The following is a 55,177-nucleotide window of genomic DNA, read 5'->3' as shown; positions in this document are numbered from 1 at the left end:
CAGGCCTCGAAGGTCAGGCCCTCGCGCTCCATGCGGCTGAGGATGTAATTGCAGGTGCCATTGAGGATCCCGTAGACGCGCGCCACGGCGTTGCCGGGCAGGCCCTCGCGCAGGGTCTTGATCACCGGGATGCCGCCGGCCACCGCCGCCTCGTAGGCGAGCGCGACGCCGTTCGCCTCGGCGAGGGCGGCGAGCGCCGCGCCGTGCCGGGCGAGCAGGGCCTTGTTGGCGGTCACCACCGTCTTGCCGGCCTGGAGCGCCGCCTCGACGACGGCCTTGGCCGGACCCTCGGCGCCGCCGATCAGCTCGACCACGCAATCGACCTCGCCCGAGCGCGCCAGCGCCACCGGATCGTCGAACCAAGTCACGCCGGCGAGATCGAGCCCGCGGTCGCGGCTCCGGTCGCGGGACGACACGGCCGCGACGCGGATGTCGAGGCCGGAAGCGGTCAGGGTGTCACGGCGGCGGGCGATCATCCGGACGACGGACGCGCCGACGGTGCCGAGCCCGGCGACGCCGATGCGGTAGCTCACTGTCATGATTCCTTCCGTGCCGGGCGCCCGCAGGTGACCGGGCCTCCGATGCGCCGCATCTCTGCAAGAATTCCGGGCCGCCCGCAAGAAAACCGCCGGCCCGGTCAGCCCAGGACGGTGCGGTGCCGAACCGCGGTCGCCACCAGGGCGTAGAGCACCAGGGCGTTGAGCAGGTGCCAGAGCGCGTGCGTCCCGGTGGGCAGCACCGCGCAGGCGGTTCGGTCGATGGTGCGCGCGGTGAGCGAGATCAGGAACAGCACGCCCACGACCAAGAGCCGCCGGCCGGTCCCGACGAACCGCGTCTCCGGGCGGTCGAGCGCCGCCACGGTGAACAGCGCCAGCACCGCCGGCAGGTAATCGATCGAGCCGTTGGTGAGGGCGGAGACGTCGGACCCGGTCAGCCCGTCGAGGGTCGGCACCAGCGTGAAGCTGAACAGGACGAAGCCGGCGGTCGCCGCCTCGACCCGCAGACGCGGCAGCTTCAGGAACCGGTGGAGCGCCAAAGCCAGGTAAGCGACGATGAACAGCGTGATCGGGATGACGTCGGCATACATCGCCCAGGTCACCGCCAGCGTGTGGAACAGGAACGAGCCGATCCCGACCACGGCGATCAACCCCGCGAGACCCAGGCAGGCGCGATCCGGCGGATCGGCCGCGCGGGCGCGGCGCGCGGACGCCGCCGCCGCCGCCAGGAAGGCGACGTTCGACGCCGCGTTGAGCGGTTCGGCCCAGAAATCCGGCCCGGTCCGCTCGCAGTAAGCCATGACCGGCTCGAACCACCCCATCGTCATTCCAGTGCCTATACCTCCCCAATCTTGCGCAGTCGTGGCCTTGTCAGCGCGGCGCGAAGCGCGGATGACGGCCGGGTGGCGACCGGAAGCGAGGCGATGCGGATCACGACCTGGAACGTCAACTCCATCAAGCAGCGGCTGCCGCATCTGCTGGGGTTTCTCGACGAGGCAAAGCCCGACGTGGTCTGCCTGCAGGAGTTGAAGTGCCAGGACGACGCGTTCCCGCGCGCCGAGATCGAGGGCGCCGGCTACGCGGTCGAGACGCTCGGGCAGAAGGCCTATAACGGCGTGGCCCTGCTGGTGCGCGCGCCGCTGGCCATGACCGAGATCCGTCGCGGTCTGCCCGGCGACGAATCCGACGAGCAGTCCCGCTACATCGAGGCGCTGGTCTCCGGCCCCGACACCAAGCCGGTGCGGGTGGCCTCGATCTACCTGCCGAACGGCAATCCGGTGGACAGCCCGAAATACCCCTACAAGCTCGCCTTCATGGAACGGCTGCGGCTCCACGCCCGCGCCCTGATGGAGGACGAGAAGGCGGTGGTTCTGGCGGGCGACTACAACGTCATCCCCGACCCCGCCGACGCGGCCGATCCGGACGCCTGGCGCTCCGACGCGCTGTTCCTGCTCGGGACCCGGGCGGCATTCCGTGCGATCCTGGCCGAGGGCTACACCGACGGCCTGCGTGCCTGCGATCCGCGCGACGGGCTCTACACCTTCTGGGATTACCAGGCGGGCTGCTGGCAGCGGAATGCCGGCATCCGCATCGATCACCTGCTGCTCTCACCGCACGCCGCCGACCGCCTGGTCTCGGCTGCCGTGCAGAAGCACCTGCGCGGTCTGGACAAGCCGTCCGACCATGTGCCGGTGACGGTGGAGCTGACGGCGGGGTAGCGCGGCTGCGAGGCGTTCAGGTTTCGCGCACGCGATAGATCCGCCGCGCGAATGGATCTTGGATCGTCGCTCGTCGGAACCGCGGGTCGCCCCAGGGCGAATTGAGACGCTCCTCCGCGCGTTGGGGAGGTGTCGCGACGGCTCCCCTCCCCTTGCAGGCGCCACAAGGTTGGCGCAGCGGCTTGGCAGGCCGCGACACGCTCCCTCTCCCGTGCGGGAGAGGGTTGGGGTGAGGGATCCGGTTTCTCCGGGGAGGTCGCCCCGCTCTCACCCTGTCCCTCTCCCGTGCGGGAGAGGGGACCCGCGCCTCAGCCCGTATGGTTCGCGTCCCTCCCGTATAAATCGCATTCACCAGCGGCTGACCGCAGCCTCACCGCAACGGCGAGGCACCCTGCGGCAGCGCGATCATCGAGGTCGCGTCCGCGATCTGGTCGGGGCCGCCCTTCGGCGGCCAGACGCCGGCGCCAATCGCCTGAGCGCGCAAGTCGGCCCGCTGCTGCAGGCTGTCGAAGGCCCAAATATGCGTGATCCGTGGCGGCCCATCGAGGGCGTACAGGTTCACGACGAGATGCGCGGTGTAGGCCTGAGCCGGCGCGATCGCGGCCTCCCACGCCGCCAGCGTCGGCGCGAGGCCGCCGGGCTTGAGGCGGTAGGTCCGGACCTCGTACACACCACCGCGATCCCCGCTGCGGATCGGTGGCAGGAACGGGAACGGCGCGTAGCTGTCCATCTCCAGCGCCGTCACCACGTTCCCCGCATTGAACGGGTTGGCACTGAGCAGGGCGCGTCGGCGCTCGGCGGTCATGTCCTCCGGCGCCGCGAATCCCCGCAGCACGATGAGCCGACCCAGCGCCCCGAACTCCGTTCGCCAACAGCCCAGGAGCTGTCCCTTGGCCTCGGCGTCATCCATCCAGGCCTGGACGCCCTCGGAGGCCTGCCCGAGGGCAAGCAGGGGGCAGGAGAGCGTGGCGAGTTCGTAGAGCATGGGCACCTCGGCGTGTTCGAGCCTCCAAAGCTCGGGCGGCCGTTCGGTTGCCCGCAAAAGCGCCCGGCGACCCAGCCGCATCCGCCAAACCGGTTGACTGCGCCCCGCGGCTCCGGTGGAGGACAGGGGCGCCCCGCACCCACACAGGTGGACTGACCCGACATGCCGGCCCGCCCCCTCATCCTGTTTCCCGATGCCCGGCTGTCGCGACCGGCCAGCCCGGTCGACGATTTCGGGCCCAGCCTGAAAGCCATCGCCGACGATGTGCGGGACACGCTGCTGGCCGTGAGCGCCATCGGCCTGACCGCTCCGCATATCGGCGTTCCGGAGCGCGTCGTGGTGATCAGGCTGTCGCCGGATGAGGACCTACGCGTCTACGTGAACCCGGAAATCCTCTGGGCGTCGCCCGACACGGCGATGCATGACGAGGGCAGCGTCAGCATGCCGGGCGTGCGTGAGCGGATCACGCGGCCCGCCCGCCTTCGCTTCGGCTATCGCGATCTCGACGGATCGACCCACGAGGAGGAGGCGGACGGCTTTCCGGCCGCAGTGATCCAGCATGAGATCGATCAACTCGACGGGATCTTCTGGATCGACCGCCTGTCGCGATTGAAACGGGACCGTCTGCTCAAGCGGTTCGAGAAGACGAAATCGGCGAAAGCAGTATAGCTTATCGGCTTCCCGTCAACGCCCATGTTGAGTCGAAGGCTTGGGAAAGCTGCGATTGCAACGTATCCGGTCACGATCCTAGAAAGGCGCCGCCTTTCCGGGGGATTCGATCATGATCATCTACGGCAGCAGCATCTCGCCCTTCGTGCGCAAGGTCCTTGTAGCCTTGAACGAGAAGGGCATCCGTTACGAGCACCGACCGGTGGCGCCGCAGGCGGAGGATGCCGATTTCCGGGCGGCGAGCCCCATGGGCAAGATCCCGGCGATCGACCATGACGGCTTCCGGCTGGCCGATTCCAGCGCAATCCTCGATTACATCGAGCACCTGTCGCCGCAGCCGGCGCTGATCCCCGCCGACGCTCAGGGCGCCGCCCGCGCCCGCTGGTTCGACAAGTTCGCCGAGGTCGAGCTCGATCGAAAGCTCTCCGTCGTGTTCACGGAGCGCTTCCTGAAACCGCGGCTGTTCAAGGTGCCGGGCAACGAAGCCCTGGCGCAGCAGGCGCTCGACACACATCTGCCGCCACTGTTCGACTATCTCGAATCCCAGATTTCCGGCCCGTTCCTGGTGGGCGGCGCCTTCGGGATCGGCGACATCGCGGTCGCGGCGCCGTTCCACAATCTCCGGCTCGCGCAGGTCGAGGTCGATGCGGCGCGCTGGCCGAAGCTCGCCAGCTGGGTGGCCCTGACCCTCGACCGACCCGCCTTCGTCACGGCGATCGCGGCCCCGGTCCGGTGAGCCGGCGCGGCCTTTTACGCGAACGGTGCGCAGGGCCCAGTCGGCAGGAGGCCGATCGGCCCTATCTTCATCACCCTGGACCGACGGATCGACATCCGCCGGTCCCCTCCCCGATGGAAATGCGATGATCGTCTACGGTACCGGCTACTCGCCCTACGTCCGCAAAGTCCTGGTCTCGCTCGCCGAGAAGAACGTGCCCTATGAGCACAGGCCGGTGATGTTCCACGCGCCCGACGCGGATTTCCAGGCCGCGAGCCCGCTCGGAAAGATCCCGGCCATCGAGGATGGCGGCTTCAAGCTCGCGGATTCCTCGGCGATCCTCTGGTATCTGGAGCGCAAGCACCCGACGCCCGCTCTGGTCCCGTCCGACCCGCAGGCCCTGGGCCGCGCGGTGTGGTTCGACAAGTTCGGCGACACGGAGTTGTTCGCCAAGCTCGTGGTGCCGTTCGTCGAGCGGATCCTGAAGCCCAACATGATGGGCAAGCCCACGGACGACGCCGCGGTCGCGAAGGCGCTGAACGACGATCTGCCGCCGCTGTTCGACTGCCTCGAGCGGGAGATCTCCGGCCCCTACCTGGTCGGCGACACGTTCAGCATCGCCGACATCTCGGTCGCCACGGGCTTCTACAATTTCCATCTGGCCGACGCGCAGGTCGATGCCGGACGCTGGCCCAAGCTCGCGGCCTACATCGCCGAGACGCTGGCGCGCCCGTCCTTCAAGACCGCGCAGGACGCCAAAAAGGGCTGAGCCCGACCGGCGGCGGCTTCAGTGCCGCCGCCGGATCGAGCCGACGGTCTGGAGCTGGCTCTGGGCCTCGGCCCGGTCATCCTCGTTGGCCGCCGCCCAATTCTTCTCGTAGAGCGCCACGATCCAGTCGTCCTTGCGGCCCTCCGCGCCCTCGCGGGCGAGCGACAGCCACATCAGGCCCCTCACGCGCTGGACCGGCACGCCGCCCAGACCGTTGATCAGCATGTCGCCGAGCAAAGCCTGCGCCGGGTGATGGCCCTTCTCGGCCGCCAGGTTGAACCACCGCGCCGCCTGCCGGGGATCGGCCTCGACACCGGTGCCGTCGAGGTAGAGCCGGGCGAGATTGTACTGGGCGTTGGGCTCGCCGTAATACGACGCCGCGTAGTTGAACATGTCGTAGGCGCGCTCAGGGTTCGGGCGCACATAGGTGCCCTTGATCCCCTCCAGGAAGTAGGTCCCCAGCGCCGTGAACGCGCTGCCGGTCACCGCCGAGTTCTGCGGATCTGGGCCATCGTCGGTGCTGGCATCGGCGATCCGGGAGAAGAACTCGAACGCCTTCAGGTCGTCATGGGGCACGCCGTCGCCCTCGGCGTACATCCGGCCGAGCTTCCACAGAGCGAGGGCGTGGCCCTGCCCGGCGGCGTATTCGAGGGCGCGGGCGGCACCCTGCTTGTCGCCGGCATTGTACTCGCGCACGCCGGCCCGGAGCGCGTCCTTGGCCGAGCGGTAGCTCTTATCCGCCACCGGCACCTGGACCGGCGCGCGCACGCTCGCATCGAGCGCCCGCGGCGCGTCGGTCGGCAGGGCGAGCAGGACCAGCACCCCGGCTGCGGCCGCGATCTGGCTGAGGAAGCGGGACCGACCGGGATCGGCCCCGGCCGGCGCCCTGCGCCGGCTGAGGTCAGTCCTAGACGTCCGCATAGCTCTCCGTCTCCTTGGCGCCGCCCGGATGGGTGACGGCGCCGTACAGGGCCGGGCCGACGCCCTGCGCGTATTTCCAGAGGTAGCCCGAGGTCGCGGCGTTCGTCCGCGGCGCCCAGGCCTTGCGGCGCTCGGCGAAGTCCTCGTCGGACAGGGCGACGCTGAGCGTCCCCTGGATCGCGTCCAGGGTGATGATGTCGCCGTCCCGGATCAGGCCGATCGGGCCGCCCACCGCCGCCTCGGGGCCGACATGGCCGACGCAGAAGCCGCGGGTGGCGCCCGAGAAGCGCCCGTCGGTGATCAGCGCGACCTTGTCGCCCATGCCCTGGCCGTAGAGGGCCGCGGTGGTGGACAGCATCTCGCGCATGCCGGGGCCGCCGCGCGGACCCTCGTAGCGGATCACGAGCACGTCGCCCTCTTTGTAGGTCCGCGACTGCACCGCCTCGAAGCAGGCCTCCTCGCCGTCGAACACCCGGGCCGGGCCGGTGAAGACCTGCTTCTCGGCCGGCATGCCGGCGACCTTCACGATCGCGCCCTCGGGGGCGAGGTTGCCCTTGAGGCCGACGACGCCGCCGGTGGGGGTGATCGGGCGGTTGGCCGGGTAGACCACGTCCTGGTCCGGGTTCCAGGTCACCCGGTCCATGTTCTCCGCGATGGTGCGGCCGGTCACCGTCAGGCAGTCGCCGTGCATGAAGCCGTGGTCGAGCAGGGTCTTCATCAGCAGCGGGATGCCGCCGACCTCGAACATGTCCTTGGCGACGTAGCGCCCGCCGGGCTTGAGATCGGCGATGTAGGGTGTACGCCGGAAGATCTCGGCGACATCGAACAGGGTGAACTCGATGCCGCACTCATGCGCGATCGCCGGCAGGTGCAGGGCCGCGTTGGTCGAGCCGCCGGAGGCGGCCACCACGGTGGCGGCGTTCTCGAGCGCCTTGCGGGTGACGATGTCGCGCGGGCGGATCTGCTTGGCCAGCAGCTCCATGACCTTCTCGCCGGCGGTGGCGCAGAACTTGTCCCGGATCTCGTAGGGCGCGGGGGCGCCGGCCGAATAGGGCAGCGCCAGGCCGATCGCCTCGGAGACGGTCGCCATGGTGTTGGCGGTGAACTGCGCGCCGCAGGCGCCCGCCGACGGGCAGGCGACCTGCTCCAGCTCGTCGAGGTCTTCGAGGCTCATGTCGCCGACCGCGACCTTGCCCACCGCCTCGAACAGGTCCTGCACGGTGACCGGCTTGCCGCGGAACGAGCCGGGCAGGATCGAGCCGCCGTAGATGAAGATCGACGGCACGTTGAGGCGCACCATCGCCATCATCATGCCGGGCAGCGACTTGTCGCAGCCGGCGAGGCCGACCAGGGCGTCGTAGGCGTGGCCGCGCATGGTCAGCTCGACCGAGTCGGCGATGACTTCGCGGGACGGCAGCGAGGCGCGCATGCCGCCATGGCCCATGGCGATGCCGTCGGTGACCGTGATGGTGCAGAACTCGCGCGGGGTACCGTGGGCGGCGGCGACGCCCTTCTTCACCGCCTGCGCCTGGCGCATCAGCGAGATGTTGCAGGGGGCGGCCTCGTTCCAGCAGGAGGCGACGCCCACCAGCGGCTGGTGGATCTGCTCCCGGGTCAGGCCCATCGCGTAGAGATACGAGCGATGCGGAGCCCGGTCAGGTCCCTCCGTGACGTGACGGCTGGGCAGCTTCGACTTGTCGTTCAAACGCGTGTCCATCTACCCGAACCAAGCCTTCGCGCCGCCAGTCCCGAGGGTGCAGGAGACCGCGGCGCGTCGCCGTTCGCGATGCGCCGGGAGGGCCGTCCGCGTGCTCGGGAAATCCTCGTTTCGAAACGGTAAATCGTTGTCGAACTTGCCGTTTACCGCGGTTGTTGAGGTGGGCTCGGACTATGGCGGGATCGCGGCGTTTGCGGGCAGGTCTCAGGGCAGACCCGGGATCGTTTTACGGTGTTGCGACCCCGCCACAGCCACGCTTCGGGTCGATTGCCGGCATGAGATTAGGTTAAGGATAATCCTTCGGCTGCTTAAGGCGGCAGATCAGGCTTAAACGAGACGGGTTCCAAGGCTTAGAGACGCGCCGTACCACTGGCGCCATGCAGCCGAGACCCCGCAGCCGTCATTCCGGGGCGCCGCTGGCGAGCCCGGAATCCAGAGCCTCTGACGGCGCAAGATCCTGACCTGTCAGCGTTTCTGGATCCCGGGCTCCGCTACGCGGCCCCGGGATGGCGGGTTTGGTCAATCAAATGTTGAGACGACGGATCGGGCCTTGTGCCGATCGCGAAACAGTCACGGCGGGTCAACGACGTTCCGGCTCCGGCAGGGCCGGCGCCGCAGCGCCCGATTCCAACGCGCGGTCGCTCTCGTCCTTCAGCGTGACGCCGCTCAAGCCCAGGGTCAGCGCGCGGGCGAGCAGCCAGTGCAGCTTGAATGCCGCTTTCTCGTGGGTGAGGCCGGCGGCGCGCACGTTCGAGATGCAATTGCGCTCCGCATCCGACCGGCCGATCTGCGGCCCGAAGGTCAGGTAGATGCCGAGGCTGTCCGGGGAGGACAGGCCCGGCCGCTCACCGATCAGCACCGCCACCGCCCGGGCGTTCAAGGCCTCGCCGATCGCGTCGCCGAGTGCCACGCGCGCCTGGCTGGCGATCACTACGGGGGTGAGGCGCCAGCCAGACTGCTCCGCCAGGGGCTTGAACGCCTTCAGCAGCGGCGCCGCGTTCTCGTGCACCGCCCGGGCCGAGAGACCGTCGGCGACCACCAGGGCGAGGTCGCTGGGCTCGGCCGCGGCCTGGAGCTTCGACATATCGGCCGGATCGAGCCGGCGGCCGAGATCGGGGCGGCGCAGGTAGGTCGCCCGGTCGGGGGCCTGGGAGGCGACCGGGATCGTGGCGAAGCCGAGCGCCGCGATCGATCCGGCGAGCGCCTCCGCATCCATCGGTGCGTGCACGGCGTCCCGGGCCTGGGCGTGGTCGAGGCCGAAGCGCAGCACCTCCCGGGTCGGCAGGCCGCTGCCGGCGCGGCCGAGCCCGATCCGGGCCGGGGTCAGCCCGGCGAGCCTGGCCCAGATCTCCCGGGGGTCGCTCATGCGGCGAGGTCCGGAGCCGCGGCGAGGAGCGGCGCGCCCGATCCTGGCAGCAGCGCGCCGGATCCGTCGGTCAGGCCGATCCCGTGCAGCCAGGCCTCGAATTCTGGGGCGCGCTTCAGGCCCAGCACCTCGCGCAAGTAAAGAGAATCGTGGAACGACGTGGATTGGTAGTTCAGCATCACGTCGTCGGCCCCCGGGATGCCCATGATGTAGGTGCAGCCGGCTGCGCCCAGCAGCGTCAGCAGGGTGTCCATGTCGTCCTGATCGGCCTCGGCATGGTTGGTGTAGCAGACGTCGACACCGAGCGGCACGCCCATCAGCTTGCCGCAGAAATGGTCCTCCAGCCCGGCCCGGATGATCTCCTTGCCGTCGTAGAGATATTCGGGTCCGATGAAGCCCACGACGGTGTTGACCAGGAGCGGCCGGAACGGCCGGGCGACCGCGTAGGCCCGGGCTTCCAGGGTCTGCTGGTCGATGCCGTGATGGGCATCCGCCGAGAGCGCCGAGCCCTGGCCGGTTTCGAAATACATGCAGTTGTCGCCGAGCGGGCCGCGCTTGAGCGCCAGGGCCGCCTCATGGGCTTCCTTGAGCAGAGCGAGCGTCACCCCGAAGCCGGCATTGGCCTTCTCGGTGCCGGCGATCGACTGGAACACGAGATCGACCGGCAGGCCGCGCTCCATGGCGGCGAGCGTGGTGGTGACGTGGGTGAGCACGCAGGCCTGCGTGGGAATCGCGTGCTTCTGGATCACCCCGTCAAGGAGTTGCAGCAGGTCGCCGAGCGCCTGGACAGAATCGGACGCCGGGTTGATGCCGATCACGGCATCGCCGCAGCCCAGCGTGAGCCCGTCGAGGATCGCCGCGGTGATGCCCTTCGGATCGTCGGTCGGGTGGTTGGGCTGGAGTCGCACCGCGAGTGTCCCGGGCAGCCCGATCGTGTTGCGGAAGCGGGTGACCACGCGGGCCTTGCGCGCCACCGAGATCAGATCCTGGTTGCGCATGATCTTCGAGACGGCCGCCGCGATCTCCGGCGTGACGCCGGGGGCGATCCGGGTGAGCACATCCGGGGTGGCGGTCAGCAGGAACTCGCGGAAATCGCCCACCGTGAGATGGGCGATGTCCTTGAACGCGCCGGCGTCGTGCGTGTCGAGGATCAGCCGGGTGACGTCGTCCTGCTCGTAGGGGATCAGCGGCCGGGCCAGAATGTCGGCGAGCGGCACCTCGGCGAGGCACCAGCGCGCCGCGGCGTTCTCCTCGGCGGATTCGGCCGCGATGCCGGCGAGCCGGTCGCCCGAGCGGACCGGCGTCGCCTTGGCCATCAGGGTGGCCAGGTCGGCGAAGACGTGGGTGCGTGGGCCGACGACGTGGCGGTAGGCCATGCGGTTTCACCCCGTGCGGGATCCAAGGATCAGGATCACAGGATACCGTGATCCGGTGCGAATGTCCGGTCAGGCCGCGCCGGCATTCGGCGCGGGCACTTCCGTGGAGATCGCGTCCACCGTGCGCGGCATCGGGCTGCCCTGGCCATCCGTGCGCTGGATCCGGACCTGCTGGTTGACCGGCTGCATGTTGCCGAAGGGCGTCGAGAAGGCGATCTCGGCGGCGTCGCGGCCGACGCCGATCCGGACCAGCCCGTCGAGATCGGCCTGGCGGGTGGCGTCGAACAGCCACCAGCGCCCGTCGAGATAGGCCTCGAACACCGCGTGGAAGTCGCTCGGCACGAGGCCGTGGGCGTAGCAGCTGACGAACCGGGCCGGGATGCCGAGCGCCCGGCAGAAGGCCGTGCCGATATGCGCGAAGTCGCGGCAGACGCCGGCCCGCTTCAGCAGCGACTCGTCCGCCGTGGTCTCGCCGTCGCTGGTGCCCGGCTTGTAGGTGATGTGGTCGTGGATCCAGTTGCAGATCTGGTTCACGCGCTGATGGCCCTTGGGCAGCGCGCCGAACTCGGCCTGGGCGAAGGGCGTCAGCCGGTCGGAGGAGACGAACCGGCTCGGCAGCAGGAACGGCAGGATGTCCAGCGGCAGCTCGCCGATCGGCGTCTCGTTGATGGTCGCCGGGTCGGCCCGATGGACGGTCAGCTCCACCTCGGCGTTGTACTCCAGGGCGAACTGGCCCATCGGCACGTTGACGCCGAGATAGCGGTTCAGCAGGTCCGGCGTGGTGTAGACATCGCGCTTGAGGTTCGGCGTGAGCACCAGGCTCTCGCTGAGGATCTCGACGCTCTTCAGCTTGGCGACTTCCAGGTTGAAGATGAAGGTCGTGTCCGAGAGAATATTGTAGGACAGGCTGCAACCGAGGGTATAGCGCATCGGATCTCCTTGCCGGGCGACGAGATGATCGCTGCCCAAGCAAGCGGCGCGCCCGATCGCGGTTCCCGGTCAGCGCGGCAGCAGGAGCACCGTCAGCGAGCGCACGCCCTGCGCCCCGTGGATGAGCACGCCCTCGATATCGGCGGTCGCCGAGGGTCCGGTGTGCAGCACCGCGTAGGCCGAGCGGCCGAATTCCGGTCGCTTGTAGGCCGCCTGCACGTTGGGGAGGATGTCGGCCGGGTCGAGCAGCACGATCAGGTGCTGGGCCAGATAGGCGACCGCGTTCACGATCAGCTCGCCTTCCGTGAACAGCACCGAGCCGGTCTCGGCGATGCCGAACACCGCGCGCACCACCGCCACATCGACATCCTCGACCTCCTGCGGGTAGCGGACCGCCCGCAGGTCGCGGTTGCCCTCGATCTCCGGGACCGCGGAGGCGATGACCTTGGCCTCGGCCAGCCGCTCACGGACGCCCGCCAAAGGCTCGCCGGTGCGACCGTCTTCGATGCGGCCACCCATGCGCTTCAGCCGGTCGCCGAACTCCTCGACGAGGTCGTCGCCGACCAGCGGCGTGAAGGTCGGGACGCTCGGCAACGGATACTCGCCCGCCGGGCGGTTGGCCTTGAGCGCCGCCAGGATGCCGTCGCGCGCGCTCATCGGGCGGAGTCCTTCATCCGGTTCTGCTTGTACCAAGCGTGGAAGGTCTGGCGCGGCGCCTCGGGCATCTCGCGCTTCTTCCCCCAGGTGTTGAGCGGGTTGTAGACGGCGAAGCGCGGCAGCACCTTCAGGGCCGAATCGGCGGCGCCGATCGCCGCCCGGTAGGCGGCCGGCCGGGACAGGACCGCGCCCGCGGCCTTCATCATCCCTTGCTTGAGCGCCGGGATGTGGTGCTCCTCGACGAGCACCTTGCGCCAGGCGAAGATCTGCTCGTGGATGTTGATCTTCACCGGGCAGACGTTGGTGCAGGAGCCGTTCATCGTCGAGGAGAATGGCAGGGTTGAGTATTTCCGCTTGTTGAAGGTCGGGTCGATAATCAGGCCGATCGGCCCGGAATAGGTCGCCCCGTAGGAAAGGCCGCCCGAGCGCCGGTAGACCGGGCAGGTGTTCATGCAGGCGCCGCAGCGGATGCATTTCAGCGAGGTCCAGAACTCCTCCAGGCCCAGCCGGGCCGAGCGGCCGTTATCGACCAGCACCATGTGTATCTCGGTGCCCTTGCGGGGGCCGCGGAAATGCGAGGTGTACTGGGTGATCGGCGAGCCCAGCGCCGAGCGCGACAGCAGCCGGATGAACACGCCGAGATGCTCGACCTTGGGGATGATCTTCTCGATGCCGATCGAGTGGATCTGCAGCGGCGGGACGTTGCCGGAGAGGTCGGCATTGCCCTCGTTGGTGCAGGTGACGACCGTGCCGGTCTCCGCGATGGCGAAGTTGCAGCCGGTCATGCCGGCATCGGCCTTCAGGATGTAGGGCCGGGTGGTCTCGCGCTGGCTCTCGGCGAGGTAATGGGCGTCGTCGTTGTCCGGATCGGTGCCGAGCGTCTTGGCGAAGACCTCGGCCACGTCCATGCGGGTCTTGTGGACCGCCGGCGCCACGATGTGGCTCGGCTCCTCGTTGTCGAGCTGCTGGATGCGCTCGCCGAGATCGGTCTCGATGATCTCGATGCCGTTGGCCGCCATGTGGTGGCGGAAGCCGCATTCCTCGGTGAGCATCGACTTCGACTTCACCAGGGTCTTGGCGCCGCGGCTGCGCAGGATCTCCAGGACGATGCGGTTGTGGTCGGCGCCGTCCGCGGCCCAGTAGACCTGCACGCCGTTGGCCTTCGCGGCGGCCTCGAACTGCTCGAGATACTGGTCGAGATGGGTGAGCGTGTGCGCCTTGATGGCGGAGGCCAGCTCGCGCAGCTCCTCCCATTCCGGGATGCCGTGGGCCGAGGCGTCGCGCTTCTTGCGCAGGTCCCACAGGCGCTCGTCATGGGCGGCCTGGTGCAGGGGCGCGGCGAGGAAGCGCTCGGCGGCCTCGGCCTGATCGATCGGCCGGTCGCCGCGGATCTTGGCGCCGCGCGGTTGCGGCTCGCGGGTCTGCGGCGCCCGGATCGGCTTGGTCGCGGCCTCGGCGTGCTGGAGGCGACCACCGTCCTGGCCGCGCTCGCTCTCGTCGTCGGCGGCGCGGACCTCGGGGTGGATGATGCCCTCGCGGGCGCGGGGATTCAGGTCCTCGACGCTCATGCGGCGGCTCCGTTCAGCACTTGCGCGATGTGGATGTAGCGGAGCGGCAGGCCGAGGCGCTCGGCGCAGCCCTTCTGGTGCATCAGGCAGGACGAATCCGCCGAGACCACGTATTGCGCCCCGGCCCGGTTCTGATCGGCGACCTTGTCGTAGCCCATCTTGGCCGAGACCGCGGGCTCGAACACCGAGAAGGTCCCGCCGAAGCCGCAGCACTCGTCGGGCCGGGCGAGATCGACCAGCTCGACGCCCTTCACCAGGCGCAGCAGGTCCAGGGGCTTGGAGAAGTACGGCCTCACGATCTCGGAGGGCCGGGCGTGATGGATGCCCCGCAGCGCGTTGCAATTGCCATGATAGGCGACCTTGTGCGGGAACTCGGCCCAGGGCAGCGATTCGACCTTGAGCACGTCGTGCAGGAACTCCACCAGCTCGTAGGTGCTGGCGCGGACCTTCTTGACCTCGTCCGTCTGCGGGATCGCGGTCAGGTGCTCGCGGACCTGGTGCACGCAGGAGCCCGAGGGCGCCACCACGTAGTCGAAGCCCGAAAAATTCTTGACGAACAGGGCCTCCGTGGCGGCGGCCTCGGCGTGGCAGCCGGTGTTGGCCATGGGCTGGCCGCAGCAGGTCTGGTCGAACGGATATTCCACCGCGCAACCGAACCGCTCCAGCAGTTCCAGCGTGGCGATCCCGACTTCCGGCTCGAAAGCGTCGACGTAGCACGGCACGAACAGGCCGACCCGCATGGTCCGGAACCTCCCTGGATCGCCCGCGCCGTCGGTCTGGAACGGGTCTAGATTGCCCGGGCAGGTCTACCGGATGAGGTTGGTTTTGGCGAGGTCGAGAACTGCGTCACCGCGCCCGTCCATCACGGCCCGCAGGACGTAGAGGCTGAAGCCCTTCACCTGCTGCCCGTCGATCTTGGGCGGCATCGAAAGCTCGTTGCGGGCGGTGCGGACATCGAGCAGCGAGGGCCCGTCGAAGGCCAGGAACTCGCGCATGGCGCCGGGCAGCTCGGCCGGATCCTCGACCCGCAGGGCGAAGATGCCGGCCGCCCGTGACATCGCGGCGAAGTCTGGATTGTCGAGCGCGACACCGGTCTCGAGATAGCCGGCCGCCTTCATCTCCAGCTCGACGAAGCCGAGGGTGCCGTTGTTGAACACCACCACCTTCAGCGGCAGGCGGTGCTGGCGCAGCGTCAGGAAATCGCCCATCAGCATGGCGAAGCCGCCATCGCCGCAGAGCGCGATCACCTGCCGGTTCGGCTCCGCGGCCTGGGCGCCGATGCCCTGGGACAGGGCGTTGGCCATCGAGCCGTGGACCCAGGAGCCCAGCAGGCGCCTCTTGCCGTTCATCGCCAGGTAGCGCGCCGCCCAGATGGTCGGCGTGCCGACATCGGCGGTGAAGATCGCGTCCTCCGCGGCCGACTCGCTGATCGTCCTGGCGAGATATTGCGGGTGGAGCGGGCCGCCCGGCTTGGCCGTGGCAAGCTCGTCGAGGCCGGCCCGGGCCTTGGCGTAGTGCTTCAGGCTGGCATCCAGGAACGACCGGTCGGCCTTGGGCTTGAGCCGGGGCAGCAGCGCCCGGATCGTCGCCCCGACATCGCCGACGAGCCCGTGCTCGATCCGGCAGCGGCGGCCGAGCTCGGACGGGCGCAGGTCGACCTGGGCGATCTTGGCGTCCTGCGGGTAGAACTGCTTGTAGGGAAAGCCCGTGCCCAGCATCAGCAGGGTGTCGCAGGCCATCATGGCGGCGTAGCCGGACGAGAATCCGATCAGGCCGGTCATGCCGACATCGTAGGGATTGTCGAACTCGACATAATCCTTGCCGCCCAGCGCGTGCACGATCGGGCTCTTCAGCGCCTCGGCAAGCTGGAGCAGCTCGGAATGGGCGCCGGCGCAGCCGCGACCGCAGAGCAGCGTCACGCGCTTGCCGGCATTGAGCAGCGCCGCCAGCGCGTCCAGCTCGGAATCGGCCGGCCGCACGACGGGCTTGGCCGGGATCAGCCCGGCATGAGGGGCGAGCGCGCGCTTGGGCGCGTCGCGCAGGGCGACATCGCCTGGGATGACGATGACGGCGACGCCCCCCTCCCCCACGGCGGCGCGGATCGCGTTCTCCAGCACGAACGGCATCTGCGACGGGTCGGAGACCAGCTCGCAGTAATGGCTGCATTCGCGGAACAGCTCGGTGGGCCGCGTCTCCTGGAAATAGCCCGAGCCGATCTCGGCCGAGGGAATCTGGGCGGCGATGGCCAGGACCGGGGTCCGGCTGCGATGCGCGTCGTAGAGGCCGTTGATCAGGTGGAGGTTGCCGGGGCCGCAGGAGCCGGCGCAGACCGCGAGCTTGCCGGTGACCTGCGCCTCGGCGCTCGCCGCGAAGGCCGCCGCCTCCTCGTGGCGGGTGTGGAGCCAGTCGATCCGCCCGCGGGCGCGCAGGGCCTCGGTGATCCCGTTCAGGCTGTCGCCCACCACCCCGTAGACGCGCGCGACGCCCGCTTCCTGAAGGGTCTCGGCGATCAGATCGGCGACGTTCTCGATGCGCATGGTTCGGCTCCGCATTTTCGGGTCGGAACCGCATGGCCGCCGACGATGTTCCGCCGCCGGCAACCCCATGGTGCAATGCACGCATGTGCCTCGCGACGGTCATCCCGCGGCGGCCGCGGCTGCGCGTGCGAGCGCCGTGCCCGAACAGGATGGAGTCGGGCTCGGCTCTAAAGTCTCGTTGTGATGCGCTCGCTCGCGTCGGACCGGAGCACTTCGTCGGAGCGCGCTCTAGTGACGGACCGCGTCGACGTCGCGGGCGACGACCGCGAACAGGTCGCCGAGGGCCGCCAGGCTCGCCGCCTGCAACTGCGCCGCCGGCACCACCGAGCCGTCCGGCGCCGGGAGGTCGCGGGTGGCGGTCGCGGAGGCGATGACGGTGGGCTGGAAGCCGAGATTGAAGGCCGAGCGGGCCGTCGAGTTGACGCACATATGGGTCATGAAGCCGGCCAGGATCAGGTCGGTCACCCCGGCGCGCTTGAGCCGATCCTCCAGGTCCGTCCCCACGAAGGCGCTGGGGAACGCCTTGGTGAGCACCGCCTCGCCGTCCTGCGGCACGACCTCCTCGCAGATCTGCCCGCTCGCCGCCGTGATGTCGAAGGGCGAGCCCGGCCCGGCATTGTGCCGGATATGGATCACCGGCGTTTCGGCCTCCCGCGCCCGCCGCAGCAGGATCTTGGCCTGCGCCACCGCCGGCTCGACCCCGGTCAGGCGCAGCACCCCGTCGCGATAGGTGTTCTGGATATCGATGAGGATCAGCGCGGCCTTCTTCAGGCTCGCAGGCTCCGGGCTGAGCCCGGACAGGCCGCGAAGGGTCTTGAGATCGCTCACCCGTGTCTCCCTCACCCGTGTCGCCCAATGCGCGTTCGGTCGATCCGCTGGAAAGCCCCGAAGGGCGGCGAGAATCGCCGCAGCGGAACGACTGGGGCACAGAGCTTACCGCTGTCCTGCGCCACCGCCTACGAGGCCACGGCGCGCGACGCGGCGCAAGGCCGGCCCGTCGATTGCCGGTCCTGGGCCGACCGAAAGGTCCGGGTTGCGGTTTGCCCGCGAAGTCAGGACCCGCGCTTGATTTCCGGCGGCTCAGAGTCGAAGGACGTCTGGAAACGTTCCGAAGAGATCAGCGCCATGGAAGAATTGCTCGCCCGCGTCACCGCCCGCACCGGGCTCGACGCCGCGACCGCACAGACGGCCATCGGGCATATCCTGGCCTTCCTGCAGAAGGAGGGTCCCGCGACCGAGGTCAATCAGCTCCTGGCCGCGCTGCCCGGTTCTGAGTCGCTGATCGCCGAGTCGAATGCCGGCGAGAGCGGCGGTGGCGGCCTCATGGGCATGCTCGGCGGCATGATGGGCGGCGGTGGCGTCATGGCGCTCGGCCAGAAGCTGATGGCGGCCGGCGTGCCCATGGGCCAGATGCAGCCGCTCGGCCAGGAGCTGTTCGCCTTCGGCCGCGAGAAGGTCGGTGAGGACGCGATGGGCCCGATCATCGGGTCGATCCCGGGGCTCAACCAGTTCGTCTGACGATACCCGCGTCCCGAAAGCGGCAGACCGCCTTTCGGGACGCGCCTTCGGCCAGTGCTATGTGTGCCGTCGCACTGTTTTCGGGCCGCGCCTGGACAATCGTAAAAAAGTGGTTTCGCCGCGAAAGCTTAGCGGAACCCGTCCACGCGATCCCCGTTATTCGGGATGCGATCCGGGCCACTGCCATCGGCGGATGACCGGCTCGCACTCAAGCAGGCCGGCCATGCCCGTCTTCGAAGCCAAAAACCTGGACAGCGCGTTCGAGGGCCAGGCGCTCCTCGCCGCGATTCTGCATCCGACCCGCGCGGCACAGACCCGCGCCCTGCGTCACGGCCGCCGCCGGGCCGAACGCGCCGCCGCGATGGCCGATCCGCTGTCGCTCGAGCCGCGGTTTCCGACCCCCAGCGACGAGCTCGCCTCGGCCACGCTCCAGGGACGCTGAGCCGTCCTTACCAGGGCTGGGGCGTGATCAGGCCTTGGCGCGTCACAACCACCCATTCGCGGCCGCGGCGCTCGACGCCCTCGACCCGCCCGACGCCCGGGAGCGTATCGCCCGGCCCGACCTCGACGATGCGCCGCCGCCGGTTCTCCAGGATGGCCGCGCCGTCATAGACGTCGCGCACCGCCCAGCCATCGATCACCGGCGGCTTCTCCGCGACGGCGGGCTTCGGCTTGGCCTCCGCGGGCTTCGCCTCGGCGGTCTTGGCATCCGTAATCTTCGCGTCCGACGTCCGCGTCTCGGCGAGGCTTCCGGTCTGGGTCGGCTCGGCCTTCACAATCGCCGCGGCGGATGTGCGGCGCTCGAGCTGCGTGGCGAGGTTGGCGATCCGGCCGCTCTGCTCGCGCTCGACCTGTTCGAGGCGCTCGCCCAGGGCCGCCGTCTTGGCATTCAGATTCTTGTCGAGCTGCGCCAGGCGTTCGCCCAACGCGGAGCTGCGCGCGCCGGCTTCCTTGCGGGCGGTGTCGGTGGCGGCGCGGAGATCCGCGAGGACTTGGTGGAGCTGCGCGATGTCGGCGCCGAGACGCGCGGTCTCGGTCCGTCCGGCATCGACGGTGGCGCTCAACGCCACGACGGCATCGCTCGGCACGCTGCCCGAGCCTGAGCGGGCGGCGACGCCGGCACCGACCAGCAGGCCGACCGCGAGGGCGGCGCCCGGAATCGCGTAGCGGCGCAGGTCGATCCCGGCGAGCGACGGCATCGCAAAGCGCGGCGCGGCCGGGGCCGGCTCGGGCTTCGGATCCGCCTTCCCCGCCACGACGGCCTTGAGCAGCTCGTCGGGAGAGAGGGCCGGCTTGGCTTCAATCTTCGTCATCGCCCCCAACTCCGCCTACAGGGAATCCCTGCAAGCGTTCGTTAAGGACGTTTGTTTACGAAATCCTTACCGGCCCTACGCGGGTCAGGCCGCGAGCCCCCGCTTCTTCAGCAGCGGCGCGATGCTCGGCATGCGGCCGCGAAACGCCGTGTAGGCGTCGCGCGGGTCGCGCAGGTTGCCGGCGCCGTACACGTAGGTGCGCAGGCGCTTCGCCGTCTCCGGATCGAAGATGTCGCCGGCCTCCCGGAACGCGTCGAAGGCGTCGGCGTCCAGCACCTCGGACCAGAGGTAGCTGTAGTAGCCGGCCGCGTAGCCGTCGCCGGAGAAGATATGGGCGAAATGCGGCGTCCGGTGCCGCATGCTGATCTCGGCCGGCATGCCGATCCGCTGCAGGGCGTCGGCCTCGAAGGCCGGCACGTCGAGGCCCGATTCGCCGCCCGCCGAGAGGTGCAGGGTCATGTCGACGATGGCCGAGGCGGTGTATTCCACCGTGGCGAAGCCCTGGTTGAAGGTACGGGCCGCCAGGAGCTTGCGCAGCAGCGCGTCGGGCATCGGCTCGCCGGTCCGGTGGTGGCGGGCATGGGCCTGCAGAACCTCCGGCTGCTCCAGCCAATGCTCGTAGAGCTGCGACGGCAACTCGACGAAGTCGCGCGACACCGATGTCCCGGAGAGCAGCGGATAGGTCACGTCCGACAGGAGCCCGTGCAGGGCGTGGCCGAATTCGTGGAACAGGGTGCGGGCGTCGTCGAAGGACAGGAGCGCGCTCTCGCCGGGAGGCGCCTTGGCGAAGTTCATCACGTTGACGATGATCGGCGTGACCGTGCCGTTCAAGCGTTCCTGCGAGCGGAACGCGCTCATCCAGGCGCCCGAGCGCTTCGACGACCGGGCGAAGTAATCGCCCAGGAACAGGCCGACCTCGGACCCGTCCGGGTTGCCGACCCGCCAGACGCGCACGTCCGGGTGGTAGCGCGGCACGTCGGACAATTCCTCGAAGGTCAGGCCGAACAGGCGCGAGGCCGTGTCGAAGGCTGCCTGGATCATCCGGTCGAGCGGCAGGTACGCCTTGACCTGGCTCTCGTCGAGGTCGTGCTCGGCCCGGCGCAGCTTTTCGGTGTAGTGGCGCCAATCGTGCGCCTGAAGCGCGAAATTGTGGCCCTCCTGCTGGACGAGCGCCTGGAGCCGCTCGCGCTCCTCGCCAGCCCGCGCCCGGCCCGCTGTCCAGACGTCGCGCAGCAGCTCCATGGCGGCGTCGGGGCTCGCCGCCATCGTGTCGTCGAGCTTGAAATGCGCGAAGCTGTCGAAGCCCAGCAGCCGGGCGTGCTCGGCGCGCAGCCCGACCATCTCGACGATGATCGCCCGGTTGTCGGTGGCGCCGCCGTTCTCGCCGCGCTTCGTCCAGGCCGCATAGGCCTTCTCGCGCAGGTCGCGGCGGGTCGAGCACACCAGGAACGGCTCGATCAGCGAGCGCGACAGGGTGATGACGTGGCCCTCCAGCCCGCGCTCCCGGGCCGCGCTCTCGGCGGCGGCGCGCAGGAACGGCGGCAGGCCGGCGAGATCGTCCTCGCCGGAGAGCGGCAGGGTGAAGCTGCTCTCGTCGGCGAGCAGGTTCTGGCTGAACTGGGTGCCGAGTTCGGACATCCGCGCGGCGATTTCGGCGATGCGCGCCTTGTCGGCCGGACCGAGATCGGCACCGGAGCGGCGGAAGCGGATGCGGTAGCGGTCGAGGACCCGGCGTTCCTCCGGCCCCAGACCCTCCGCCTCGGCGTCCACCGCCGAGATCCGCGCCCAGAGCTGCGGATTCAGGTAGATGGCGCTGCCGTGCCGAGACAGTTTCGGGCCGATCGTCCGCTCGATCGCCTGCAACTCCGGATTCGTGTGACTGCCGGTCAGGTTGTAGAAGACGCCGGCCACCCGCTCCAGGGCCTGGCCGGCGCGCTCCATCGCCGCGACGGTGTTGGCGAAGGTCGCAGGCGCCGTGTCGGACGCGATGCCCGCGATCTCGGCAGAGTGGGCAGCGAGCGCCGCCTCGAAGGCCGGCATGTAATGCTCCGGCTCGATCCGCTCGAACGGCGGCAGGCCGTGCGGCGTGCTCCACTGCGCGTCGCGGAAGGGGTTGTCCTGCGGCAGGCTCGGGAGCCCGGCATCGGCGACATCCGGCATTCGGTCCTCGGTGGTGCGTTGGTCCGACGGGTCGTGCGGCCCGTCCTCCGGGCCGCGAGATGGGGTCCGCGGCCCTTTGACGGAAGACAGAGGCCCGATCGGCAGCCCCGTCAACCGGGCCGATGTGATCCGAATGCGGTTCCGTTCGTTTCCCCCGGCCTATGCCCGCGCTTCGAGGTCCCATGCCGCCCCGCCGACCGACGATCTTCTTGGCCTCAAGCGCCCTCGCCCTGGTCCTCTGCGCATTGGCGCCCGCGCCGGGCTCGGCCGCGGAGGCGCCCGCCGTTCCGGTGCCGCCGCCGCTTCCGCCCGAGCGGCCGAGCGAGCTGAAGCCGGCCCAGCCGGCGGAGCAGAAGCCTGCGCCGACAGCCGAATCCGGTAAGCCGACGCCCCCGGCGCGTCCTGCCGAGCCGACCTCGCCGGCCAAGGACGGTGCCGCGGAGGCTCAGAAGCCCGGGATGCCGGTGCCGCCCCCGACCCCGCCGGAGCGCCCTCCGGAATTGTCCGGCGAGGCCGCGCTCGCCCTCAAGGTCTCCCCCCCGGACGACACCGCCTGCCGGGTGCGTCTCAAGCGCCTCGGCGTCGAGTTCGAGCCGCTGCCGCCCATCGCCGAGGGCCAATGCACGGCGCCGCTGCCGCTGAAGGTGACCAAGCTCGCCGACGGGATCGCGCTGCCGGGGGGCGCGACGCTGACCTGCCAGGTCGCGGAATCCTTCGCGCGCTGGGCCACGGAGGTCCAGGTCGCGGCGGACCGGACGCTCAAGCATCCGCTGACCGGGGTCGAACTCGGCGGCACCTATGTCTGCCGGGGGCAGAACCACGATGTCGATGCCAAGCTCAGCGACCACGCCTTCGCGGCGGCCGTCGACGTGATGGGCTTCACCTTCGCCGGTCGCGCCGGCATCCCGGTCAAGGCGATGCCGGCGGGATCCGAAGAGGCGGAGTTCCTGGCCTCGATCCGGGGCAAGGCCTGCGGCTTCTTCCGCACGGTCCTGGGGCCGGGCAGCAACGCGGCCCATGCCAACCACTTCCACCTCGACGAACGTGAGCGCAACGCCGGGCATCGCCTGTGCGAGTAGCCCGGGCCCGGCGGCGGAACGTTCAAGCGCGCTCGATACTTGTGCGACCGGAGCGCGCCTGCTCCCGGAGAGCTGTACGTCCATGATGCGGAGATCCTCGCGGCCGGTTTGCGCGGCTCTGCTGGTGTTGAGCCTGGCGGCACCGGGGGCCGCCCTGGCGCAGCCCGACAAGGCGCCCGCACTGACCGCCGAGGCGATCAACGGCGCGACCTTCAAGGCGCCGGAGCCCGAAAAGACCGCGAAGCAGGCGGAGAAGAAGTCCGGCAAGAAGGCCCGGGCCGCCAAGAAATCCGACGACAAACCCGACGCGCTGATCGTGAAGGCGCAGATCCTGCTGGATCGCGCACGGTTCTTCCCGGGGGCGATCGACGGTCTGAAGGGCGAGAATTACCAGCAGGCGCTCTCGGCCTTCGCGGTGGCGCAGGGTCTGCCCGCGACCCGGGACCTGACGCAGGAGCTCTGGGACAAGCTCCAGGCGACGAGCGACAAGCCGGCCGTGTCCGATTACGCGATCACCGACGCGGACGCGTCCGGCCCCTATGTTGAGAAGATCCCGCCCAAGATGGAAGAGCAGACCGACCTCAAGGAGCTCGGCTACACCAACCCGCGGGAGATGCTGGCCGAGCGGTTCCACATGAGCCGCGACCTCGTCAGCGCCCTCAACCCGGACAAGCCCCTCGACAAGGCCGGCACGTCGATCATCGTGGCCGCGGTCGATCCGATGGGCTTGGACAAGCCCAAGGGCAAGGACCTGCCGCAGGAGCCCAAGGTCGAGCGGATCGAGGTGGACAAGACCAGCCACGACGTCCGCGCCTTCGGGGCCGACGGCAAGCTGCTCGGCTATTACCCGGCCTCGATCGGCAGCACCGAGAAGCCGGCGCCGAGCGGCGAGACCAAGGTGAAGGGCGTCGCGTTCGACCCGGACTACACCTACAACCCGAAATACGCGTTCAAGGGCGTGAAAACGCAGCAGAAATTCTCGATCAAGCCGGGGCCGAACAATCCGGTCGGCCTGGTCTGGATCGACCTCGCGATCCCGAGCTACGGCATCCACGGAACGCCCGAGCCCGAGAAGGTCGGGAAGACCGAGTCCCACGGCTGCATCCGGCTGACCAACTGGAACGCCCGCGACCTCGCGGCGCATGTGAGCCGCGGCGCCAAGGTCACGTTCAAGGACGAATGATCGGTCGCGTCGCGCGATGCCGGCCCGGAAACCGGCAAAAATGTATCGTCGGTTAACATCGACGCGGTCATTCACCCGGGAACGGCAAGCGAACGCTTGACACGTCCGGTATTCCAGGCGACGCCACGGGTGGTCTCGCGGACCGCCTGGCGATGCCGCCCGGCGCTTCTCAGCGCTACTCCAGCGGCTCGCGAGGCGATACCAACCGCACGGCAAGATCCCCGGTTCGGGGGTGATCGAAGGGAAGACGGCCCGGCGTGACTGCTGACCCCAACGATGACGTCCTGAACGGCGTCCGCGTGCTCGTCGTCGAAGACGAAGCCGCAATCTCGATGCTCCTCGAGGACATGCTGCTCGACTTCGGCTGTGCCGTGGTCGGACCGGCTGCACGGCTCTCGACCGCGCTCGAGATGGCTTCGCAGGAGACGTTCGAGATCGCGATCCTCGACGTGAACGTGGCCGGCGAGCCGATCTACCCGGTGGCCGAGGCGATCGTGCAGCGCGACCTGCCGCTCGTGTTCTCCACGGGCTATGGCGGCGCCGGCATCCGCGAGCCGTTCCGCGACCGGCCGGTGGTGCAGAAGCCTTTCAGCCAAGCCGACCTCAAGCGCACGCTGATCGGCGCGATCCGCGCCGCCCGGGGCTGAACGCCCCTCCTACAAGCCTTCGATGGTGAAGACGTCCGGCAAATGGGCCGGCCATTCGCCGGGGCCGACGAAGACCGCGTCGGCCCGCAAGGTCATCCCCGCACACCAGGGATTGCGGCCGATCCAGGCCCGCACGGCGCGCGAGAAGCGCCGTTTCTTGGCCGCGTCGATCGCGACGCGGGCCTCGTCCAGGCTGGACCGCGCCTTCACCTCGACGAACACGATGGTGCGCGGACGGCGGACGATCAGGTCGATCTCTCCCCCGGCGAAGCTCACCCGGCGCCCGATCGGCCAGTAGCCCTTCAGCAGAAGGGCCGCCATCGCCAGCCACTCGGCCCTGTATCCGCGCAGATGGGCGGCGCGCCGCCGCAGGGCTTGGTCCGGCACGGTCTCGTTCACCCCTGGCTGTCCCGGGCCAGGGCCAGCGCCCGGGTATAGATGGCCCGGCGCGGCTGCCCGGTCTCGTCCGCGACGAGGCTCGCCGCATCCTTGATCGAGTGCCGCTCCAGCGCGGCGCGGATCAACCCGTCGAGGGCAGCATCCCCCTCGACCGGGCGGTCCGGATGGGTCGCGGCGCCGATGATGACGACGATCTCCCCCTTCGGCGCGCCCTCTTGGCCGAAGCGCTCGCTCAGGGAGCCCAGCGTGTCCCGGCGGATCGTCTCGTAGAACTTGGTCAGCTCGCGGGTGACCGCGGCCGGACGGTCGGCGCCGAGCACCGCGGCGGCATCCGCAAGCATCTCGGGCAGACGGTGGGGCGACTCGAACAGGACGAGCGTGCCCGGGACCTGGGTGAGGGCTTCGAGGCGGTTGCGCCGGGCGCCGGCCTTCTGCGGCAGGAAACCCTCGAAGAAGAACCGGTCGGTGGGCAGGCCCGCCGCCACCAGCGCGGTCATGACGGCGGACGGCCCGGGCACGGGGGTGATCGCGATCCCGGCCTCGATCGCGGCCTGGACCAGCTTGTAGCCAGGATCTGAGACGAGGGGGGTGCCGGCATCCGAGACCAGGGCGAGGGCCTCGCCGGCCCGGAGCCGCGCCACCATCCGGTCGCGCACGGTGTCGTTCGAGTGCTCGTGATAGGCGAGCAGCGGCGTCGTGATGCCGTAATGGGCCAGCAGCGTCCGGGTGACGCGCGTATCCTCGGCCAGCACCGCGTCGGCCGCCGCCAGGGTGGCGAGCGCCCGGATGGTTATGTCGCGCAGGTTGCCGATCGGCGTCGCCACGATGTGCAGCCCGGGCGATAGAGGCTCGGTCTCGCTGGCCAGCCCGAAGGCCGTGAAGGTGGTGTTCCGCGGCCGGTCCGCACCGGGCTTCTGCGCAGGGGGCGTGGCGGTGGGTTGGGTTGAGATCGCGGGCCCCGGGGCATCGAATCGACGTGTCATCGCGGGCGATCTTGCCACACTCCACGCCCCGCGTCGCGGCGGCGCGTCGAGACCGGGGGCAAACCGGCAGCGCCGCGTTTACATTTGAAAACGGCCCGGTCAGGTTGGCCGGACATGCCCGAAGGAGCCCGCGCCATGGTGCGTCCGAAGTGTGGGCGGACCCGTCTCGCGCGTGTCGCCGCCCTGACCGTCGCCCTCAGCGCCCTCGCGCTCGGCGGCTGCGTCGGCGGATTCGGGGACGGGCATGCGGCCCGCCGCGGCGCTCCGGCCCGGGCGGCGCTGTCGCCGCCGGCCGAGGTGCCGCTCGGCAACGCGCCCGCCCCGTCGGCCGGCGCTCCGCTGACCCCGGCCGCTGCCGGGAGCAACCGCATCGGTACCGGCGCCGTGAAGGTCGCGCTGGTCCTGCCGCTCACCGGCACGGGTGTGGCGGTCGGCAGCGCGATGCGCAACGCGGCCCAACTCGCCTACGACGAGTCGCAGCAGCCCGACCTGACGATCCTGGTCGAGGACGATCACGGCAGCGCCGACGGTGCCCGGGACGCGACCCAGGAGGCCCTGAAGCAGGGTGCCGACATCGTGCTCGGCCCGGTCTTCGCCGCCAACGTCCAGGCGGCCGCCGTGCCCGCCAAGGCTGCGGGCAAGCCGGTGATCGGCTTCTCGACGGACGCCTCCGTGGCGGCCCGGGGCGTTTATCTCCTGAGCTTCCTGCCGCAGCCGGAGGTCGACCGGATCGTCGATGATTCCGTGGCCGCCGGCCGCCGCTCCTTCGCGGCGCTGATTCCCGAGACGGCCTACGGCAACGCGGTCGAGGCGGAATTCCGCGAGGCCGTCGCCCGCAAGGGTGCCCGGGTGGCGGCGGTCGAGCGCTATCCGTCCGGTGCGCCGGGGCTGGCGGTCGAAAGGCTGGCCCGGGTGATCACCGGGGCCGGCGCCACCGCCGACACGTTGTTCATCCCGGAGACGGCCGAGGCCATGCCCGCGGTCGCCGCGTCCCTCACCAAGGCCGGCTACAATCCCGCCCGGGTCCGGCCGATCGGCACGGCCCTCTGGAACGAGCCGGCCCTGTTCGCGCTGCCGGCGCTGCAGGGCGGACGGTTCGCCTCGCCCGACCGGACCGGCTTCTCGAATTTCAGCGGCCGCTATCAGGCAAAGTTCGGCGCGGTGCCGCCGCGGGTCGCCTCGCTGGCCTACGACGCCGTGATGCTGTCGGCGGCGCTGACGCGGCAATACGGCTCGCAGCGCTTTGCGGAGACGACGCTGACCAACCCGTCGGGCTTCGCCGGGACCGACGGCACCTTCCGGTTCCGGCCGGACGGGCTGAGCGACCGGTCGCTGGCGGTCTACGAGATCCGCAACAACGCCGCCACCCTGGTCAGCCCGGCCCCGCGCGTCCTGGCCAAACCCGGCACCTGATCAGGCCGCGAGTTCGGCCACCAGGGCGTTGAGCACCGGCGCGCCGCGCGGCGTCGCCGCGATCCGCCCGCCGGGCAGGCGGTGCAGCAGGCCGTCGCCCACCAGCATGCCGATGCGGTTGCCGTTCAGCGGCCGGCCCTTCAGGGCGGCGTAGCGCTCGGGGTCGATCCCTTCGGCGAGCCGCAGGCCCATCACGAGGAACTCGTCGGCCTGGTCCGCGGCCTGCAGCGTCTCGGTCTCGACGATGCCGTGTCCGTCGCGCTCGACCCGGGCAAGCCATTCCTCCGGGCCGCGCTCGGTGACGGTGCCGATCCGGCCCGCCGGGGTGACCAGCCGCCCATGCGCGCCCGGGCCGATGCCGGCATATTCGCCGTAGCGCCAGTAGAGCAGGTTGTGTCGGGATTCGGCGCCCGGCCGGGCGTGGTTGGAGATCTCGTAGGCGGGCAGGCCCGCCTGGCCGCAGACCTCCTGGGTCACGTCGTAGAGGACGCGCCCGGTCTCGTCGTCCGGCGTCACCAGCTTTCCGGCGGCGGCCAGCCCGTGGAACGGCGTCCCGGGCTCGATGGTGAGCTGGTAGAGCGACAGGTGCTCGGCGGCGCGGGTGAGCGCTTCGCTCAGCTCGGCCCGCCACAAAGCGGGGGTCTGGTCGGGCCGGGCATAGATCAGGTCGAACGAGGTCCGGTCGAACACCGCCTGCGCGACGCCGATCGCCGCGAACGCCTCCGCGGCATTATGCAGCCGCCCGAGCTTCTTCAGCGAGACATCGTCCAGCGCCTGCACGCCGAGCGACACCCGGTTCACCCCGGCGGCGCGGTAACCGCGGAACCGGTCGGCCTCCACGCTCGACGGGTTGGCCTCCAGGGTGATCTCGGCATCGGGCGCCACCGCCCAATGCCCCGCCACCGCGTCGAGCAGGCCCGCCACCGTGGCGGGCGCCATCAGCGAGGGCGTGCCGCCCCCGAGAAAGATGCTGGTGACCGTGCGGCCGGGGGTGTGGGCGGCGTTGTGGGCGATCTCGGCCCGGAACGCGTCGAGGAAGCGCGGCTGGTCCACGCCGGCGTGCCGGACGTGGCTGTTGAAGTCGCAATACGGGCACTTCGCGGCGCAGAAGGGCCAGTGCAGGTAGATCCCGAAGCCCGCGTCGCGGGTCGGATGGTCCGGGCCGGTCGAAGTCATGATTGCCGGGATGTGAGCGTCCCGGCCCGGTTTGGCAATCAGGAAGCCGGCGCCAGGCAGGCGCGACTCAGCAGCACGAAGGCCCGGGCCCGGTGGGACAGCCCCTCACCCTTCTGCCAATCGCCCCCGTGCTTTCCCTCGGCGGTCATCTCGCCGAAGGTCTGGGCATGGCCGTCCGGCTGGAAGATCGGATCGTAGCCGAAGCCGGCATCGCCGCGCGGCGGAACGAGCGTCCCGAACACGCGCCCCTCGAACAGCTCGGTGTGGCCATCCGGCCAGGCGAGCACGAGGGCGGAGACGAAATGCGCCTTCCGGTTCGTCGCCCCGCGCTGCTCCAGCTCCGAGAAGACCCGCGCCATCGCGGCGGAAAAGTCCTTGGTCGGGCCCGCCCAGCGGGCGGAGAAGATTCCGGGAGCCCCATCGAGGGCGTCGACGCACAGGCCGGAATCGTCCGCGAAGGCCGGCAGCCCGGTGGCCTGGGCGGCCGCGTGGGCCTTGATCGCGGCGTTCTCGGAGAACATCGTCCCGGTCTCATCTGGCTCGGGCAGCCCGAGCTTGCCGGCCGAGACCGCCTCGATCCCGAACGGCGTTAGCAATGCGCGCATCTCTGCGAGCTTGCCCGCATTGTGGGTGGCGATGACCACCTTGCCGGTGAGACGGCGGCTCACGCGATCGCCTCCTTCTGGAGCGCCACCAGCCGGTCGGTGCCGGCGCGGGCGAGGTTCAGCAATTCGAGGAGCTGATCCACGGAGAACGGCTCCATCTCGGCGGTGCCCTGGACCTCGACGATGCCGCCCGTGCCGGTCAGCACGAAGTTGGCATCGGTGTCGGCCGCCGAATCCTCGGCATAATCGAGGTCGAGCACCGGCGTGCCCTTGTACAAACCGCACGAGACCGCAGCAACGTGATCGCGCAGCGGGTCCACCGAGATGATCGAGCGGGTGCGCATCCAGGCGAAACAATCGTAGAGTGCGACCCAGGCGCCGGTGATCGCAGCGGTGCGGGTGCCGCCATCGGCCTGGATCACGTCGCAATCGACCGTCACCTGACGCTCGCCCATGGCAGGGAGATTCGTCACCGCCCGGAGGGAGCGGCCGATCAGGCGCTGGATTTCCTGGGTGCGGCCCGACGGCTTGCCCGAATTGATCTCCCGGCGCGTCCGGTCATGCGTGGCGCGCGGCAGCATGGCATACTCGGCCGTGATCCAGCCCTTGCCGGAGCCGCGCAGCCACGGCGGCCCGCGCTCCTCCAGGGAGGCGGTGCAGAGCACGCGGGTGTTGCCGAAGCTGACGAGGCACGAGCCCTCGGCATAGCGCGAGACCGCGCGCTCGAGGGTCACGGGCCGCAGCTCGTCGGCGGCGCGCTTCGAAGGCCGCATCGCGGGCCCTTTCTGGTGAGAGAGTAAGGGCCGGGCTCTTAGGCCGCCGGGCCGGCGCGGGCAAGCATCGCCGGATGGATTGATCCCGCGACACCGGGCGGACATGATCGGACGACAGGATGACCGCGTGACCGACCTGAACCCCAACATTCCACAAGGCCCATCGATGCAGGCGCTCGACGCCCTCAACGAGCGCGCCCGCGAGATCTTCCGGCAGATCGTCGAGAGCTATCTCACGACCGGAGAGCCGGTGGGCTCGCGCAATCTGGCGCGCATTCTCCCGATGGCCCTGTCGCCGGCCTCGATTCGCAACGTCATGGCGGATCTGGAGCATTCCGGCCTGATCTTCGCGCCCCACACCTCCGCCGGCCGCCTGCCGACCGAGCTGGGCCTGCGCTTCTTCGTCGACGCGATGCTGGAAGTCGGCGATGTCGGGCAGGAGGAGCAGGCCCGGATCGAGGCGCAGATGCGCGCCGCCGCCTCCGGCCACACCTTCGATTCAGCTCTGGCCGAGGCCTCGACCATGCTGTCGGGCATCTCGCGCGGCGCCGGCGTCGTGCTGACCACCAAGGCCAATGTCCATCTGAAGCATATCGAGTTCGTCCGCCTCGACCCCGCCCGCGCCCTGGTGGTGCTGGTCTCGGATGACGGCTCCGTGGAGAACCGGCTGGTCGACTTGCCCCCCGGCCTGCCGGCCGGCGCGCTCCAGGAGGCGACGAACTTCCTCAACGCCCGGCTGCAGGGCCGCACCCTCGGGACCCTGCGGGCCGAGATCGAGGCCGGCCGCAAGGCGATGAAGCGGGAGCTCGACGCGCTGACCGAGCGCCTGGTCGATGCCGGCCTTGCCACGCCCGTGGGTCCGAGCGAGGCGCGACAGCTCATCGTGCGCGGCCAGGCGAACCTGCTCGACGACCTGCGCGCCGTCGAGGATCTCGAGCGGATCCGCCTGCTGTTCAACGATCTGGAGACCCAGAAGGACGTCATCGACCTCCTGGCCCGCGCCGAGGGCGGCGAAGGCGTGCGGATCTTCATCGGCTCCGAGAACAAGCTGTTCTCGCTCTCGGGCTCCTCCTTGATCGCCGCGCCGTTCCGGGACGGGTCCCAGAAGATCGTCGGCGTCGTCGGGGTGATCGGCCCGACGCGGCTGAACTACGCCCGCATCGTGCCGATGGTCGATTACACCGCCCGAGTGGTCTCGAAGCTGCTCGACGGAGCGCGCTGACGGCTCACGAACGGGCCTGGCTCAGGCGGCCCGTACGGTGTGCAGGAAGTCCGCGACCTCCTGAGAGAGCTGCGCCGATTGCCGCGACAGCGCGGTGGCGGCGTCCAGCACCTGATGCGCCGCCGCGCCGGTCTGCTCGGCCGCCTGGGCCACGCCGGTGATGTTCGTCGTCACCTCGTCCGTCCCGCTGGCCGCCTGGCTGACGTTGCGCACGATCTCCTGGGTCGCCGCGCCCTGCTCCTCAACCGCCGCCGCCACCGCGCCGGTCACGTCGTTGATGTCGCGGATGCGCGTCACGATCCCGCCGATCGCCTGGGCGGCGTGATCGGTCGAGCCCTGGATCCGGGTGATGTAGCCGGTGATCTCTTCGGTGACGCGCCCCGTCTGGGCCGCGAGCTCCTTCACCTCGGAGGCCACGACCGCGAACCCCCTCCCCGCTTCCCCGGCCCGGGCCGCCTCGATCGTCGCGTTCAGCGCCAGCAGGTTGGTCTGGGCCGCGATGCTGGAGATCAGACCGACCGCATCGCCAATCTTCGACACCGCCTCGGCCAGCTCCTGCACCAGATGCCCGGTCTGGTCCGCCTCGCCGACGGCGGCCTGCGCCAGGTTCGCCGAGCCTTCGACCTGGCCGGCGATCTCCCGCACGCTGGAGCCGAGCTGCTCGGCGGCCGCGGCGACGGTGCGGACATTGGTGGCGGCCTCTTCGGCGGCGGCTGCCACGCTGGTCGATTGCGCCGCCGCCTGGGTGGCGCTCGCCGTCAGGGTCTGGGCCGTCGCCTCGAGCTCGGTGGCCGAGGACGAGACCATGCCGACGATCGCCCCGACGGCCCGCTCGAACCCATCGGCCAGCGCGATCATCGCGTGCTTGCGCTCCGCCGCGGCGGTCTCGTCGGCGAGGCGCCGCGCCTCGGCCTCGTCGCGGGCCTTCTGCGCCACGAGAGCCTTGATGCCTTCGACCGCCCGGCCGACCATGCCGATCTCGTCGCTGCGGCGCGCCTCGGCGATCTCGGCATCGATGGCGCCCCGGCTCATGCGCTGCAGCGCGCCGACCAAGCGGTTCAGCGGACGCGCGACGGTCGAGGCCATCAACCGGCTGACAACGATGGCCAGCAGCAGGAGCGCACTCAGTGTCGCCGCCGCCATCATCTGAGCGAGATGCTGGACAGGCTGAAAGGCTGTGGCGCGGTCGACAGAAAGGGCGACATACCAATCGAGCCCAGCCGGAAGATTCGGAATACGGGCGAAGACCGTCAGCGTCGGCCGGCCGCCCTCGAGGGTCTCGACCACCTGGTCGCCGATTTTCGGCAGTGCTCCAGACAAAAGGTCAGACAGTGGCTTGCCGATCAATTCGGCGCGCGGATGGATCAGCACTGTGCCCTTACCGGACACCAGATAGGCGTAGCCTTTCCCGCCCGCTGCGACGGCACTGATCATCTGCGCGAGTCCTGCCGCTTCGAAATCGCCACCGACCACACCTATAAGCGTCCCCGCCTCGTCATGAACGGGTGCCGCGGTCGTGATGACAAAACCGCCACGGCTGGCCGAAGTGTAGGGTTCAGTGACGATCGGACCGTTCGCAGCTGACACATCCCGGAACCAGGGGCGCTTACGCGGATCGTAGCCCGGCGGCACCGCACTTTTCGGCATCTTGATGTAGGCGCCGTCCGTGCGTCCGATGTAGCTAACGTAGAATGTTTCACGGACGATCGGCGCGCCAAGCACCGCATCGACGGCCGGTTCGGCGCCCTGAGCTGGGACCTGTTGGGCCATCATCTGGGTGAGGTCGAGCTTGCCACGCAGCCAGTTGGCGACACTCCGCGCTGTCGTAGCGCTCAGATTCGACATGCTCGTATCGATGTTAGCACGCAGAACAGCCGATTGCGCGATATAAATGTACGTCGAACTTGCGGTGAAAGTGATACAGACGATCATTAGGATGAGCAGCGTGGCCCGGCCAGATATACCCAATCGCAAACGGGAGCCTCCCGTCGGTCCCGCTGCCACTGAGATCTGCTCCGACATGGTACAACCCCCAAAATTTCGCAATCAAGCAACGCCAATATTAAGATTCATATTCATGCGCAGTAAACATTACTGCCATTGAATGCGAGAGCGGATGCCCAATAAACTGAATCCCAAATCTCGTAATATTCAGAAATGGGAGATCAACGCGTCGCGAATCTGCCCATCAGCAAGCGATATATCATCCGGTCGTTACGGACTGCTTGAAAAATCGATGACCTTCCGGTATGATGAACGGCAGTCCAATGGCGTACGACAGAATGGCCTTGAGTGGATTGAGCAGGCATCCCATTCACGACCGTATAGATGTCAGAATTAACGGATCAGCTTAATACAAAATCGCAATCGGATAGAAAAATCTGGCGTCCCGTACAATATTCCAGGCACAAGCAACCTTATATTTTAGCTACTGCGATTTTCGCAGAGGTTCTAGAGCCTTTCACAAAGCGCCTTACCACCGCGAGATCTCTACTCTGCACGACCGCGCAGAGGGCGTTTTGTGAGAGGCTCTAAGGCCTCGGCTAGGATCTTCAGCCCTACCGCACGCGGCTTGCTCACGAGCCCTTGCCGCACGCGCTGGTCACCGCCGCGATCGTGCGGGCCGGGCAACAACCGTGCAACAGTTGCCGCCGTTTCTCAGAAGGATACGGCCCGCATAGGCCCCGGCAGACGCAGTCTCCGCCTACCGGGCCATGAGCTGTGTCAGAGCGAACGCGAGCTGAAGCCAGTTGCTGACGCGCTGCGCAGCAGAGCCATTGAGCCGCGACCTCTCGGCCTCGATCGTTTTTAAAATATTGGATGGGACTAAAATCGTTCTAACGACTGTAGCTGCGCGCAGGAAAAATTCTCCTACGCGCAGCGCTGTAACGACAGTGAAGCTTACGCCGGAATCACGTCGACGATCTCGTAGGTGTCGGGATCGACGATCACGATGTCGTCGCGCACCAGGATGAAGTCGTAGCCCTCGTATTCCGGCACGATCTCGACGATCGCCGGCGGCAGCCGGTGCAGGCTGACGGAGCGCGGGATCGCGGTTCCGACCGCCAGCCTGAACGCCACGTCCCGCAGCGGCGAGACGCCGAGGCGGGTGATCGAGCTGCGGAACTCGGTGCGCTGGCGGGTGTCGAGGCGCGTGACGGCGCCGCGGGCAGAGCCGCCGCCGCGGCCACCCCGGACTCCGTCGCGTCCACCGCGGTCGCCACGCTCGCCTGCCGCACCGCGATCGCCGCGCTGACCCGGGCCGGTCTCGTCGCGCCCGTTGCGATCGCCGCGCTGGCCCGGGCCGGTCTCGTCACGCCCGCCACGCTGCTCGGCCGGGCCGCCGTCACGGCCGCCCCGCTCGGCGGCACCGGGATTGCCGCCAAGACCGTTCCGATCGCCGGCGCCCGGACCGGCACGGCCGGGTCCTTCGGCACCGCGGCCAGCCGGGCCGCCGGGCTCGGCGCCGCGCCCACCGCCATCCGCGCCGCCGCGCATCCCGCCGCCCTCGGCACCACCGGCGCCGCCGCGCATGCCACCGCCGCCGGCCCCGCCCGGCCCCGCGCCGCCGCCCGCCGCCGGGCCGGCACCGCCGCCTGCACCGCCGCCGCCGGCCGCCGGACCGCCGCCTCCGCCCGGGCCGCCCTGCGCAAAGGCCGTCGCCGCGCCGGCAATGAGGATGGCGGCTGCCACCGTGTCCCTGAAGATCCGTGTCATGGCGTTTCGTCCCGTTGCCGTTGGCGTGCCCGCAGCACGCGTGCCGGGCCGCAACGGGGTCCCGGGGGAATCCGTTCCGTGCCGACGCCCGATAGACACCGAGGGGAAATGACACGGACGCGCGCTGTCCCGGTCAAAGTCCGATCACGGCCTTGCGATCACGGGCACCGCCTGTAACGTCGCGCCCATCGAAGAATAGGCCGGCTGTTACCGGCCGATGAGTCACGCGACGGAGACGCCATGTCCGCCCTGAGGGACGATACGATCGGTATCGCGCCGAGCGCTGCCGACGATGCGGCCGACCGCAAGCGTCGGATCTGGGCGATCGTCGGCTCGTCCTCAGGCAATCTCGTCGAGTGGTACGACTTCTACTGCTACGCGTTCTTCGCGCTCTACTTCGCGCCCGCCTTTTTCCCGAAGGGCGATTCCACCAGCCAGCTCCTCCAGACGGCCGGCATCTTCGCGGTGGGCTTCTTCATGCGCCCGGTGGGCGGTTGGCTGTTCGGGCGCATCGCCGACCGGGTCGGGCGCCGGACCTCGATGGTCGTCTCGGTGCTGATGATGTGCTTCGGCTCGCTCCTGATCGGCATCCTGCCGACCTATGAGCATGTCGGGACGCTGGCGCCCGTGCTGCTGTTGCTGGCGCGCATGCTGCAGGGCCTGTCGGTGGGCGGCGAGTACGGCACCTCGGCGACCTACATGAGCGAGGTGGCGATCAAGGGGAAGCGCGGGTTCTTCGCGTCGTTCCAGTACGTCACCCTGATCGGCGGGCAGCTGCTCGCCTCGCTGGTGCTGGTGCTGCTCCAGACCGTGATGACCAGCCAGGACTTGTCGTCCTGGGGCTGGCGCATCCCATTCTTCATCGGCGCCGGTCTGGCGGTGGTGGCGCTCTACCTCCGGCGCTCGCTCGCCGAGACCAAGGAAGCCGGCGACAAGGAGAATGCCGGCACCTTCGCCGAGCTGTTCAAGCATTGGCGGGCGTTCTGCGTGGTCCTCGCCTACACGGCCGGCGGATCGTTGAGCTTCTACACCTTCACGACCTACATGCAGAAATACCTGGTCAACACCGCCGGCATGCCGAAGACCTCGGCCTCGCAGGTGATGACCGTGGTTCTGTTCGTCTACATGATCATCCAGCCGCTGTTCGGGGCGCTGTCCGACAAGATCGGCCGCAAGGCGAACATGCTGCTGTACAGCGGGCTCGGCACGCTCATGGTGGTGCCGCTGATGACGGCGCTCGGGACCAACAAGGATCCCTACCTGGCCTTCGCGCTGATCACCCTGGGCCTGTCCGTGGTGTCGTTCTACACCGGCATCAGCGGCATCGTGAAAGCCGAGCTGTTCCCCACCAACGTGCGGGCGCTGGGGGTCGGCCTGTCCTACGCCCTGGCCAACGCCATGTTCGGCGGCACCGCCGAGTTCGTCGCCCTGTGGTTCAAGGATGCCGGCATGGAGAGCACGTTCTTCTGGTACGTCACCGTGCTGATGGCGGTGGCCTTCGTGGGCTCGCTGATCATGCCGAACCCGAAGGTGCACGGCTATCTCGACGGCGCCGGCACCGTGGAAGAGGCGCTCGGGAAAAAGCGCCGCTTCGCCCATGCCTGAAACCGGCCGGCCGGGGGTTCGGCTGGACCGGTTGGTATTCTGTCGCTGATATGCCCCCGTCGGGCGCGCCAGACGTCCGCGGGAGGATACCATGCTCAAGACCGCCGCTGCCGGCGCTTTGACGCTGTTCTGCCTCGGGGTGGGCTTCGCCCGGGCCGAAGACGCCGGACCGTTTAGGCCCACGCAGCCCGCCGGCTACTTCTTCGTCGGCGGCCGCTACGAGACCACGAACATTAATACCACCGCCCTCGGGCAGATGTTCGTGGAGTACCGCGCCCCTTCGCGGATCACGCAGCTCTATCCGGTTGTGATGGTCCACGGCACGGCGCAGACCGGGACCAACTTCCTCGGCACGCCCGACGGACGGCCCGGCTGGGCCGACCGCTTCGCCGCCAAGGGCTTCGCGGTCTACGTGGTCGATCAGGTCGGGCGAGGCCGCTCGGGCGGCGATGCCGAGATCTACGGCCCCTATGCCCGCCTGCCCATGGAGGATCTCGAGACGGTCTTCACCGGGCAGGAGCGGTCGGCGCTCTACCCGCAGGCGACGCTGCACACCCAATGGCCGGGCGGTCCGGGCCTGCGCGGCAACGCCGCCTTCGACCAGTTCTACCGCTCGCAGGTCCCCTATATCGCGAGCGCCCTGAAGAGCGAGGAGCTGGTCGATCCGGCGCTGATCGCGCTCCTGGAAAAGATCGGGCCGGCGATCGTCCTGACCCATTCGCAGGCCGGCGTGTTCGGCTGGGCGGTCTCGGACCAGCGGCCCGATCTCGTGAAGGCGCATGTCGCCGTCGAGCCGAACGGGCCGACCTTCTTCGACATCAAGTTCAAGGGCGGCGCCGAATGGTACGAGCGGGTCGGCGACGCCCGGGCCCGCCCCTACGGCATCACCCGGGTGCCGCTGCAGTTCGAGCCGCCGGTGAGCGGCCCGGCGGACCTGACCGTGGTCCAGGCCGAGCACGCTTCCGGGCCGGACCGGATCCGCTGCTGGCTGCAGGCGGAGCCCGCCCGCGCCCTGCCGAACCTGGCCAAGGTGCCGGCCGTGATCGTGACCGCGGAGGCCTCGTTCCGGGCGACCATGGACGATTGCACGGCGGCGTTCCTCACCCAGGCGGGCGCCAAGCCGGATCGGCTGGCGCTGGCCGAGCACGGCATCCACGGCAACGGCCACATGATGATGCTGGAATCGAACAGCGATCAGGTTGCGGACGCGATCGTCGGGTGGATCGAGACGCGGATCGGCGCCGGCCAACCCCGGCCTTAACCCCCTGCTTACCCTCTGCCGCGAGGGTGGCCCCCGTCATACGACGAGGCTTTGCATGACCGACATGACCGACACCGTGGGCGTCGCGGGCGACCGCATCCGCTCGATCATCGAGCGCGTGGAACGGCTGGAGGAGGAGATCAAGGACCTGATGGAGGCGAAGAAGGAGATCTTCGCCGAGGCCAAGGGCGAAGGCCTGGACGTCAAGATCCTCAAGGAGATCCTGAAGATCCGCAAGCAGGACAAGGACGAGCGCGACGAGCACGAGACGCTGCTCGACGTCTACCTGCGGGCCATGGATGCGCCCGCCCCGGCGCCGATCAAGGCGGCCGCCTGACGCGACCGGAAGGGACGGCGCGCTGTGCGCCGTCCCGCCCTCAGCGGATCGGCTCGGCCGCCAGATAGGCGGCGATGTTGCGCCGGACGCGATCGAGCGGCGCCTCGCCGGGATCGGGCAACGTGAAGCGCGCGCCGGTGATCGTCTCGTAGGCGCGGATATAGACCGCGGCGGTTTCCAGCACGACGTCCGCCGGGATCTCGGGGATCGGGTCCTTGTAGGGATCGCACCGCGCCACGACCCAGTTGCGCACGAAATCCTTGTCGAAGCTCTCCGGCGCGGCGCCGGCTTCGAAGCGCTCAGGGTAGCTCTGCGCGAACCAGTAGCGGCTGCTGTCCGGCGTGTGGATCTCGTCGGCGAGCACGATACGGCCCTCCGGATCGGTGCCGAACTCGTATTTCGTGTCCGCCAGGATCAGCCCCCGCTCCGCCGCCAGTTCCTGGCCGCGGGCGAACAGCGCCAGGGCCGCTTCGGACACGGTCCGCCACTGTTCCGGGCTGAGCAGCTTGCGCTCCAGGATCTCGGCCTCGGTCAGCGGCTCGTCATGGCCGCCGTCGAACGCCTTGGTGGTCGGCGTGATCACGGCCTGCTCCAGGCGCTCGTTCGGGCGCATCCCGTCCGGGAAACGATGCCCGTACATCTCCCGCTCGCCGGCCCGATAGCGCGTGAGCACCGAGGTCGAGGTCGTACCCGCGAGGTAGCCGCGCACGACCACCTCCACGGGCAGGATCTCCAGGCGGCGGCCGACCACGACGTTCGGGTCCGGATAGGCGAGGACGTGGTTCGGACAGAGGTCGGACGTGCGCTCGAACCAGTAGCGGGCGGTCTGCGTGAGCACCTGGCCCTTGAACGGGATCGCGGCGAGCGCCCGGTCGAAGGCGCTGATCCGGTCCGATGTGATCAGGATGCGCCGCCCGTCCGGCAGGTCGTAATTGTCCCGGACCTTGCCGCGATAATGGTTCGGCAGTTCGGGCAGGGTCGCCTCGCGCAGGACCTGATGGGCGTGCGGGGCGAGATCTGCCTTGTTCATCGGACCGTTCCGTCAGGGCTGCACGGCGACCGCGCCGCTCCCGCGTGTGTGCGCGGACGCGGCGGAGATTTCCAGCCCCCGCCGCGGCCTTTACCCCGGCGCCGCGAAGCTCCGGGGCGCGTCGCTCAGGCGGCGCGAACCGTGTGGAGGAAGCGCTCGACCTCGGCGGCGAGGTGCTCGGATTGCCGCGACAGCTCCGAGGCTGCATCCAGGACCTGGTCCGCGGCGGCGCCGGTCTCCTCGGCGGCGCCGTGCCAAAGCCAGGATCACGTCTGCGATTCCCGTATCGGCCAGCGACCGATGAAGACCGGAGACAGCGCCATCGGCGGCCGCAGCAGCGATGCCAGGCATCGCACCGCCTGGATCATCCCCCCGGATAGACGAGGATCCCTGGACCTGCCTCAGCCCGGTCAGAAACAAAGCGCGGTTCTGCCGAAGACGGGCCAATCGACGATTAGCGCATACAGCGAGCCCGGGCTTCGTCTCATGGACCAAGACTTCCGGAGGTCCGCATCGCCAAGCCCCCTCATGAGTGTGCATTTCCATACAATTATAAGCGGTGAGTAGCAGTGTTGCGCTGTGGCTCGGGCGCAGGGTTGCTGCTATGCCGGGCCTGCAACAGCTCTCGACCCTGAGAGCTGATGGCGGCGGGATCGCGTGCACTCGCCGGCAGGCGGGGGAGCGATGACGGGACCTTCTCAACACACCGGCAAGCACCCGTTCGTTCGCAAGATCGAGAGCATCGCCCTTTTCACGCTGACGGAAGACGAGCGGGCCGCGCTGCATGCCCTGCCGATGCAGGTGTCTCAGTTCGAGCCCTACCAGGACATCGTGCGCGAGGGGGATCGCCCGGCACGCTGCTTCGCCCTGCTGGAGGGCATTGCCTGCACCTACAAGACGACGCAGGGCGGCAAGCGTCAGGTGATGGCGTATCACGTCGCCGGAGACATACCCGACATCCAGAGCCTGCACCTCAAGGTGCTCGACATCAGCATCGCCACCATCAATCCCTGCAAGGTCGGCTTCGTCCAGCACGACGCCGTGCGGGCGCTCCTGCGGGCATTTCCACGATTGGGCGATGCCCTGTGGCGCACGACGCTGATCGACGCCGCCATGGTGCGGGAGTGGATGCTCAACACCGGTCGCCGGGATGCCTATGCCCGCATGGCCCATCTCTTCTGCGAATTGGTCACGCGGTTCGGCGTCGTCGGCCTCGCCCCGGATCGGAGTTGCGAGATGCCGATGATCCAGCCGGAACTGGCGGACGCTCTCGGGATCACGCCGGTTCACGTCAACCGCACGATCCGCGAATTGAAGGAAGCCGGGTTGATCACGCTGCGCAGCCGGCGCCTGATCGTCCACGATTGGGAAGGCCTGAAGGCGGCGGCCGAGTTCGACCCGGCCTACCTGCACCTCACCGACCCGGACGAGATCTGAGCCGCCCGACGCCCGCCGCCATCAATTCATGTGCGCGCGACGGGTGCGCCGTTCCTGCTCGGCGAGCCTGCGCCCGAGATCGAGCAGCAGCGCTTCGGCGCGCGCCTTGAGCGCGGGATCCTGAAGCTCGCAGATCGCCCGATGCGCCGCCATGGCGAAGTCGGCCGCGCGTTCGAGCGGCGGCTCGGCGCGCAGGTCCGCAACCTCCGCGGGACCGGCCTGCATCTCGCCCATCCGCACGTCGGTGATATCCACGATGATCCCGCTGCCGCTGACCGGCCGCCCCCGGTGATCGAACAGGAAGCGGCCCCGACCCAGCACCCAGCGGGTCACGCCGTCGGCGGAGCGGACCCGATATTCGATCGCGTAGAGACCGCCGTCCCGACCGCCCCGGCGAACCAGCGCGAGGACGCGGTCGCGGTCATCCGGATGAATGCCGTTCACGAAGGTTCCGAGCGGAAGGCCGGCCTCGGCCTCCTCCGGGTCCACGTTGAACAGAAGCGCGACGAACATGTCGGCCTGGATGCAATCGGAGGCTGCATCCCACGACCAGTTGCCGATGACATCCAGCGCGTCGAGGGCACCCTGGAATGCCCCTGATAAAGTTCGATATTCAGGTGACTTCGGTTTAGGCATTGCAGGTCTGGTTCCGGACCGGAATCGATCCTGGTTCAGTTCTTCATATCACAACTTCAAGGATTCGTGCTTCCTAGGTCCGCAACTTTTGCGTGTTTGTAACCGATTTTGTCTGGGCGGATCAGTGCGATACCGGCCCGTACGTCGCCTTGCCCATCGGAGCTTCGCGGACGGGCCGCGCCCGGGTACGGAGCCGCCCACAGAGATCAGCCCGTCCCGGTATTTGGCCGGCCCAACCGCTCGGCCTCCGCGCGCCACGCGTCGCGCTCGGCCTGAACCGACTCGATCCGGGCATGCAGATGACCGGCATCGATCGCCGTCTCCATCAGCATGTCCTGGGCAGCGGCCAACTGGGCGCGCAACTCGGCATTCTCAGTGGCCAGAGCCAGCAGAAGAGCGGCCACGTCATCGCCCATCCATGCGCCTCGCCTCCCGCATTCGAGCGGGCGCATCTACCTGGGCCGGAGCCCGGCCACAACCGTATCCGGCAAACGATCGGGGCCCAGCGGGATCGGGGCCGCGCCGGGCCGCCGATCCGCGCCAGGCGCGATCAGCCCTCGATCACCCGCTCGTCGAGCTTGCGATCGACGATCTGCACCGTGCGGTCGATCTCGGCATCCGGCGTGCCGAGTTGATGCGAGATCAGCTTCACCAGGAGGTCGACGCGCTCGATGAATGGGGTGCCGTTCGCTACGGCGCGCGCAGCCGAGGAGGGCTTGAGCAGGCTTTCTGCGGCCTTGGCGTATTTCTCGAACGGCACTTGATCCTGCGGGTCCGCGCCCAGACGCCGGGCGATGCCGTCCACATGCTCGTAGATGGCCCGCGACTTGGCCAGATCGCCGTGCACCGCGTCGCGGATCGATTGCGGCTCCTGCGGGGTGATGCAGCGATAATTGCCGGTGAGCAGCATCGACCATTTCGCGAGCGGGACGAACAGCGAGTCGAACACCTTGAGCTTCACAGGCACGTCCTGGCCGTCGAGGCGGACGGCGTCGATATCGGCCTCCAGCTCGCGCAGCAGGCGGTTATGCGCCTCGTCCGCGAAGGTCGCGGCCTTGAAGTTCGTCGGGAGGCCGACATGGAGCACGTTCGCGCCCTCCTCCGGCGGCCGGAAGGCCTGCGGATCGGGCGAGCAGAGCGAGACCAGGCCGGGCTCGAACCGGTCCCAGACGCCGGCATTGGTGTAGGCGTCCTCGAGATCCATCGCCGCCAGCGCCGGGATCCGCTTGAGATAGGGCAGCGGCGGCATGTTCATGATCGACAGGCACGGCAGCTTCGCCGCCGCGATCTTGATCATCAGCACCCGGATCGTGTGGTTGTTGTACTGCGGCTCCTGCATGGCGAGGCCGACCAGATCGTAGCGCGACGGGTCGATATCCTCGGGCGGCGCGGCGTCCAGGGTGCCGGGCAGGTCGCGTGACAGGATCGAGCGGTGGTTCGGCTCGTCCCGCAGCTTGATGCGGACCTCCGTCCCCTCCTGGTTGATCAGATCGGCGGTCTTGCGGCGGCAGACCAGGGTCACGTTGTGACCGGCCATCAGGAGCTTCGTCGCCAGCAGGGAGCCGTACGAGGCTCCCAGGATCAGGATGTTGCGCGGCATGTTTCGGCTCCCACAAGTCGTCTTCGTTTTATCGGCTGCGCGCCCGTATGGCGTACGGGTTCAGGCTGTCCGCATGCCGGCTCCGGCCATGTCCTTGGCAGGGTAACGAAGCTTGTCCTGGGATGCCACTCGGTTGGTATACCAAAAAATTTGTCGGCATCCGTGAGTCGGATTTGCGTCGGGCGACCGCTGGCGCCGGATCTCAGCTTGGATAATCGATTAGGTCGGACCGTTTCGCCGCAATGGGCGCCCCATCGCCGACACCCGTCGCCTGCCGTTCAATCCGTGACAGGCAGGAGGACGCATCAGTGGCGCTGGGACGCATGAAAGGCCCGCGCCGATGCCATCGAAGCCTGGGTTGAGCGCGTAACGTGCCTCTCGATCGATTGCTTATCGAAAGACGTGTTGGGACAGCCCAAACGCAGCACATCGGCTACGCCGTTCTGATCGTTCCACCAAGGTCGCGGATTTTCAGTTCAGCACCATCGACCGCTTAGCGGGATGATGGTGCCCAGGGGCGGAATCGAACCACCGACACTGCGATTTTCAGTCGCATGCTCTACCAACTGAGCTACCTGGGCGACGTCCGCGCCGCCGTGGGCCTCGGACGCCGCGGGGTATAGTAGGGAGTTTGCGGCCTGTCCAGCCTTGCCGTGACATCGGCATGACGCCGGCAGCGGAAAATTTTTAGCGCTCCGGATCCGGTTCCGGAGGCGGCGCATCGGGATCGAGTTCCTCCGGGATCGCGTAGCGCTCGTTCAGCCAGCGGCCGAGGTCGACATCGGCGCATCGCTGCGAGCAGAAGGGCCGGAACTCGTCCGTTGACGGCTTCCGGCAGATCGGACAGGCGGGGCGGCGCTCGCGGCTCACGGGCGCGTCGCTCACGCCAGGCTGCCCCAGCCCGCACGGACGGGGTAGCCCTCGCCGTCGAGCAGGCTCATGGTCTCGTAGAGCGGCAGGCCGACCACCGCGCTGTACGAGCCGACGAGCTTCACCACGAAGGCGCCGGCCAGGCCCTGGATCGCGTAGCCGCCGGCCTTGCCGCGCCATTCGCCCGAGGCGAGGTAACCCTGGATGTCGCGGCCGGAGAGGCGCTTGAAGCGCACGCGGGTCTCGACGATCCGCTCCCGGCGGCCGTTCGGCGACAGCAGGCAGATCGCGGTGAACACCCGGTGCGGACGCCCCGACAGCAGGCGCAGGCAATCGGCCGCCTCGTCCGGCCCCTCGGCCTTGGGCAGGACCCGCCGCCCGACCGCCACTACCGTGTCGGCCGCCAGCAGCCAGGTCGGGATCTTCTGGTCCTGATGGTGAAGTGCGGCCTCGGCGGCGGCGAGCTTGGTGCGCGCAAGGCGACGGGCCAGCTCCCGCGGCGGCTCGGCCTTGCGCGGCGTCTCGTCGATATCGGCCGGCAGAAGCGAATCCGGCTCGATGCCGATCTGCTGCAGCAGCGCCAGGCGGCGGGGCGAGCCGGAGGCCAGCACGAACCGGGTGGTCGGCCCCTGCGTCGCCCCGATCGCTTCAGGTGTCGCGTCCATGATGTTCCGCTCGCACGTTAGGCGGAGAGCGATACCGGTCGGCCGGGCCCGCGCCGCAGCGCGGATGATCGCGCGAAGGGGCGGCGCATCCCTCTTCCGCCGGGACCGTCTCGATCTCCCCCGCCTGATAAGGGATGGGGTCGGGCTTGTGAACCGGACGGATCGGCGCCCGGCATGACTCGCGATGACCGGACTTTATCGTGGCGAATAGCACCAAGATAAGGGTTCATGGCAACCACCGCTGTCGAGGACTTCCGCTGCAGCGTCACATCTATCCGCCGAAGGCTTTGTTTGGCCGGCTCAAGAATATGGCAAGGTTTCGCCGCGGTTCGTAACCGGACATTAACCAAACCGGCGGGAGTGTACCGGCACCGAAACGGGGTCGAAACCGATGCTCAACGCTGATCCGCTCGTGGCACGCCCGAAGCTCGTGAGCGCGGCGCTGCTCGCGCAGGCGCTCGACGGCCTGAGGCCGCAGGTCCGGTCCTCGGCGGAGATGTGGCGCGCGCTGACGGATCACTACGTCGTCGACCTGGACGATGTCGCGGCTCTCCTCCCGGCGATCGAGCCGGAGACGCAATGGCTTCCGACCCGGGACTGAGCCCGGCGAAATCACTTTCTTCTGTGCTATCCGCCGCGGCTGGCACGCCGCATGCACTTGGACTTCGGAACAGGCGAGGAAACACCCAGGCAACGACAACGCGGCGGCTCGGACGCCAGAGCACCCCGCGGACCTTTCGATCCATCGAAGCCGAGGTCCGTCATGTCCGACTTGCTGTCCGTTGCCCTGGTCTGTGCCGGCACCCTGCTGGCGCAGGATTGCTCCCGCGACACCGCCCTCGACATCATCGTCTCGCCCGCGCACTCGCCGATGGAGTGCCTGATGCACGCCCAGATTCTGGCGGCCCAGGCGGGCCTGCCCGGCGGCGGCGACCGCTACCTCAAGATCGCCTGCGAGCCTCGCCGGACCGAGGCCACGCCGGTCCCGTCGCTGCGCCGCGCCTCGTGAGGCGGGCAGAGCTTCCCCCGGGACGGATGTTTCGCTAGGGCCAGGGTAGATCTGAGGTCGTAGCGGAGCAAGACGCGATGTTTCCCAAGCCTGAAGCGGACCTGGTGCCGAACACCTTCGCGTTCGAGCAGCTGCCGCTGGTCAAGCCGACGGGCTTCCGCGAATACGATGCGCGCTGGCTGTTCCCGCAGGACATCAACCTGATGGGCGTCCAGGCGCTCGGCCTCGGCATCGGCACGCTCGTGCACGAGATGGGCGTGCGCCCCGACATCGTCACGGGCCACGATTTCCGCAGCTACTCCTCCTCGATCAAGCTGGCGCTGATCGCCGGCATGCAGGCGGCGGGGCTGCGGGTGAAGGATATCGGCCTGGCGCTGTCGCCGATGGCGTATTTCGGCCAGTTCGCCCTGGACTGCCCGTGCGTGGCCATGGTCACGGCCTCGCACAACGACAACGGCTGGACCGGCGTGAAGATGGGCGCCAACCGCCCGATGACCTTCGGGCCCGAGGAGATGACCCGGCTCAAGGAGATTGTGCTCGGCGGGACCTACCAGTACCGCGACGGCGGCGCCTACGAGTTCGTCGAGGGGTTCGCCGAGACCTACCTGAAGGACCTGAAGTCCCGGGCAAAGCCGCTGACCCGCAAGCTGAAGGTCGTGGCCGCCTGCGGCAACGGCACGGCCGGCGCCTTCGCGCCGCGCCTGCTGGAGGCGCTCGGCGTCGAGGTCGTGCCGCTGGACGTCGACCCCGATTACACCTTCCCGCGCTACAATCCGAACCCGGAAGACATGGAGATGCTCCACGCCATCGCGCACGCGGTGAAGGAGCACGGCGCCGATGTCGGCCTGGGCTTCGACGGCGACGGCGACCGCTGCGGCGTGGTGGACAACGAGGGCGAGGAGATCTTCGCCGACAAGATCGGCGTGATGCTGGCGCGCGACCTCGGCAAGCTCCATCCGGGCTCCACCTTCGTGGTCGATGTGAAGTCCACCGGGCTCTACCACACCGACCCCGAGCTGCAGGCCCAGGCGATCAAGACCGATTACTGGAAGACCGGCCACAGCTACATCAAGCGGCGGGTGAACGAGCTCGGCGCGCTGGCGGGCTTCGAGAAGTCCGGGCACTTCTTCTTCAACGAGCCGATCGGGCGCGGCTACGATGACGGCCTGCTCACCGCCATCGCGGTGCTGGAGATGCTGGACCGCAACCCCGGCCGGTCCATGGCCGACCTCTACCGCGCCCTGCCGAAGACCTGGGGCTCGCCGACCATGTCGCCCCATTGCGCCGACGACGTGAAGTACGGCGTGGTCGAGACCGTGACCGAGCGGTTCAAGGCCATGAAGGCCGCGGGCGAGCGGATCGCCGGTTCGAAGATCGTCGATCTCGTCACCGTGAACGGCGTACGCATCACCACCGAAGACGGGACCTGGGGCCTGGTGCGTGCCTCGTCCAACAAGCCCGAGCTGGTCGTGGTGATCGAGAGCCCGGCCTCGGAGGCGCGCCTGCACGCGATGTTCAAGGCGGTCGACGCGGTCCTGCGCGAGAATACCGAGGTCGGCGCTTACAACCAGACGATCTGAGCCAGCTCACTTCCGAAACCAGCCCCCGCGCGCCGGCCTCGCCGCGCGCGGGGCGCCAATTTAGAATTGGTGCATCAAAGCCACGGCCTTCGCTTTCCGATCGGCTTGCAACCTTTGGACAGTTGCGGCCTCCGGGCGGCGGGCAGATGCTCTCCGGCCATGCTGATGCAGTCCCCATCCCGGCATCCGCCCGAGTTTGCCGTCCCGATCGCCCGCGTGTCGGGCCGGGCGCCCGCGAGTGCCCGCCCGATGCTGTACGATGCGTTCGACCTCCAGACCGACCTCGCCGCCCAGACCCGGGCCTGGGGTCGGATGCTGAACGACGCCTGGTCGCCCTGGATCCGCTGGAGCGAGCCCGCCCGGTGGATGTCGGCCAATGCCCGCATGATGATGCGCGCCGGACTGACCTTCGCGCGGCCCGCCTACGGGATCGAAGCGGTCGACGTCGGCAACCGAAGCGTGCCGGTCCGCGAGGAGGCCGTCGAAGTCACGCCGTTCGGCACCCTGCTCCACTTCAAGAAGGACATCCACACCGAGCAGCCCAAGGTGCTGATGGTCGCGCCGCTGTCGGGCCATTTCGCCACGCTGCTGCGCGCCACCGTGCGCACGATGCTGCCCGACCACGACGTCTACATCACCGACTGGCACAACGCCCGGGACATCCCGGTCTCGGCGGGCCGGTTCGGCTTCGACGAGTACGTCGCCCACCTGGTCCAGTTCCTCCAGACCATGGGCGAGGGCTCGCACGTGGTCGCCGTCTGCCAGCCGGCCGTGCAGGCGCTGGTCGCCGCTGCCGTCATGGCACAGGCGAAGGATGCGGCGGCGCCGCGCAGCATGACCCTGATGGCCGGGCCGGTGGATTGCCGGATCAACCCGACCGGCGTGAACGAGCTCGCGACCTCGAAGCCGATCGAATGGTTCGAGAAGAACCTGATCGCCACGGTCCCGGCCCGGCACAAGGGCGCCGGCCGCCGGGTCTATCCGGGCTTCGTGCAGGTCTCGGCGTTCATGTCCATGAACACGAAGCGCCACGTCCAGGGCCATACCGACCTGTTCTGGCACATGGCCAACGGCGAGGACTCCAAGGCAGAGGCGATCGAGACGTTCTACGACGAGTATTTCGCCGTCCTCGATCTCGCGGCCGAGTTCTACCTGGAAACGGTCAAGACGGTGTTCCAGGACTACACCCTCGCCAAGAACGAGCTCCGCTACCGCGGCGCGCCGATCGACCTCGGAGCGATCCGCCGCACGGCGCTGATGACCGTCGAGGGCGAGCGCGACGACATCTGCGCCCCCGGCCAGACCATGGCGGCCCACGACCTCTGCACCGGGCTCGCGCCGTATATGCGGACCCACCACCTCCAGGCCGGCGTCGGCCATTACGGCGTCTTCGCCGGCAAGCGCTGGGAGACGCAGATCTACCCGCAGGTGCGCAACTTCATCCAGGCGCATAACTGATTGGCGGCCCCGGTCGCGCCGATTTGACCCGCCGACCGGCGCGGCCCACCATGCTAGCCTCTGATCGTCGGAGCCCGGATCCCCCCGGTTGCCGGCGGCCTATCCTTTGGCATGAGGCGGAACGGTCGGCGTGATCGACAGGGACGGCTTCGGCAACGACACCGGCGCGACCGGCACCGACACGGGACAGGCGGCCGCCGCGCGGCTGGACCGGCTCGTGGCCCAGGCAAGGGCGGCATCCCTGTGGGAACAGGCCTGGCCGGTGCTCTGGCGCGGTCTCGGCGTCCTGCTGCTGTTCCTCGCGTTGTCCTGGGCCGGGCTGTGGCTCGATCTCGCCCCGCTCTGGCGCCAGATCGGGTTGGCCGTCCTGGCGATCCTGCTGGTCGTCGCGCTCCTGCCCCTCATCCATCTCGCCCGACCGGACCGCCGGGTCGCCCTGGCCCGGCTCGACCGGGAGGCGGCCGCGCGCGATCCGGCGCTCCGTCACGGGCCGGCTTCGGCGGCGCAGGATTCGCTGGCGGTCGGCGCCGCGGATCCGGGCAGCCGGACCCTCTGGGCGCTGCACCAGCGCCGGGCCGCCCACGCGGTGGCGGCCCTCAAGGTCGGGCTGCCGCGCCCCGGCATGACCCGGCGCGACCCCTACGCCCTGCGCGCCGGGATCGTCGTCGCCGCGGTCGCGAGCCTGTTCGTGGCCGGCCCCGAATGGCGCGAGCGGATCGGAGCCGCGTTCGACTGGCACGAAGCGGTCGCGCCGGGGCCGAACTTCCGGGTGGACGGCTGGATCGATCCGCCGCTCTACACGCGGCTGCCGCCGCTTCTGATCGCCATGGATGGCAGCGACCAGCACCTGCGGGCGCCGGTCAACGCGCAGCTGATCGTGCGCATCGCCGGCCAGGGCAGAGCGGCAGCGAACACGACCCTGACGCCGGTTGCCGGGCTCACGCCGATCCCCGGGCAGGAGGAGCGGCCGGACCTGCGCGAGGAGCGCTACCGGATCGTCGGCGGCGCCGAATTAGTGATCGTCACGCCGGCCGGTCGCCAGAAGCTGACCGTCGAGGCGATCCCGGACCGGCCGCCCGAGGTGACGGCCGTCGGCGGTCCCGAGGTGAACGGCCGCGGCACCTTCAACCTCACATATCGGGCCAAGGACGATTACGGCATCAGCTCCGCCGAGGGCGTGATCGAGCCGCTGAAAGCCGGGCGCTCGCTGGCGCCGATCCCGCGGATCAACCTGGCGCTGCCGGCCGACGCCTCCGGCGAGACCGACACCAAGACCCTGGTCGATCTGACCGACAGCCCGTGGTCGGGTGCGCGGGTGCGCTACCAGATCGTCGTCAAGGACGAGGCCGGCCAGGAGGGACGCACGAAGGACACCGAGATCACGCTGCCGGCCCGTCCGTTCCGGGATCCCCTGGCACGCGCGCTCGCGGAGGATCGCCGCCGCCTCGTCACGGCGCCCGATTCCGACCGGCTCTGGGTGCAGGGCGCCCTCGATGCGCTCCTCGTCGCGCCCGACATGTTCACGCCGCAGCCGCCGGTGTTCCTCGGTCTCAGGACCGCCACGGAGCGCCTGCGCAAGGCCAAGACCGATGCCGACCTGATCGATGTCGCCGACCTTCTCTGGGAGATGGCGCTCAAGATCGAGGACGGGGACCTGTCGGATGCCGAGAAGCAGCTGCGGCAGGCGCAGGACCGGTTGAAGGAGGCGATCGAGCGCAATGCGCCCGACGACGAGATCAAGCGGTTGACCCAGGACCTCAAGCAGGCGCTGGACAAGTTCCTGTCGCAGATGGCCGAGAAGCAGAAAAGCCAGCCGCGCGATCCGGGCGAGAAGGGCCAGACCAACCAGTCATCGAAGACGGTCACGCCCGAGGATCTCGACCAGATGATTCAGGACATGGCCGAGGCGATGAAGCGCGGCGACACCGCCGAGGCGCAGCGCCTGATGGAGCAGCTGCGCAATATCCTGGAGAACCTGCAGACCGCGGAGAAGGGCGGCAAATCCGATCAGGCCAGCCGCGAGATGCAGAAGCAGATGCGCGACCTCGACGCGATGACGCGCGAACAGCAGGGCCTGCGCGACGAGACCTACAAGGACGGGCAGGAGCCGCGCGGCAGCCAGCGTCCGTCCAATCGCGGCCAGCAGCAACAGGGCCAGCAGGGCAACCGCGGGCAGCAGGGCCGTCCGCAGCAGGGCCAGGGCAAGCAAGGTCAGGGACAACAGGGCCAAGGTCAACAGGGCCAAGGCCAGCAAGGACAGGGGCAGCGCGGCCAGGGCCAACAGGGCCAAGGCCAACAGGGCCAAGGCCAGCAGGGCGATGTCGGCGACCGCCAGCAGGCGCTCCGCCAGCGCCTGGAGGATCTCGAACAGCGCATGAAGGAGAACGGCATGCGCGGCGAGCAGGGCCTCTCCGACGCCGAGGACGCCATGCGCGAGGCCGAGAACGCGCTCAAACAGGGCGATGCCGACGAGGCGGTCGATGCCCAGGGCCGCGCGCTGGAAGGGCTCAAGAAGGGCGCCGAGGGCATGGCGCAGCAGATGCAGGAGATGGCCGAGGGCCAGGGCGAAGGCCAGCAGGATGGCGGCCAGCAACCGGGGCAGCAGGGTCAGGCCGGCACCCGCGACGACGACCCGCTGGGCCGTCCGACCAAGGGCCGCGACATGAGCGACGGCCGCGTCCGGGTCCCGACCGCGGACGAATCCGCCGTCCAGCGCGCGCGGCGCATCATGGAGGAGCTGCGGCGCAAGCTCGGCGACCCCACCCGGCCGCGGGAGGAACTCGACTATTTCGAGCGCCTGCTCCGGCGCAATTGAGGTCGCGCCCTATCTCCCTCGAACGCCCGCGGGCGCCGACCCGGATTTCTCTCGGCAGCCCGCGTTGAACGCCACTCGTCTCGCCAAGCGGCGGCGCCCCGGTTCCCGGCGCCCGCCGGGTTCGGATCCCGCCTCCCATGTCGTCCAATCTGCTCGTTCTCGTCGCCTGCGCGGCGGTCGCCGTGGTTCTGGTGTTCGGCCTCGCCAACATGATGCGGGGCGGCAACGCCAACCTCTCCCAGAAGCTCATGCGCCTGCGGGTGCTGCTGCAATTCGTGGCGATCCTGATCATCATGGGCGTCGTCTGGTGGCGCTCGGCCTGAGGGTCGTGCCCCGCGGCGATAAGTCGGCAACCATCGCGCGCGAGAACGCGCCGGTGTGACCGTGCCGCCGCACCGCTTACCTTTTGCGGGGGAGCGGGATGAATTGGCCGGCGGCTGGAGCGAGGCCCGTGCTACGGTCGGTTGAGCCAGACCGACTTGCCTAACCGGCCGAGCCCCATGATTGCCGCCTTCCGTCTCTGCACCGCCAGCCTCATCATCGGTGCGGCGATCCTGCCGGCCTTCGCGGCCGATGCGCCTCTGCGGCCGGTGGCCTACGCGGCACCGGCCCAGCCGCTCAGCATCGTCTCGGAGGTGCGCATCGGCGGTTCCGTGCAGGATCCCGGCAGCGCCGAGGGCAAGCTCCCGGGCTTCAGCAAGGCCAACGTCAACGGCGAGATCCTGTTCGCCAAGCCGCAGGTCAGCGCCGATCCGTTCTGGCAGGCCTTCGTGCCGCGCCCGACGGTGGGCGGCAGCTACAACACCGGCGGCCGGACCAGCTACGCCTATCTCGGCGCCACCTGGACCGTCGACCTGTTCCCCGAGACCTTCGGCCGGCGCGTGTTCCTCGACGGCTTCTTCGGCGGCGTCGCCCATAACGGCTATACCGGGCCCAAGGCGCAGACGCCCTACGGCTTCAACACCCTGGGCTGCTCGCCGATGTTCCGCGAGGCGGCGGCACTCGGCTACCGCCTGACCGAGCATTGGAGCGTCATGGCGACCGTCGAGCACATGTCGAATGCCGGGCTCTGCGCGAACAACCGCGGCCTGACCAATTTCGGCGGCAAGATCGGTTACACGTTCTAAGATCGCGACCGATTGCGCCGCCAGCGGAAGGGCTCTACGCCCTACCGTTCACGGACCCGCCGGCGTGGCGGCCGTTTCGAGGCGCAGCTCCCGTGGTCAAGCTCAACCGGATCTACACACGCACCGGCGACAAGGGCACCACCGCGTTGGCGGATGGGCAGCGCCGGTCGAAGGCCGACCTGCGGGTCGACACCTACGGCACGGTCGACGAGACCAATGCCTGCATCGGCATGGTCCGCCTGCATACGGAGGGCGCCCTCGACCGGATGCTCGGGGCGATCCAGAACGACCTGTTCGATCTCGGCGCCGACCTCGCCACCCCGCCGAGCCCGGAGCCCCTGCCCTACGAGCCGCTGCGCATCGTCGCCAGCCAGGTCGAGCGGCTGGAGCGCGACATCGACGCCCTGAACGCGACGATCCCGCCGCTGAAATCCTTCGTCCTGCCCGGCGGGTCCCCGGCCTCCGCGGCGCTCCACCTCGCCCGGACCGTCTGCCGGCGCGCCGAGCGCCTGGCGGTCAGCCTCGCCGACCGGGAGGACGAGATCGTCTCGCCGGAGGCGATCCAGTACCTGAACCGCCTCTCCGACTTCCTGTTCGTGGCGAGCCGGACCGCGAATGCCGACGGGGCCGACGACGTGCTCTGGGTGCCGGGCGCCAATCGCTGACCCGAATCGCCCAGTGCGGCGATGAAGACTGCGTGAGCCCGACGAAGCCTTTCCCGGGACGCTCGACGACGCCGCGTTGACAAGGCGGAAATGTGGCCGTTACGGTCCGCCCGCTTTGCGTGCCTGCCCAGCCTGAGCGCCGAACGCGCGAGGGACCGGCGGGTCCGACGACAAGAATCCCCGGGGAAGGATCGAGACCGCCATGAAGGTGCTGGTGCCCGTCAAGCGGGTGGTAGACTACAACGTCAAGATCCGCGTGAAAGCCGATGGCTCCGGGGTCGAGCTCGCCAACGTCAAGATGTCGATGAACCCCTTCGACGAGATCGCCGTCGAGGAGGCGATCCGCTTGAAGGAGAAGGGCACCGTCACCGAGATCGTGGCCGTCTCGATCGGCCCGCAGCAGGCGCAGGAAACCCTGCGCACCGCGCTCGCCATGGGCGCCGACCGGGCGATCCTCGTCAAGACCGACGTGACTTGCGAGCCCCTGGCCGTGGCCAAGCTCCTGAAGGCCGTGGTCGAGAAGGAAACGCCCCAGCTCGTGATCCTGGGCAAGCAGGCGATCGACGACGATTCCAACCAGACCGGCCAGATGCTGGGCGCGTTGCTCGGCTGGCCGCAGGGCACCTTCGCGTACAAGATCGAGCCGGGCGACGGCAGCATCGACGTGACCCGCGAGGTCGATGGCGGGCTCCAGACCCTGAGCCTGAAGCTGCCGGCGATCGTCACAACCGATCTGCGCCTCAACGAGCCGCGCTACGCCTCCCTGCCGAACATCATGAAGGCGAAGAAGAAGCCGCTCGAGGAGCTGAGCCCCGAGGGTCTCGGCGTCGACGTGACCCCGCGGCTCAAGGTGCTCAAGACCTCCGAGCCGCCGGGACGTTCCGCGGGCGTCAAGGTCGGGTCGGCGGCCGAACTCGTGCAGAAGCTCAAGGTCGAAGCCGGCGTCATCTGATTCTTTCCTGAGCTGGGCCGCGTTCCCGTCGAGACGGTCGAGCGCGGCCAGCCGCAACCGAGGTTCACGCGCACATGACGACTCTCCTCTTCGTCGAGCACGGCAACGGCCAGATCAAGGACGGTACGCTGAAGGCGCTGACCGCCGCCAAGGCTATCGGCGCGCCGGTCCACGCCCTCGTGCTGGGCAGCGGCTCGAAGCCGGTGGCCGAGTCGGCGGCCAAGCTCGACGGCGTCGAGAAGGTCCTGAACGCCGAGGACGCGGCCTACGACCACGACCTCGCCGAGCCGGTGGCGGCGCTGATCGCGTCGATCGCCGGGCCCTACGACATCATCATCGCCTCGGCCTCGACCACGGGCAAGAACGTCCTGCCGCGGGTGGCCGCCCTGCTCGACGTCGCGCAGGTCTCGGACATCATCAAGGTCGTGGCGCCCGACACGTTCGAGCGGCCGATCTACGCGGGCAACGCCATCCAGACCGTCCAGATCCCCGCCGGCAAGACCGTGATCACGGTCCGCACCGCGGCGTTCAAGGCAGCCGAAGAGGGCGGTGCGGCCGCTCCCATCGAAGCCGTCTCGGCTGCGGCGCCGGAAGCCGGCGGCTCGACCTTCAAGGGCGAGGAGATCGCCAAGTCCGACCGGCCGGAGCTGGCCTCGGCCCGGATCATCGTCTCGGGTGGCCGTTCGCTCGGTTCCTCGGAGAAATTCCACGCCCTGATCGAGCCGCTTGCGGACGTCCTGGGCGCGGCGGTCGGCGCCTCGCGGGCCGCGGTCGATGCCGGCTACGCGCCGAACGACTGGCAGGTCGGCCAGACCGGCAAGGTCGTGGCGCCCGATCTCTACGTGGCGGTCGGCATCTCCGGGGCGATCCAGCACCTCGCCGGGATGAAGGATTCGAAAGTCATCGTCGCCATCAACAAGGACGAGGATGCGCCGATCTTCCAGGTCGCGGATTACGGCCTGGTCGGAGACCTATTCCAGGTTGTGCCAGATCTGCAGTCGGAGATCGGGAAGGCGAAGGGCCAGTAACGACAAGGCTGGCCTGGCCGGGTTCACCGGGCCAGCATTGTCGCCGCAGGCGTTTCCGCGGGTTCCTTCTGCGAACAAGAATGGTCTAGAAGTCTGGGACGGCCCGTCTCCGCACGGGCCGCGGCGTTGGCGCAGTCGACCCCCTTCTGGGCAGTCGCGCAGCAACGTCTGTATGGGGGCACAGGTCGACAGATGGACATGGAGATCAAGCGGGTCGGCATCATCGGCGCGGGCCAGATGGGGAGCGGCATCGCGCAGGTCTGCGCCACCGCGGGTCTCGATGTGCTGCTGAACGACCGGGACCCGAACCGGCTCGAGAACGGCCTAGCCGCGGTCGATGGCGGCCTGTCACGGCTCGTTTCGAAGGGCACCATCGACGAGACCGAGAGCCGGGCGATCCGGGCCCGGATCAAGCCGGCCCACAGCTTCGCCGATCTCGGCCCGGCCGACCTCGTGATCGAGGCCGCAACCGAGAACGAGGCGACCAAG

General features: G+C 69.1%; 54 protein-coding genes and 1 tRNA gene (2 of these 55 only partly in view). 26 read left to right on the top strand and 29 right to left on the bottom strand.

Annotated elements, in window-relative coordinates:
* Positions 1–539: the beginning of a homoserine dehydrogenase gene (locus BMZ47_RS22725; RefSeq protein WP_007562036.1), read on the bottom strand. It extends 778 nt beyond the left edge of the window; the window shows 539 of its 1,317 coding nt (coding positions 1–539); its start codon is at positions 537–539; its stop codon lies beyond the left edge, outside the window.
* A 98-nt stretch (positions 540–637) separates the two neighbouring features.
* Positions 638–1,324 (bottom strand): ceramidase domain-containing protein, encoded by a 687-nt coding sequence (locus tag BMZ47_RS22720; RefSeq protein ID WP_039902682.1) that lies wholly within the window; start codon positions 1,322–1,324, stop codon positions 638–640.
* Between the two features lie 96 nt (positions 1,325–1,420).
* Here BMZ47_RS22720 and xth point away from each other — a divergent pair, with 96 nt between their 5' ends.
* Positions 1,421–2,215 carry an exodeoxyribonuclease III gene (xth, locus tag BMZ47_RS22715; RefSeq protein WP_091864321.1) on the top strand — a complete coding sequence of 265 codons (795 nt, stop codon included), beginning with the start codon at positions 1,421–1,423 and terminating at the stop codon, positions 2,213–2,215.
* 370 nt (positions 2,216–2,585) lie between these two features.
* Here the strand turns inward: xth and BMZ47_RS22710 are convergent, their stop codons facing one another.
* A complete protein-coding gene (locus BMZ47_RS22710; protein WP_091864309.1) occupies positions 2,586–3,200 on the bottom strand; it encodes an NIPSNAP family protein in 615 nt (204 codons plus the stop codon).
* A 162-nt stretch (positions 3,201–3,362) separates the two neighbouring features.
* Here BMZ47_RS22710 and BMZ47_RS22705 point away from each other — a divergent pair, with 162 nt between their 5' ends.
* The 3 genes from BMZ47_RS22705 (at position 3,363) to BMZ47_RS22695 (ending at position 5,353) form a co-directional block, all read left to right on the top strand.
* The gene (locus BMZ47_RS22705; protein ID WP_091864308.1) at positions 3,363–3,869 is read left to right on the top strand and encodes a peptide deformylase; all 507 of its coding nucleotides are present in this window, start codon (positions 3,363–3,365) and stop codon (positions 3,867–3,869) included.
* A gap of 112 nt (positions 3,870–3,981) precedes the next feature.
* Positions 3,982–4,605: a glutathione S-transferase family protein gene (locus BMZ47_RS22700; protein WP_091864307.1), complete on the top strand. Its 624-nt coding sequence runs from the start codon at positions 3,982–3,984 to the stop codon at positions 4,603–4,605.
* Between the two features lie 124 nt (positions 4,606–4,729).
* The gene (locus BMZ47_RS22695) at positions 4,730–5,353 is read left to right on the top strand and encodes a glutathione S-transferase family protein (RefSeq protein ID WP_091864306.1); all 624 of its coding nucleotides are present in this window, start codon (positions 4,730–4,732) and stop codon (positions 5,351–5,353) included.
* A gap of 18 nt (positions 5,354–5,371) precedes the next feature.
* Here the strand turns inward: BMZ47_RS22695 and BMZ47_RS22690 are convergent, their stop codons facing one another.
* The 10 genes from BMZ47_RS22690 to BMZ47_RS22645 form a co-directional block, all read right to left on the bottom strand.
* Positions 5,372–6,274: a tetratricopeptide repeat protein gene (locus tag BMZ47_RS22690; protein WP_091864305.1), complete on the bottom strand. Its 903-nt coding sequence runs from the start codon at positions 6,272–6,274 to the stop codon at positions 5,372–5,374.
* Entirely contained in the window at positions 6,261–7,991 is a 1,731-nt protein-coding gene (gene ilvD, locus BMZ47_RS22685; protein ID WP_091864304.1) for a dihydroxy-acid dehydratase, read from the bottom strand. The genes BMZ47_RS22690 and ilvD overlap by 14 nt, the downstream gene beginning before the upstream one ends.
* 580 nt (positions 7,992–8,571) lie before the next feature.
* On the bottom strand, positions 8,572–9,357 hold the full coding sequence (eutC, locus tag BMZ47_RS22680) for an ethanolamine ammonia-lyase subunit EutC (protein ID WP_091864303.1): 786 nt from the start codon (positions 9,355–9,357) through the stop codon (positions 8,572–8,574).
* Positions 9,354–10,733, bottom strand: coding sequence for an ethanolamine ammonia-lyase subunit EutB (locus tag BMZ47_RS22675; protein ID WP_091864302.1), 1,380 nt, complete (start codon positions 10,731–10,733; stop codon positions 9,354–9,356). Before BMZ47_RS22675 ends, eutC begins: the two co-directional genes overlap by 4 nt.
* Positions 10,734–10,802: 69 nt before the next feature.
* Positions 10,803–11,663 (bottom strand): transglutaminase-like domain-containing protein, encoded by an 861-nt coding sequence (locus BMZ47_RS22670; RefSeq protein WP_007562013.1) that lies wholly within the window; start codon positions 11,661–11,663, stop codon positions 10,803–10,805.
* A 69-nt stretch (positions 11,664–11,732) separates the two neighbouring features.
* Positions 11,733–12,320, bottom strand: coding sequence for a LutC/YkgG family protein (locus BMZ47_RS22665; RefSeq protein ID WP_007562012.1), 588 nt, complete (start codon positions 12,318–12,320; stop codon positions 11,733–11,735).
* Positions 12,317–13,888, bottom strand: coding sequence for a lactate utilization protein B (locus BMZ47_RS22660; protein ID WP_091864301.1), 1,572 nt, complete (start codon positions 13,886–13,888; stop codon positions 12,317–12,319). Before BMZ47_RS22660 ends, BMZ47_RS22665 begins: the two co-directional genes overlap by 4 nt.
* Positions 13,885–14,628 (bottom strand): (Fe-S)-binding protein, encoded by a 744-nt coding sequence (locus tag BMZ47_RS22655; protein ID WP_091864300.1) that lies wholly within the window; start codon positions 14,626–14,628, stop codon positions 13,885–13,887. Before BMZ47_RS22655 ends, BMZ47_RS22660 begins: the two co-directional genes overlap by 4 nt.
* A gap of 66 nt (positions 14,629–14,694) precedes the next feature.
* Positions 14,695–16,425, bottom strand: a complete 1,731-nt coding sequence (gene poxB / locus BMZ47_RS22650; protein WP_091864299.1) for a ubiquinone-dependent pyruvate dehydrogenase — start codon at positions 16,423–16,425, stop codon at positions 14,695–14,697.
* Between the two features lie 228 nt (positions 16,426–16,653).
* A complete protein-coding gene (locus BMZ47_RS22645; RefSeq protein ID WP_007562003.1) occupies positions 16,654–17,253 on the bottom strand; it encodes a cysteine hydrolase family protein in 600 nt (199 codons plus the stop codon).
* A 297-nt stretch (positions 17,254–17,550) separates the two neighbouring features.
* Here BMZ47_RS22645 and BMZ47_RS22640 point away from each other — a divergent pair, with 297 nt between their 5' ends.
* Positions 17,551–17,943, top strand: a complete 393-nt coding sequence (locus tag BMZ47_RS22640; protein ID WP_091864298.1) for a DUF2267 domain-containing protein — start codon at positions 17,551–17,553, stop codon at positions 17,941–17,943.
* 223 nt (positions 17,944–18,166) lie between these two features.
* A complete protein-coding gene (locus tag BMZ47_RS22635) occupies positions 18,167–18,385 on the top strand; it encodes a hypothetical protein (RefSeq protein ID WP_091864297.1) in 219 nt (72 codons plus the stop codon).
* A 7-nt stretch (positions 18,386–18,392) separates the two neighbouring features.
* On the opposite strand, the gene BMZ47_RS22630 is transcribed toward BMZ47_RS22635, so the two are convergent.
* Together BMZ47_RS22630 and BMZ47_RS22625 are read right to left on the bottom strand one after the other, a co-directional pair.
* Positions 18,393–19,256: a hypothetical protein gene (locus BMZ47_RS22630; RefSeq protein ID WP_091864296.1), complete on the bottom strand. Its 864-nt coding sequence runs from the start codon at positions 19,254–19,256 to the stop codon at positions 18,393–18,395.
* Between the two features lie 84 nt (positions 19,257–19,340).
* Entirely contained in the window at positions 19,341–21,416 is a 2,076-nt protein-coding gene (locus BMZ47_RS22625; RefSeq protein WP_091864295.1) for a M3 family metallopeptidase, read from the bottom strand.
* A gap of 182 nt (positions 21,417–21,598) precedes the next feature.
* On the opposite strand from BMZ47_RS22625, the gene BMZ47_RS22620 reads away from it, so the two are divergent.
* From BMZ47_RS22620 to BMZ47_RS22610, 3 genes are all read left to right on the top strand, one after another.
* Positions 21,599–22,495 (top strand): extensin family protein, encoded by an 897-nt coding sequence (locus BMZ47_RS22620; protein ID WP_091864294.1) that lies wholly within the window; start codon positions 21,599–21,601, stop codon positions 22,493–22,495.
* 82 nt (positions 22,496–22,577) lie between these two features.
* Positions 22,578–23,678, top strand: coding sequence for a L,D-transpeptidase family protein (locus BMZ47_RS22615; protein WP_208601090.1), 1,101 nt, complete (start codon positions 22,578–22,580; stop codon positions 23,676–23,678).
* Positions 23,679–23,935: 257 nt separating this feature from the next.
* Positions 23,936–24,325 (top strand): response regulator, encoded by a 390-nt coding sequence (locus BMZ47_RS22610; protein ID WP_007561989.1) that lies wholly within the window; start codon positions 23,936–23,938, stop codon positions 24,323–24,325.
* Positions 24,326–24,334: 9 nt separating this feature from the next.
* On the opposite strand, the gene BMZ47_RS22605 is transcribed toward BMZ47_RS22610, so the two are convergent.
* Both BMZ47_RS22605 and rsmI read right to left on the bottom strand, forming a co-directional pair.
* On the bottom strand, positions 24,335–24,724 hold the full coding sequence (locus BMZ47_RS22605) for a YraN family protein (RefSeq protein WP_091864293.1): 390 nt from the start codon (positions 24,722–24,724) through the stop codon (positions 24,335–24,337).
* A complete protein-coding gene (gene rsmI, locus BMZ47_RS22600; protein WP_208601089.1) occupies positions 24,721–25,707 on the bottom strand; it encodes a 16S rRNA (cytidine(1402)-2'-O)-methyltransferase in 987 nt (328 codons plus the stop codon). The genes BMZ47_RS22605 and rsmI overlap by 4 nt, the downstream gene beginning before the upstream one ends.
* Positions 25,708–25,842: 135 nt before the next feature.
* Here rsmI and BMZ47_RS22595 point away from each other — a divergent pair, with 135 nt between their 5' ends.
* Positions 25,843–27,120, top strand: a complete 1,278-nt coding sequence (locus BMZ47_RS22595) for a penicillin-binding protein activator (protein WP_091864292.1) — start codon at positions 25,843–25,845, stop codon at positions 27,118–27,120.
* On the opposite strand, the gene hemW is transcribed toward BMZ47_RS22595, so the two are convergent.
* From hemW to rph, 3 genes are read right to left on the bottom strand one after another with little or no spacing between them, the layout of a single operon-like run.
* Entirely contained in the window at positions 27,121–28,296 is a 1,176-nt protein-coding gene (gene hemW, locus BMZ47_RS22590; protein WP_208601088.1) for a radical SAM family heme chaperone HemW, read from the bottom strand. It lies immediately after the preceding gene.
* Positions 28,297–28,334: 38 nt separating this feature from the next.
* Positions 28,335–28,964 (bottom strand): RdgB/HAM1 family non-canonical purine NTP pyrophosphatase, encoded by a 630-nt coding sequence (gene rdgB, locus BMZ47_RS22585; protein ID WP_091864290.1) that lies wholly within the window; start codon positions 28,962–28,964, stop codon positions 28,335–28,337.
* Positions 28,961–29,674: a ribonuclease PH gene (gene rph, locus BMZ47_RS22580; RefSeq protein ID WP_091864289.1), complete on the bottom strand. Its 714-nt coding sequence runs from the start codon at positions 29,672–29,674 to the stop codon at positions 28,961–28,963. The genes rdgB and rph overlap by 4 nt, the downstream gene beginning before the upstream one ends.
* Before the next feature lie 166 nt (positions 29,675–29,840).
* On the opposite strand from rph, the gene hrcA reads away from it, so the two are divergent.
* Positions 29,841–30,896 (top strand): heat-inducible transcriptional repressor HrcA, encoded by a 1,056-nt coding sequence (hrcA, locus tag BMZ47_RS22575; protein ID WP_007561975.1) that lies wholly within the window; start codon positions 29,841–29,843, stop codon positions 30,894–30,896.
* Positions 30,897–30,917: 21 nt separating this feature from the next.
* Here the strand turns inward: hrcA and BMZ47_RS22570 are convergent, their stop codons facing one another.
* Together BMZ47_RS22570 and BMZ47_RS22565 are read right to left on the bottom strand one after the other, a co-directional pair.
* A complete protein-coding gene (locus BMZ47_RS22570) occupies positions 30,918–32,918 on the bottom strand; it encodes a methyl-accepting chemotaxis protein (protein WP_091864288.1) in 2,001 nt (666 codons plus the stop codon).
* A gap of 879 nt (positions 32,919–33,797) precedes the next feature.
* Positions 33,798–34,613, bottom strand: a complete 816-nt coding sequence (locus tag BMZ47_RS22565; RefSeq protein WP_091864287.1) for a DUF1236 domain-containing protein — start codon at positions 34,611–34,613, stop codon at positions 33,798–33,800.
* Between the two features lie 240 nt (positions 34,614–34,853).
* Between BMZ47_RS22565 and BMZ47_RS22560 the strand changes: the two genes are divergently transcribed.
* The 3 genes from BMZ47_RS22560 to BMZ47_RS22550 all read left to right on the top strand — a co-directional run bounded on the left by BMZ47_RS22560 (position 34,854) and on the right by BMZ47_RS22550 (position 37,816).
* Positions 34,854–36,218: an MFS family transporter gene (locus BMZ47_RS22560; RefSeq protein WP_091864286.1), complete on the top strand. Its 1,365-nt coding sequence runs from the start codon at positions 34,854–34,856 to the stop codon at positions 36,216–36,218.
* Between the two features lie 91 nt (positions 36,219–36,309).
* Positions 36,310–37,479, top strand: coding sequence for an alpha/beta hydrolase (locus BMZ47_RS22555; protein ID WP_091864285.1), 1,170 nt, complete (start codon positions 36,310–36,312; stop codon positions 37,477–37,479).
* A 55-nt stretch (positions 37,480–37,534) separates the two neighbouring features.
* A complete protein-coding gene (locus tag BMZ47_RS22550) occupies positions 37,535–37,816 on the top strand; it encodes a DUF2312 domain-containing protein (protein WP_050734557.1) in 282 nt (93 codons plus the stop codon).
* A gap of 40 nt (positions 37,817–37,856) precedes the next feature.
* On the opposite strand, the gene BMZ47_RS22545 is transcribed toward BMZ47_RS22550, so the two are convergent.
* Complete coding sequence (locus tag BMZ47_RS22545; protein ID WP_091864284.1) at positions 37,857–38,846, bottom strand: phosphoribosylaminoimidazolesuccinocarboxamide synthase; 990 nt, start codon at positions 38,844–38,846, stop codon at positions 37,857–37,859.
* Between the two features lie 684 nt (positions 38,847–39,530).
* Between BMZ47_RS22545 and BMZ47_RS22540 the strand changes: the two genes are divergently transcribed.
* Positions 39,531–40,283 carry a Crp/Fnr family transcriptional regulator gene (locus BMZ47_RS22540; RefSeq protein WP_091864283.1) on the top strand — a complete coding sequence of 251 codons (753 nt, stop codon included), beginning with the start codon at positions 39,531–39,533 and terminating at the stop codon, positions 40,281–40,283.
* 21 nt (positions 40,284–40,304) lie between these two features.
* On the opposite strand, the gene BMZ47_RS22535 is transcribed toward BMZ47_RS22540, so the two are convergent.
* From BMZ47_RS22535 to BMZ47_RS22510, 6 genes are all read right to left on the bottom strand, one after another.
* The gene (locus BMZ47_RS22535) at positions 40,305–40,796 is read right to left on the bottom strand and encodes a PAS domain-containing protein (protein WP_342029074.1); all 492 of its coding nucleotides are present in this window, start codon (positions 40,794–40,796) and stop codon (positions 40,305–40,307) included.
* A gap of 329 nt (positions 40,797–41,125) precedes the next feature.
* Positions 41,126–41,335, bottom strand: a complete 210-nt coding sequence (locus tag BMZ47_RS22530; RefSeq protein WP_091864281.1) for a hypothetical protein — start codon at positions 41,333–41,335, stop codon at positions 41,126–41,128.
* Between the two features lie 134 nt (positions 41,336–41,469).
* On the bottom strand, positions 41,470–42,519 hold the full coding sequence (locus BMZ47_RS22525) for a ketopantoate reductase family protein (RefSeq protein WP_007568746.1): 1,050 nt from the start codon (positions 42,517–42,519) through the stop codon (positions 41,470–41,472).
* Positions 42,520–43,024: 505 nt separating this feature from the next.
* A tRNA-Phe gene (locus BMZ47_RS22520) sits at positions 43,025–43,100 on the bottom strand.
* A 106-nt stretch (positions 43,101–43,206) separates the two neighbouring features.
* A complete protein-coding gene (locus tag BMZ47_RS22515) occupies positions 43,207–43,389 on the bottom strand; it encodes a DNA gyrase inhibitor YacG (protein ID WP_091864318.1) in 183 nt (60 codons plus the stop codon).
* Between the two features lie 11 nt (positions 43,390–43,400).
* Positions 43,401–44,054 (bottom strand): Maf-like protein, encoded by a 654-nt coding sequence (locus BMZ47_RS22510; protein WP_007568742.1) that lies wholly within the window; start codon positions 44,052–44,054, stop codon positions 43,401–43,403.
* Between the two features lie 391 nt (positions 44,055–44,445).
* Between BMZ47_RS22510 and BMZ47_RS22505 the strand changes: the two genes are divergently transcribed.
* The 11 genes from BMZ47_RS22505 to BMZ47_RS22455 form a co-directional block, all read left to right on the top strand.
* Complete coding sequence (locus BMZ47_RS22505; protein WP_007568740.1) at positions 44,446–44,655, top strand: hypothetical protein; 210 nt, start codon at positions 44,446–44,448, stop codon at positions 44,653–44,655.
* A 162-nt stretch (positions 44,656–44,817) separates the two neighbouring features.
* Positions 44,818–45,063 (top strand): hypothetical protein, encoded by a 246-nt coding sequence (locus BMZ47_RS22500; protein ID WP_091864280.1) that lies wholly within the window; start codon positions 44,818–44,820, stop codon positions 45,061–45,063.
* A 77-nt stretch (positions 45,064–45,140) separates the two neighbouring features.
* A complete protein-coding gene (locus BMZ47_RS22495) occupies positions 45,141–46,643 on the top strand; it encodes a phosphomannomutase/phosphoglucomutase (protein WP_091864279.1) in 1,503 nt (500 codons plus the stop codon).
* 249 nt (positions 46,644–46,892) lie between these two features.
* Positions 46,893–48,101: a polyhydroxyalkanoate depolymerase gene (locus tag BMZ47_RS22490; protein ID WP_091864317.1), complete on the top strand. Its 1,209-nt coding sequence runs from the start codon at positions 46,893–46,895 to the stop codon at positions 48,099–48,101.
* A gap of 130 nt (positions 48,102–48,231) precedes the next feature.
* Positions 48,232–50,916 carry a TIGR02302 family protein gene (locus BMZ47_RS22485; RefSeq protein ID WP_091864278.1) on the top strand — a complete coding sequence of 895 codons (2,685 nt, stop codon included), beginning with the start codon at positions 48,232–48,234 and terminating at the stop codon, positions 50,914–50,916.
* A gap of 137 nt (positions 50,917–51,053) precedes the next feature.
* Positions 51,054–51,239, top strand: coding sequence for a twin transmembrane helix small protein (locus tag BMZ47_RS22480; RefSeq protein WP_007568730.1), 186 nt, complete (start codon positions 51,054–51,056; stop codon positions 51,237–51,239).
* A 177-nt stretch (positions 51,240–51,416) separates the two neighbouring features.
* Entirely contained in the window at positions 51,417–52,043 is a 627-nt protein-coding gene (locus BMZ47_RS22475) for an acyloxyacyl hydrolase (protein WP_007568728.1), read from the top strand.
* A gap of 92 nt (positions 52,044–52,135) precedes the next feature.
* On the top strand, positions 52,136–52,708 hold the full coding sequence (locus tag BMZ47_RS22470) for a cob(I)yrinic acid a,c-diamide adenosyltransferase (RefSeq protein ID WP_007568726.1): 573 nt from the start codon (positions 52,136–52,138) through the stop codon (positions 52,706–52,708).
* Positions 52,709–52,910: 202 nt separating this feature from the next.
* A complete protein-coding gene (locus tag BMZ47_RS22465) occupies positions 52,911–53,660 on the top strand; it encodes an electron transfer flavoprotein subunit beta/FixA family protein (protein WP_091864277.1) in 750 nt (249 codons plus the stop codon).
* 74 nt (positions 53,661–53,734) lie between these two features.
* Entirely contained in the window at positions 53,735–54,688 is a 954-nt protein-coding gene (locus tag BMZ47_RS22460) for an electron transfer flavoprotein subunit alpha/FixB family protein (RefSeq protein ID WP_091864276.1), read from the top strand.
* A 192-nt stretch (positions 54,689–54,880) separates the two neighbouring features.
* Positions 54,881–55,177 carry the beginning of a 3-hydroxybutyryl-CoA dehydrogenase gene (locus BMZ47_RS22455; RefSeq protein ID WP_007568718.1) on the top strand. It continues 585 nt past the right edge of the window, so the window shows 297 of its 882 coding nt (coding positions 1–297); its start codon is at positions 54,881–54,883; its stop codon lies off the right edge, out of view.

The organism is Methylobacterium brachiatum (assembly GCF_900113845.1).
Classification (GTDB): domain Bacteria; phylum Pseudomonadota; class Alphaproteobacteria; order Rhizobiales; family Beijerinckiaceae; genus Methylobacterium; species Methylobacterium brachiatum.
Note: the sequence above shows the minus strand (reverse complement) of the source record. Positions and strands in the feature narration are given on the sequence as shown.

Bases quoted from the DNA above. Each gene is read 5' to 3' on its own strand.
- BMZ47_RS22620 (WP_091864294.1), top strand. From the start codon at position 21,599: ATGCCGCCCCGCCGACCGACGATCTTCTTGGCCTCAAGCGCCCTCGCC.
- BMZ47_RS22595 (WP_091864292.1), top strand. From the start codon at position 25,843: ATGGTGCGTCCGAAGTGTGGGCGGACCCGTCTCGCGCGTGTCGCCGCC.
- BMZ47_RS22525 (WP_007568746.1), bottom strand. From the start codon at position 42,519: ATGCCGCGCAACATCCTGATCCTGGGAGCCTCGTACGGCTCCCTGCTG.
- BMZ47_RS22720 (WP_039902682.1), bottom strand. From the start codon at position 1,324: ATGACGATGGGGTGGTTCGAGCCGGTCATGGCTTACTGCGAGCGGACC.
- BMZ47_RS22635 (WP_091864297.1), top strand. From the start codon at position 18,167: ATGCCCGTCTTCGAAGCCAAAAACCTGGACAGCGCGTTCGAGGGCCAG.
- BMZ47_RS22615 (WP_208601090.1), top strand. From the start codon at position 22,578: ATGATGCGGAGATCCTCGCGGCCGGTTTGCGCGGCTCTGCTGGTGTTG.
- BMZ47_RS22490 (WP_091864317.1), top strand. From the start codon at position 46,893: ATGCTGTACGATGCGTTCGACCTCCAGACCGACCTCGCCGCCCAGACC.
- BMZ47_RS22550 (WP_050734557.1), top strand. From the start codon at position 37,535: ATGACCGACATGACCGACACCGTGGGCGTCGCGGGCGACCGCATCCGC.
- BMZ47_RS22695 (WP_091864306.1), top strand. From the start codon at position 4,730: ATGATCGTCTACGGTACCGGCTACTCGCCCTACGTCCGCAAAGTCCTG.
- BMZ47_RS22570 (WP_091864288.1), bottom strand. From the start codon at position 32,918: ATGTCGGAGCAGATCTCAGTGGCAGCGGGACCGACGGGAGGCTCCCGT.
- BMZ47_RS22510 (WP_007568742.1), bottom strand. From the start codon at position 44,054: ATGGACGCGACACCTGAAGCGATCGGGGCGACGCAGGGGCCGACCACC.
- BMZ47_RS22545 (WP_091864284.1), bottom strand. From the start codon at position 38,846: ATGAACAAGGCAGATCTCGCCCCGCACGCCCATCAGGTCCTGCGCGAG.
- eutC (WP_091864303.1), bottom strand. From the start codon at position 9,357: ATGAGCGACCCCCGGGAGATCTGGGCCAGGCTCGCCGGGCTGACCCCG.
- BMZ47_RS22475 (WP_007568728.1), top strand. From the start codon at position 51,417: ATGATTGCCGCCTTCCGTCTCTGCACCGCCAGCCTCATCATCGGTGCG.
- BMZ47_RS22700 (WP_091864307.1), top strand. From the start codon at position 3,982: ATGATCATCTACGGCAGCAGCATCTCGCCCTTCGTGCGCAAGGTCCTT.
- BMZ47_RS22530 (WP_091864281.1), bottom strand. From the start codon at position 41,335: ATGGGCGATGACGTGGCCGCTCTTCTGCTGGCTCTGGCCACTGAGAAT.
- BMZ47_RS22630 (WP_091864296.1), bottom strand. From the start codon at position 19,256: ATGACGAAGATTGAAGCCAAGCCGGCCCTCTCTCCCGACGAGCTGCTC.
- rsmI (WP_208601089.1), bottom strand. From the start codon at position 25,707: ATGACACGTCGATTCGATGCCCCGGGGCCCGCGATCTCAACCCAACCC.
- BMZ47_RS22480 (WP_007568730.1), top strand. From the start codon at position 51,054: ATGTCGTCCAATCTGCTCGTTCTCGTCGCCTGCGCGGCGGTCGCCGTG.
- BMZ47_RS22560 (WP_091864286.1), top strand. From the start codon at position 34,854: ATGTCCGCCCTGAGGGACGATACGATCGGTATCGCGCCGAGCGCTGCC.
- BMZ47_RS22540 (WP_091864283.1), top strand. From the start codon at position 39,531: ATGACGGGACCTTCTCAACACACCGGCAAGCACCCGTTCGTTCGCAAG.
- BMZ47_RS22710 (WP_091864309.1), bottom strand. From the start codon at position 3,200: ATGCTCTACGAACTCGCCACGCTCTCCTGCCCCCTGCTTGCCCTCGGG.
- hemW (WP_208601088.1), bottom strand. From the start codon at position 28,296: ATGACTTCGACCGGCCCGGACCATCCGACCCGCGACGCGGGCTTCGGG.
- rph (WP_091864289.1), bottom strand. From the start codon at position 29,674: ATGCGGCCTTCGAAGCGCGCCGCCGACGAGCTGCGGCCCGTGACCCTC.
- BMZ47_RS22690 (WP_091864305.1), bottom strand. From the start codon at position 6,274: ATGCGGACGTCTAGGACTGACCTCAGCCGGCGCAGGGCGCCGGCCGGG.
- BMZ47_RS22460 (WP_091864276.1), top strand. From the start codon at position 53,735: ATGACGACTCTCCTCTTCGTCGAGCACGGCAACGGCCAGATCAAGGAC.
- BMZ47_RS22625 (WP_091864295.1), bottom strand. From the start codon at position 21,416: ATGCCGGATGTCGCCGATGCCGGGCTCCCGAGCCTGCCGCAGGACAAC.
- BMZ47_RS22465 (WP_091864277.1), top strand. From the start codon at position 52,911: ATGAAGGTGCTGGTGCCCGTCAAGCGGGTGGTAGACTACAACGTCAAG.
- BMZ47_RS22670 (WP_007562013.1), bottom strand. From the start codon at position 11,663: ATGCGCTATACCCTCGGTTGCAGCCTGTCCTACAATATTCTCTCGGAC.
- BMZ47_RS22505 (WP_007568740.1), top strand. From the start codon at position 44,446: ATGCTCAACGCTGATCCGCTCGTGGCACGCCCGAAGCTCGTGAGCGCG.
- hrcA (WP_007561975.1), top strand. From the start codon at position 29,841: ATGCAGGCGCTCGACGCCCTCAACGAGCGCGCCCGCGAGATCTTCCGG.
- BMZ47_RS22565 (WP_091864287.1), bottom strand. From the start codon at position 34,613: ATGACACGGATCTTCAGGGACACGGTGGCAGCCGCCATCCTCATTGCC.
- BMZ47_RS22535 (WP_342029074.1), bottom strand. From the start codon at position 40,796: ATGTTCGTCGCGCTTCTGTTCAACGTGGACCCGGAGGAGGCCGAGGCC.
- BMZ47_RS22660 (WP_091864301.1), bottom strand. From the start codon at position 13,888: ATGAGCGTCGAGGACCTGAATCCCCGCGCCCGCGAGGGCATCATCCAC.
- BMZ47_RS22500 (WP_091864280.1), top strand. From the start codon at position 44,818: ATGTCCGACTTGCTGTCCGTTGCCCTGGTCTGTGCCGGCACCCTGCTG.
- BMZ47_RS22655 (WP_091864300.1), bottom strand. From the start codon at position 14,628: ATGCGGGTCGGCCTGTTCGTGCCGTGCTACGTCGACGCTTTCGAGCCG.
- BMZ47_RS22640 (WP_091864298.1), top strand. From the start codon at position 17,551: ATGGAAGAATTGCTCGCCCGCGTCACCGCCCGCACCGGGCTCGACGCC.
- BMZ47_RS22555 (WP_091864285.1), top strand. From the start codon at position 36,310: ATGCTCAAGACCGCCGCTGCCGGCGCTTTGACGCTGTTCTGCCTCGGG.
- BMZ47_RS22675 (WP_091864302.1), bottom strand. From the start codon at position 10,733: ATGGCCTACCGCCACGTCGTCGGCCCACGCACCCACGTCTTCGCCGAC.
- BMZ47_RS22665 (WP_007562012.1), bottom strand. From the start codon at position 12,320: ATGAGCGCGCGCGACGGCATCCTGGCGGCGCTCAAGGCCAACCGCCCG.
- poxB (WP_091864299.1), bottom strand. From the start codon at position 16,425: ATGCGCATCGAGAACGTCGCCGATCTGATCGCCGAGACCCTTCAGGAA.
- xth (WP_091864321.1), top strand. From the start codon at position 1,421: ATGCGGATCACGACCTGGAACGTCAACTCCATCAAGCAGCGGCTGCCG.
- BMZ47_RS22495 (WP_091864279.1), top strand. From the start codon at position 45,141: ATGTTTCCCAAGCCTGAAGCGGACCTGGTGCCGAACACCTTCGCGTTC.
- ilvD (WP_091864304.1), bottom strand. From the start codon at position 7,991: ATGGACACGCGTTTGAACGACAAGTCGAAGCTGCCCAGCCGTCACGTC.
- BMZ47_RS22705 (WP_091864308.1), top strand. From the start codon at position 3,363: ATGCCGGCCCGCCCCCTCATCCTGTTTCCCGATGCCCGGCTGTCGCGA.